Source organism: Solibacillus merdavium, assembly GCF_014836935.1.
Lineage (GTDB): Bacteria > Bacillota > Bacilli > Bacillales_A > Planococcaceae > Solibacillus > Solibacillus ferritrahens.
On the sequence record NZ_JACSPW010000003.1, the window covers coordinates 115,344 to 173,014 of the forward strand.

Annotated in this window: 61 protein-coding genes (1 of these 61 only partly in view); 47 read left to right on the forward strand and 14 right to left on the reverse strand. The window is 36.9% G+C overall.

What is annotated here, in order from left to right; genetic code table 11:
* Positions 1-835 precede the first annotated feature (835 nt).
* Positions 836-1,891 (forward strand): YkvI family membrane protein, encoded by a 1,056-nt coding sequence (locus H9632_RS05100; RefSeq protein ID WP_191703037.1) that lies wholly within the window; start codon positions 836-838, stop codon positions 1,889-1,891.
* 292 nt (positions 1,892-2,183) lie between these two features.
* On the opposite strand, the gene H9632_RS05105 is transcribed toward H9632_RS05100, so the two are convergent.
* From H9632_RS05105 to H9632_RS05115, 3 genes are read right to left on the reverse strand one after another with little or no spacing between them, the layout of a single operon-like run.
* Positions 2,184-3,743 (reverse strand): YndJ family protein, encoded by a 1,560-nt coding sequence (locus tag H9632_RS05105; RefSeq protein ID WP_191703038.1) that lies wholly within the window; start codon positions 3,741-3,743, stop codon positions 2,184-2,186.
* The gene (locus H9632_RS05110) at positions 3,712-4,320 is read right to left on the reverse strand and encodes a DUF4166 domain-containing protein (protein ID WP_191703039.1); all 609 of its coding nucleotides are present in this window, start codon (positions 4,318-4,320) and stop codon (positions 3,712-3,714) included. Before H9632_RS05110 ends, H9632_RS05105 begins: the two co-directional genes overlap by 32 nt.
* A gap of 1 nt (position 4,321) precedes the next feature.
* Entirely contained in the window at positions 4,322-5,230 is a 909-nt protein-coding gene (locus tag H9632_RS05115; protein WP_191703148.1) for a DoxX-like family protein, read from the reverse strand.
* Between the two features lie 394 nt (positions 5,231-5,624).
* Here H9632_RS05115 and H9632_RS05120 point away from each other — a divergent pair, with 394 nt between their 5' ends.
* Genes H9632_RS05120 through H9632_RS05135 form a run of 4 tightly spaced genes read left to right on the forward strand, consistent with a single transcriptional unit; the run spans position 5,625 to position 7,771 of the window.
* Positions 5,625-6,002: a GntR family transcriptional regulator gene (locus tag H9632_RS05120; protein ID WP_191703040.1), complete on the forward strand. Its 378-nt coding sequence runs from the start codon at positions 5,625-5,627 to the stop codon at positions 6,000-6,002.
* Positions 6,002-6,883 carry an ABC transporter ATP-binding protein gene (locus H9632_RS05125; protein WP_191703041.1) on the forward strand — a complete coding sequence of 294 codons (882 nt, stop codon included), beginning with the start codon at positions 6,002-6,004 and terminating at the stop codon, positions 6,881-6,883. Before H9632_RS05120 ends, H9632_RS05125 begins: the two co-directional genes overlap by 1 nt.
* Positions 6,867-7,475: an ABC-2 transporter permease gene (locus H9632_RS05130; protein ID WP_191703042.1), complete on the forward strand. Its 609-nt coding sequence runs from the start codon at positions 6,867-6,869 to the stop codon at positions 7,473-7,475. Before H9632_RS05125 ends, H9632_RS05130 begins: the two co-directional genes overlap by 17 nt.
* A 32-nt stretch (positions 7,476-7,507) precedes the next feature.
* Positions 7,508-7,771 (forward strand): YfzA family protein, encoded by a 264-nt coding sequence (locus tag H9632_RS05135; protein WP_318247675.1) that lies wholly within the window; start codon positions 7,508-7,510, stop codon positions 7,769-7,771.
* 204 nt (positions 7,772-7,975) lie between these two features.
* Here the strand turns inward: H9632_RS05135 and H9632_RS05140 are convergent, their stop codons facing one another.
* Both H9632_RS05140 and H9632_RS05145 read right to left on the reverse strand, forming a co-directional pair.
* Positions 7,976-8,488 carry a hypothetical protein gene (locus H9632_RS05140; protein WP_191703043.1) on the reverse strand — a complete coding sequence of 171 codons (513 nt, stop codon included), beginning with the start codon at positions 8,486-8,488 and terminating at the stop codon, positions 7,976-7,978.
* A 171-nt stretch (positions 8,489-8,659) separates the two neighbouring features.
* The gene (locus H9632_RS05145; protein WP_191703044.1) at positions 8,660-9,031 is read right to left on the reverse strand and encodes a hypothetical protein; all 372 of its coding nucleotides are present in this window, start codon (positions 9,029-9,031) and stop codon (positions 8,660-8,662) included.
* A 325-nt stretch (positions 9,032-9,356) separates the two neighbouring features.
* Between H9632_RS05145 and H9632_RS05150 the strand changes: the two genes are divergently transcribed.
* Genes H9632_RS05150 through H9632_RS05160 form a run of 3 tightly spaced genes read left to right on the forward strand, consistent with a single transcriptional unit; the run spans position 9,357 to position 12,827 of the window.
* Positions 9,357-10,337 (forward strand): TAXI family TRAP transporter solute-binding subunit, encoded by a 981-nt coding sequence (locus tag H9632_RS05150; RefSeq protein ID WP_191703045.1) that lies wholly within the window; start codon positions 9,357-9,359, stop codon positions 10,335-10,337.
* Positions 10,318-10,809, forward strand: a complete 492-nt coding sequence (locus tag H9632_RS05155) for a DUF1850 domain-containing protein (protein ID WP_225223685.1) — start codon at positions 10,318-10,320, stop codon at positions 10,807-10,809. The genes H9632_RS05150 and H9632_RS05155 overlap by 20 nt, the downstream gene beginning before the upstream one ends.
* Positions 10,806-12,827 carry a TRAP transporter permease gene (locus H9632_RS05160; RefSeq protein WP_191703046.1) on the forward strand — a complete coding sequence of 674 codons (2,022 nt, stop codon included), beginning with the start codon at positions 10,806-10,808 and terminating at the stop codon, positions 12,825-12,827. The genes H9632_RS05155 and H9632_RS05160 overlap by 4 nt, the downstream gene beginning before the upstream one ends.
* An 85-nt stretch (positions 12,828-12,912) precedes the next feature.
* On the opposite strand, the gene H9632_RS05165 is transcribed toward H9632_RS05160, so the two are convergent.
* Positions 12,913-13,374 carry a DUF2691 family protein gene (locus H9632_RS05165; RefSeq protein ID WP_191703047.1) on the reverse strand — a complete coding sequence of 154 codons (462 nt, stop codon included), beginning with the start codon at positions 13,372-13,374 and terminating at the stop codon, positions 12,913-12,915.
* Positions 13,375-13,441: 67 nt separating this feature from the next.
* Positions 13,442-13,882 (reverse strand): DUF4275 family protein, encoded by a 441-nt coding sequence (locus H9632_RS05170; RefSeq protein WP_191703048.1) that lies wholly within the window; start codon positions 13,880-13,882, stop codon positions 13,442-13,444.
* Between the two features lie 337 nt (positions 13,883-14,219).
* Here H9632_RS05170 and H9632_RS05175 point away from each other — a divergent pair, with 337 nt between their 5' ends.
* Positions 14,220-14,852 (forward strand): hypothetical protein, encoded by a 633-nt coding sequence (locus H9632_RS05175; protein WP_191703049.1) that lies wholly within the window; start codon positions 14,220-14,222, stop codon positions 14,850-14,852.
* Between the two features lie 166 nt (positions 14,853-15,018).
* On the opposite strand, the gene H9632_RS05180 is transcribed toward H9632_RS05175, so the two are convergent.
* Complete coding sequence (locus H9632_RS05180; RefSeq protein WP_191703050.1) at positions 15,019-15,897, reverse strand: helix-turn-helix transcriptional regulator; 879 nt, start codon at positions 15,895-15,897, stop codon at positions 15,019-15,021.
* A 210-nt stretch (positions 15,898-16,107) separates the two neighbouring features.
* Here H9632_RS05180 and H9632_RS05185 point away from each other — a divergent pair, with 210 nt between their 5' ends.
* Together H9632_RS05185 and H9632_RS05190 are read left to right on the forward strand one after the other, a co-directional pair.
* The gene (locus tag H9632_RS05185; RefSeq protein WP_191703051.1) at positions 16,108-17,673 is read left to right on the forward strand and encodes an acyl-CoA dehydrogenase family protein; all 1,566 of its coding nucleotides are present in this window, start codon (positions 16,108-16,110) and stop codon (positions 17,671-17,673) included.
* Between the two features lie 17 nt (positions 17,674-17,690).
* Positions 17,691-19,160 (forward strand): class I adenylate-forming enzyme family protein, encoded by a 1,470-nt coding sequence (locus H9632_RS05190; protein ID WP_191703052.1) that lies wholly within the window; start codon positions 17,691-17,693, stop codon positions 19,158-19,160.
* 44 nt (positions 19,161-19,204) lie between these two features.
* On the opposite strand, the gene H9632_RS05195 is transcribed toward H9632_RS05190, so the two are convergent.
* Positions 19,205-19,750 carry a TetR/AcrR family transcriptional regulator gene (locus H9632_RS05195; RefSeq protein ID WP_191703053.1) on the reverse strand — a complete coding sequence of 182 codons (546 nt, stop codon included), beginning with the start codon at positions 19,748-19,750 and terminating at the stop codon, positions 19,205-19,207.
* A 141-nt stretch (positions 19,751-19,891) separates the two neighbouring features.
* Positions 19,892-20,905: a DUF2332 domain-containing protein gene (locus H9632_RS05200; protein WP_191703054.1), complete on the reverse strand. Its 1,014-nt coding sequence runs from the start codon at positions 20,903-20,905 to the stop codon at positions 19,892-19,894.
* A gap of 112 nt (positions 20,906-21,017) precedes the next feature.
* On the opposite strand from H9632_RS05200, the gene H9632_RS05205 reads away from it, so the two are divergent.
* The 5 genes from H9632_RS05205 to H9632_RS05225 all read left to right on the forward strand — a co-directional run bounded on the left by H9632_RS05205 (position 21,018) and on the right by H9632_RS05225 (position 24,083).
* Positions 21,018-21,905 carry a LysR family transcriptional regulator gene (locus H9632_RS05205; protein ID WP_191703055.1) on the forward strand — a complete coding sequence of 296 codons (888 nt, stop codon included), beginning with the start codon at positions 21,018-21,020 and terminating at the stop codon, positions 21,903-21,905.
* A 480-nt stretch (positions 21,906-22,385) separates the two neighbouring features.
* Positions 22,386-22,802, forward strand: coding sequence for a DUF6188 family protein (locus tag H9632_RS05210; protein ID WP_191703056.1), 417 nt, complete (start codon positions 22,386-22,388; stop codon positions 22,800-22,802).
* An 84-nt stretch (positions 22,803-22,886) separates the two neighbouring features.
* Positions 22,887-23,384, forward strand: a complete 498-nt coding sequence (locus tag H9632_RS05215; RefSeq protein ID WP_191703057.1) for a hypothetical protein — start codon at positions 22,887-22,889, stop codon at positions 23,382-23,384.
* A 67-nt stretch (positions 23,385-23,451) separates the two neighbouring features.
* A complete protein-coding gene (locus tag H9632_RS05220; protein ID WP_191703058.1) occupies positions 23,452-23,631 on the forward strand; it encodes a hypothetical protein in 180 nt (59 codons plus the stop codon).
* A 17-nt stretch (positions 23,632-23,648) separates the two neighbouring features.
* Positions 23,649-24,083 (forward strand): hypothetical protein, encoded by a 435-nt coding sequence (locus H9632_RS05225; protein WP_191703059.1) that lies wholly within the window; start codon positions 23,649-23,651, stop codon positions 24,081-24,083.
* Between the two features lie 220 nt (positions 24,084-24,303).
* Here the strand turns inward: H9632_RS05225 and H9632_RS05230 are convergent, their stop codons facing one another.
* The 3 genes from H9632_RS05230 to H9632_RS05240 all read right to left on the reverse strand — a co-directional run bounded on the left by H9632_RS05230 (position 24,304) and on the right by H9632_RS05240 (position 27,675).
* The gene (locus H9632_RS05230; RefSeq protein ID WP_191703060.1) at positions 24,304-25,059 is read right to left on the reverse strand and encodes a class I SAM-dependent methyltransferase; all 756 of its coding nucleotides are present in this window, start codon (positions 25,057-25,059) and stop codon (positions 24,304-24,306) included.
* An 80-nt stretch (positions 25,060-25,139) separates the two neighbouring features.
* Positions 25,140-26,423: an alkaline phosphatase family protein gene (locus H9632_RS05235; protein WP_191703061.1), complete on the reverse strand. Its 1,284-nt coding sequence runs from the start codon at positions 26,421-26,423 to the stop codon at positions 25,140-25,142.
* A gap of 4 nt (positions 26,424-26,427) precedes the next feature.
* Complete coding sequence (locus H9632_RS05240; RefSeq protein WP_191703062.1) at positions 26,428-27,675, reverse strand: MFS transporter; 1,248 nt, start codon at positions 27,673-27,675, stop codon at positions 26,428-26,430.
* A 150-nt stretch (positions 27,676-27,825) separates the two neighbouring features.
* Here H9632_RS05240 and H9632_RS05245 point away from each other — a divergent pair, with 150 nt between their 5' ends.
* From H9632_RS05245 to H9632_RS05355, 24 genes are all read left to right on the forward strand, one after another.
* Positions 27,826-28,998: an MDR family MFS transporter gene (locus H9632_RS05245; protein ID WP_191703063.1), complete on the forward strand. Its 1,173-nt coding sequence runs from the start codon at positions 27,826-27,828 to the stop codon at positions 28,996-28,998.
* A gap of 615 nt (positions 28,999-29,613) precedes the next feature.
* Entirely contained in the window at positions 29,614-30,321 is a 708-nt protein-coding gene (locus H9632_RS05250; RefSeq protein WP_191703064.1) for a CoA transferase subunit A, read from the forward strand.
* Complete coding sequence (locus tag H9632_RS05255) at positions 30,318-30,968, forward strand: CoA transferase subunit B (RefSeq protein WP_191703065.1); 651 nt, start codon at positions 30,318-30,320, stop codon at positions 30,966-30,968. The genes H9632_RS05250 and H9632_RS05255 overlap by 4 nt, the downstream gene beginning before the upstream one ends.
* A gap of 164 nt (positions 30,969-31,132) precedes the next feature.
* Positions 31,133-31,750 carry a TetR/AcrR family transcriptional regulator gene (locus H9632_RS05260; protein WP_191703066.1) on the forward strand — a complete coding sequence of 206 codons (618 nt, stop codon included), beginning with the start codon at positions 31,133-31,135 and terminating at the stop codon, positions 31,748-31,750.
* Positions 31,751-31,846: 96 nt separating this feature from the next.
* On the forward strand, positions 31,847-32,989 hold the full coding sequence (locus H9632_RS05265; RefSeq protein WP_191703067.1) for an acyl-CoA dehydrogenase family protein: 1,143 nt from the start codon (positions 31,847-31,849) through the stop codon (positions 32,987-32,989).
* A 35-nt stretch (positions 32,990-33,024) separates the two neighbouring features.
* On the forward strand, positions 33,025-34,668 hold the full coding sequence (locus H9632_RS05270) for an AMP-binding protein (protein ID WP_191703068.1): 1,644 nt from the start codon (positions 33,025-33,027) through the stop codon (positions 34,666-34,668).
* Between the two features lie 13 nt (positions 34,669-34,681).
* Positions 34,682-36,043: an acetyl-CoA carboxylase biotin carboxylase subunit gene (locus tag H9632_RS05275; RefSeq protein WP_191703069.1), complete on the forward strand. Its 1,362-nt coding sequence runs from the start codon at positions 34,682-34,684 to the stop codon at positions 36,041-36,043.
* Between the two features lie 92 nt (positions 36,044-36,135).
* Entirely contained in the window at positions 36,136-36,348 is a 213-nt protein-coding gene (locus H9632_RS05280) for an acetyl-CoA carboxylase biotin carboxyl carrier protein subunit (RefSeq protein WP_191703070.1), read from the forward strand.
* Positions 36,349-36,361: 13 nt separating this feature from the next.
* The gene (locus H9632_RS05285) at positions 36,362-37,282 is read left to right on the forward strand and encodes a hydroxymethylglutaryl-CoA lyase (RefSeq protein ID WP_191703071.1); all 921 of its coding nucleotides are present in this window, start codon (positions 36,362-36,364) and stop codon (positions 37,280-37,282) included.
* Entirely contained in the window at positions 37,267-38,046 is a 780-nt protein-coding gene (locus tag H9632_RS05290) for an enoyl-CoA hydratase (protein WP_191703072.1), read from the forward strand. The genes H9632_RS05285 and H9632_RS05290 overlap by 16 nt, the downstream gene beginning before the upstream one ends.
* Before the next feature lie 16 nt (positions 38,047-38,062).
* Complete coding sequence (locus tag H9632_RS05295) at positions 38,063-39,601, forward strand: acyl-CoA carboxylase subunit beta (protein ID WP_191703073.1); 1,539 nt, start codon at positions 38,063-38,065, stop codon at positions 39,599-39,601.
* A 297-nt stretch (positions 39,602-39,898) separates the two neighbouring features.
* Positions 39,899-40,327 carry a helix-turn-helix domain-containing protein gene (locus H9632_RS05300; RefSeq protein WP_191703074.1) on the forward strand — a complete coding sequence of 143 codons (429 nt, stop codon included), beginning with the start codon at positions 39,899-39,901 and terminating at the stop codon, positions 40,325-40,327.
* The gene (locus H9632_RS05305) at positions 40,324-41,061 is read left to right on the forward strand and encodes an ABC transporter ATP-binding protein (protein WP_191703075.1); all 738 of its coding nucleotides are present in this window, start codon (positions 40,324-40,326) and stop codon (positions 41,059-41,061) included. Before H9632_RS05300 ends, H9632_RS05305 begins: the two co-directional genes overlap by 4 nt.
* Complete coding sequence (locus H9632_RS05310) at positions 41,061-41,792, forward strand: ABC transporter permease (RefSeq protein WP_191703076.1); 732 nt, start codon at positions 41,061-41,063, stop codon at positions 41,790-41,792. The genes H9632_RS05305 and H9632_RS05310 overlap by 1 nt, the downstream gene beginning before the upstream one ends.
* A gap of 118 nt (positions 41,793-41,910) precedes the next feature.
* Positions 41,911-42,201, forward strand: coding sequence for a hypothetical protein (locus H9632_RS05315; RefSeq protein WP_191703077.1), 291 nt, complete (start codon positions 41,911-41,913; stop codon positions 42,199-42,201).
* Between the two features lie 58 nt (positions 42,202-42,259).
* The gene (locus H9632_RS18790; protein ID WP_225223686.1) at positions 42,260-42,634 is read left to right on the forward strand and encodes a TlpA disulfide reductase family protein; all 375 of its coding nucleotides are present in this window, start codon (positions 42,260-42,262) and stop codon (positions 42,632-42,634) included.
* 43 nt (positions 42,635-42,677) lie between these two features.
* A complete protein-coding gene (locus H9632_RS18795; protein ID WP_225223687.1) occupies positions 42,678-42,857 on the forward strand; it encodes a TlpA family protein disulfide reductase in 180 nt (59 codons plus the stop codon).
* A gap of 291 nt (positions 42,858-43,148) precedes the next feature.
* Positions 43,149-43,787, forward strand: coding sequence for a nitrous oxide reductase accessory protein NosL (locus H9632_RS05325; RefSeq protein ID WP_318247671.1), 639 nt, complete (start codon positions 43,149-43,151; stop codon positions 43,785-43,787).
* A gap of 69 nt (positions 43,788-43,856) precedes the next feature.
* Positions 43,857-45,131: a NosD domain-containing protein gene (locus tag H9632_RS05330; RefSeq protein ID WP_191703078.1), complete on the forward strand. Its 1,275-nt coding sequence runs from the start codon at positions 43,857-43,859 to the stop codon at positions 45,129-45,131.
* A complete protein-coding gene (locus tag H9632_RS05335; protein WP_191703079.1) occupies positions 45,128-45,589 on the forward strand; it encodes a nitrous oxide reductase accessory protein NosL in 462 nt (153 codons plus the stop codon). The genes H9632_RS05330 and H9632_RS05335 overlap by 4 nt, the downstream gene beginning before the upstream one ends.
* A complete protein-coding gene (locus H9632_RS05340) occupies positions 45,586-46,383 on the forward strand; it encodes an ABC transporter permease (protein WP_191703080.1) in 798 nt (265 codons plus the stop codon). Before H9632_RS05335 ends, H9632_RS05340 begins: the two co-directional genes overlap by 4 nt.
* A 7-nt stretch (positions 46,384-46,390) precedes the next feature.
* Entirely contained in the window at positions 46,391-47,080 is a 690-nt protein-coding gene (locus tag H9632_RS05345) for an ABC transporter ATP-binding protein (RefSeq protein ID WP_191703081.1), read from the forward strand.
* Positions 47,077-47,598, forward strand: a complete 522-nt coding sequence (locus H9632_RS05350) for a peroxiredoxin family protein (protein ID WP_191703082.1) — start codon at positions 47,077-47,079, stop codon at positions 47,596-47,598. Before H9632_RS05345 ends, H9632_RS05350 begins: the two co-directional genes overlap by 4 nt.
* Positions 47,599-48,488: 890 nt before the next feature.
* Positions 48,489-49,163: a metal-dependent hydrolase gene (locus tag H9632_RS05355; protein WP_191703083.1), complete on the forward strand. Its 675-nt coding sequence runs from the start codon at positions 48,489-48,491 to the stop codon at positions 49,161-49,163.
* Between the two features lie 61 nt (positions 49,164-49,224).
* Here H9632_RS05355 and H9632_RS05360 read toward each other — a convergent pair whose 3' ends face one another.
* On the reverse strand, positions 49,225-50,082 hold the full coding sequence (locus H9632_RS05360) for an XRE family transcriptional regulator (RefSeq protein WP_191703084.1): 858 nt from the start codon (positions 50,080-50,082) through the stop codon (positions 49,225-49,227).
* A 511-nt stretch (positions 50,083-50,593) separates the two neighbouring features.
* Between H9632_RS05360 and H9632_RS05365 the strand changes: the two genes are divergently transcribed.
* From H9632_RS05365 to H9632_RS05395, 7 genes are all read left to right on the forward strand, one after another.
* The gene (locus H9632_RS05365) at positions 50,594-51,145 is read left to right on the forward strand and encodes a sigma factor-like helix-turn-helix DNA-binding protein (protein ID WP_191703085.1); all 552 of its coding nucleotides are present in this window, start codon (positions 50,594-50,596) and stop codon (positions 51,143-51,145) included.
* Complete coding sequence (locus H9632_RS05370; RefSeq protein ID WP_191703086.1) at positions 51,138-51,305, forward strand: YvrJ family protein; 168 nt, start codon at positions 51,138-51,140, stop codon at positions 51,303-51,305. Before H9632_RS05365 ends, H9632_RS05370 begins: the two co-directional genes overlap by 8 nt.
* A 14-nt stretch (positions 51,306-51,319) precedes the next feature.
* The gene (locus H9632_RS05375) at positions 51,320-51,505 is read left to right on the forward strand and encodes a hypothetical protein (RefSeq protein WP_191703087.1); all 186 of its coding nucleotides are present in this window, start codon (positions 51,320-51,322) and stop codon (positions 51,503-51,505) included.
* Between the two features lie 615 nt (positions 51,506-52,120).
* Positions 52,121-53,803 (forward strand): hypothetical protein, encoded by a 1,683-nt coding sequence (locus H9632_RS05380; RefSeq protein ID WP_191703088.1) that lies wholly within the window; start codon positions 52,121-52,123, stop codon positions 53,801-53,803.
* 146 nt (positions 53,804-53,949) lie between these two features.
* Positions 53,950-54,936: an NADPH:quinone reductase gene (locus H9632_RS05385; RefSeq protein ID WP_318247672.1), complete on the forward strand. Its 987-nt coding sequence runs from the start codon at positions 53,950-53,952 to the stop codon at positions 54,934-54,936.
* Between the two features lie 187 nt (positions 54,937-55,123).
* Positions 55,124-56,953, forward strand: a complete 1,830-nt coding sequence (locus H9632_RS05390; RefSeq protein WP_191703090.1) for a hypothetical protein — start codon at positions 55,124-55,126, stop codon at positions 56,951-56,953.
* 408 nt (positions 56,954-57,361) lie between these two features.
* Positions 57,362-57,671 carry the 5' portion of a hypothetical protein gene (locus H9632_RS05395; RefSeq protein ID WP_191703091.1) on the forward strand. 236 nt of this gene lie beyond the right edge of the window, so 310 of the gene's 546 nt are visible here — the first part of the coding sequence; its start codon is at positions 57,362-57,364; the stop codon falls past the right edge of the window.

A 57,671-nucleotide genomic window follows, 5' to 3' on the forward strand; every position in this document is an offset into this window, starting at 1 on the left:
CAAAAGGGCATTTCTCTCTATTAGAAAAATGTCAGTTTATCGACAAAAGGTCTCGAGAGTTTGTCTCTCGAGACCTTTTGTCTTTTTATTAGAAATTTTAACTAGATGTTTAGTCAAAACAAGTTATTAGATCAGTCCTATTTCAAGTTGTCCACGTTCATTGATTTGATTGCTTATCGTATCTCACATTATTTAAAGAGATTAATAAGTTGATTGGAGTGGAGGGACCGTGACTCCACCGGGAACCGCACGCGCGGAAGATCCACTAAATTGTGCCTACCGTTGTAGGCGCAATTTAGTTAGCTGGAGCCGTGCCCGGGGAAAGCATCGGTCCCGGAATGGAAATAAACGGTTCAATGTTAAATTTAATTTTAAAATAGACACTTTTTAAGAGATTGTCTACAGGCTGCGCTGATTTTTTTTGTTGTACATAAAATATTATTTTCAAGTAATTTTAAATGCAGAAAACATCATCTTACTTTTTGCTGTGAAATTGCTAGTTTACTAGAGTATGATATTATGAATGGGTATAAAAGCCAATATGAAATTTCCATGACAAAGAGAGTTATCGAATTATTTGGACATTAACAAGAGCTTATATGAATAAAAGGAAAGGGGGAATTTATGCAGTAACTAGAATGGAAACTATAATTGATATTAGAGCTGAGGTCATTATTACCAAGGCAGAACGGTTATTTAAATATTATCACAGGATAGCATTTTAATGAATGAATCATATTAATATGGATTCTGAAAAATCTTATGTGAGGAATAACCTAATTTATCTTTCTTATACATACTGAACCGTAGTTATAAAAAAAGGGGAGTGAGGCTTTTGAAAAATATATTAAAAATTGGAAGCGCATTTATTGGCGTGATTGTGGGTGCAGGGTTCGCTTCAGGACAAGAAATACTGCAATACTTTACGAGCTTCGGAACACTCGGGATATTCGGAGCAATTTTATCAACTGTACTGTTTTCAGGCATTGGTATGCTTTTAGTTTGGCTAGGCAGTTATACAAAAACGACATCACATAAAGATGTTATTTACAGAATTAGCGGGCGTTACCTTGGAACTGTCATCGATTTAATTCTTATCTTTACGTTGTTTGGTGTAGGTGTCGTTATGCTAGCCGGGGCAGGTTCAAACTTAAACCAACAGTTTGGATTACCGATCTTTGTAGGTACGACTCTTATGACAATACTCGTATTATTGACAGGTTTTTTAAAGGTAAATCGAGTCGTTTCCATTATTGGAAGCATTACGCCGATTCTCATTATTTTTATTATATTTATTGCGATTTATAGTTTTCTAACGATGAATGGAACTTTTACATCGTTAAACGACGTAGCTCAAGCTACACCGACTACTTTACCAAACTGGTTTATTTCCAGTATTAATTACGTTTCATTTAATATTGCTGTTGGAGCTTCGATGTCAATTGTTATGGGCGGGGCTGAAAAAAGTCCAAAAACAGCAGCGCTCGGTGGATTATTGGGTGGACTCGTTTTAGGAATACTAATTCTCTTAATCCATTTAGCTATTTTCTCGAAAATCGAAGAAGTTGGAACGTTGGACATGCCAATGCTGGGGATAGTTAGTAATTTATCGCCAACACTAGGTATTGTCATGTCATTAGTTATCTTTGCAATGATTTATAATACAGCGGTTGGAATGTTCTTTTCTTTCTCAGCTCGTTTTGCAGAATCAGGAACAAAGAAATTTAAAATATTCTTCATCATTACAATGACTGTTGGCTATTTAGCAAGTTATGTAGGATTTACTGGACTAGTTAGTTATTTTTATCCTCTAATTGGTTATTTGGGAATTATCCTAATTGTAGTGTTAGTGGCTGCTCCGTTTATTATTAAGAGACAAGAAGTACGATAATTTATAAGAAGAACGAATAAAGCATTTAAATCAAAAGAGGTCGGGACATAAGTAGAAAACTTTTTAAATGAACGGAATTTATATAATAAAAATAAACTTTATTAAAATTGGTTGGAGTGAAGGGTCGACTCCAGCGGGAACAGCACGACGCCTGAGACTACAGGCTCAGGCCGTGCCCGCGGAAAGCGTACCCGTAACGGAAACCAATTTTCTGCGTATCAAAAAAATACAATTATTCTCCAAGGAGAATAATTGTATTTTTATTTTGTCTCAGCCTCTTTTTTTCTGTACTTCATCTATTAGTTTTTTTCTCAATTTGATATTCAATATGTAAAAACTTCATTCCAAACAGTTTCATATCATGGGTTGCGGTAAGCAGTCCTTTGTGTTCCTTTATAATAAAATACTCATGTAGCGGTAGTTTGAATACATAGGAACCGATCGCCAAATACGTACCGGCATCGCCTTGTCCATCACTCGTTAAGTACAGTATGCCGTCTTTTGCGGAAAGCTGTAAGATACCGTGCATCGAAGAAAAGGGCAAAGGCAGGGCGATATTCATAAAGGTATTGATTGTATCGGTATGCTGCGAATAAATGGCATTAAATACGGGTTTGCCATTAATCGATCGTTGCCAGACGCGCGGTTTTTCTCGTCCGTCATTTTGCGGATCGACTTCCAGAATTTCACCGTCCATCACAATTGTTTTTGAAGAGAACGGTAAATTCAGCTGTCCCATTTTCCGGCTAATAAACTGATACACAAAAGCAAAGGGTTTAAACCATGTTTCCCATTGAACAGACGCTTTTAATTCAAACTGCATTGTTCGTTCATAAAACTCAACGATTAAAACAGGGATTTCCTCTTTATTAAGATAAGATGCCATATCATCGATCAATCCACGCGCTGGTTTGTTTGTTGGAGAAAATCGCCCGCGGATTTTACTTACCGGAAATGAATAATCGTTATGCTTTGTCGGCGGAGTATAAAGACTCCAAGCGAATACCACGGCAATACCAAACCCTAAACAATTTAAAAGCCCATGGAAGTTCAGCATATCCGGAATATCTACAATAATCATTCCAGTTAAATTACTGTAAGCGTATAAAAATGACCAAATAATTGTAAAACATAATGTTATAAAGGCCAGCCGGATAAATAAGCTTTGCACACGCGGCAACCGCCATTTCATGACATAAAAGCTAATACTGAAAATAGCGAGTACATATAAGCTGACCGAAATGATTTCAACAATTCTTGAAAAGGTAATCCCGAGAGCTACGAGCATTGGTCCTGCGGCAATAACGACACAGCAAATTTTATAGTATCGGGTCATATGAAGACGCCCAATCAATCCGACTGTAATACATAGTAAAAAGGCGGAGTAATGAAAATGAATAGCGGTGAGCCAAGTAATAATTGGACTAAACCCTGTATTCAATTGCAGATGGAATGCCAAAAACCATAGTCCACCCATCACAATATAAATCAGTCCGATATCAATCATTATTTCAGCCGTGTTCGTAAATCCCCGTCTCAAAAATCGGTTGACCCCATGGGAAGCAATGACAAGTGTACTTAGCAAATAAGCCAGCACACAAAGTAGGATGAGGAAATCCTGTTGCGTGAAATACAGCATTGTTACAGCAAATTGGCCGATTACAATTATCAGCTTTTGCCAATTTTTCAGCAAAACTAACTGTTCCAGAATGACCGGTACAAAGATCAGTTGTGCTAATGTTAAATAATAGTACATTGATGTTGGCTCATTAAATAACAGTAGGGCAGCCATACAAGTAAGACCGATGATTGTTAAAGGTCTACTGAGCACACGGCGTAAACTGACCAGCATACATCATCATCCTTCCAATTAAATCATTGTAAATGGAGACATGAATCGTATAAACATCCAGCACATCATTATATCCTTCTGTCACAACTACGCGACCTGTCAGTTTCCTTGGCAAAGCAACCTCTGTCTGGCCAATTACAGCACGTTGGTCAGCAGAGCGGATCATTAAGAAACCGTCCTTCGTCACATCCATTTTTAAATCCGAGTAGAACAGTGCCGGATCCCCTAAATAATCTTTTACGATTTTCCGCTCCAAATCGACAGTCATTGTCGCATTGAACTTGCGTGTTGTCTGATCAAAGAAAAAAGTACGTTCCCAATAGACTTCGGCTTCTTTTTCATTGTTAGTTCTCGCTGTATTCGTTATTATAAAAGGAATTTCCTTGCCGTACTCGGGAAAAAGGAAATCGGTTTTCGTAAACAAATGATACATCGGACGTAAAAAACGTGGTCCGGAATGAATGACTTGCATTGTTCCTTGTGCATAAAAAGGCTGGTCTAATGGAAGATGGTATCTTTCCTGCAGTTTTGGATGAAGCCTGTTAAAGTCATTTGCCAGCAATGTTTCATAAATCATATTAAGCACCTCTTTTTCGTTTGCAAAATCTTGCAGTTGGTAATTCTTTTGTCAGTAGTAAAGCAATGATGGAAGCAAACCATAATCCAATATTCAGTGTGACGACATTAAATGGAGCCGTTGCAACTGTGGGCTCCGCAATGATTGCGCTTAATGTCAGCAAAGGGAACAACACAATTTGTGCCTTTAGCAGCAGCGGTTGCAATTTGGGTACCAAAAAAAGGATTCCAATCATCATTTCCAAAACGCCAATCCAAACAATTGCTGTGGACGCTTGGCCCAATGATAGCGGTGACAGTTTCATCAGCATATCAATCTCAAGCGGATGCTTCATCAGCACTTTCGGTATGAGACCTTGGTACATCCACGTAAAACTAAATAGAAAGCAGAGCAGATAATAACTGAAAAATCGCCGGTATTGTGTGACCGGTTTTTCTCCGGATTCAATCCACCTAGCGAGTACATTAAAACTAAGTGCGGTAGCCCAACCGATTACAGGGCGGAACAGCTGATCGAATAATTGACCGAGTTGACCGAATCGCACGTCATAGTCATACTGGGTGAGAAAAGTTACATGGTCACCATTCGGTATATATTGCCAATAGCCGCGACCTTCCTTAATTGGGGATATCCGTTGCGGTGTCCCAAAATGGAGAGAAGACGTTTTAACACCACTTGCTTTTTCGTGTGTTCCTTTACTTTCCCCCCAACCAGTCACCGATAGACCCGGCATCACTTTGGTTGTATATGTAAATGTTTGAGGAGCATCCTCATGCTGTTTTTCAATATAGGTAATCGAAGTAAATCGCAAATCCCACTGTTCATGTAGGTCGGGCTGCTGTGTATAGTGCCATACTTTTTCAATCGAGCTGTCTATTACGGTTTCCACATAAATCGGCTTTTTCTTCAAGAGGCTCAGCTCCTTTATTAAAATAAAAAAATGTATTCTTTTCATTCATCATACATTAATTTAACCATCCTGATTAGACAGAAATAATAGAAAATTTTTTAATAGAATGAATACCGATATTTTACAATATGAAGTTTTATAGGCTATTGATCGATTGAATAACCGAATTATAGGGGGAAAGCAATGGACTTTATTTTGAAACGAAACCAATTAATGTCTGATATTAACTTCCAGTAAGATAATTCCAACCGAGAAGACCCGTTCATAAAATTGAGCGGTTTTTTTATGTTCGAAAAAGATATTTTTATTTTATTCGAAAGATTTCATTGACAATAAATGGTGTCATTATATATTGTATATAAAGTATATATACAATATGAATTGAGGATAAAGCATGCAAATTTTAATCGCTCACAATTCGAAAGAACCGATTTACGAGCAAATCTTTCATCAAATTAAGAAAAGTATTTTGGCAAACGAACTTCCTGCGGGCTATGCGTTACCTTCTATGCGCAATATGGCAAAAGATTTAGAGGTCAGTGTGATTACGACAAAGCGCGCCTATGAAGAGTTGGAAAAGGCCGGATTAATTTACTCTGTTGTCGGGAAGGGCTCCTTTGTTTCGGAGCAAAATATCGAAATGATTATTGAAAGAAAACAAAAAGTAATTGAAGAACAGCTGAGTCAGGCCATAAAAAACAGCAAGGAAATCGGTTTAAGTTTAGATGAACTAAAAGAAATTATGACACTGTTATATGAGGAGATGGATTAATGGAATCAATTATTCAATTTACAAACGTAAATAAAGCATTCAATGATTTTGCGATTAAGAACCTTACTTTTGAGATAAAAAAAGGATTTGTAACGGGCTTTGTTGGGGCAAATGGAACAGGGAAATCTACGGCGATTAAGCTGCTTATGAATTTACTGCAGCCTGACAGTGGGGAAGTAAAGGTTTTCGGCTTAAATTATAAAGATCATGAAAAAGTAATCAAACAGAAAATTGGTTTCGTCTATGATGATCATGTGTTTTATGAACATCTTACTTTGCAGGAAATGAAGAATTTAATTCAGCCAGTATATACACAATGGGACGACGAGCTTTTTTATAAATATGTTGAACAATTCCAATTACCTTTAAAAAAGAAAAAGTTAAAAACCTTCTCTAAAGGGATGATGATGAAAGCCTCACTGGCAATTGCTTTGTCCCATCACGCAGAACTAATAATTATGGATGAACCGACAGCAGGATTGGATCCGGTGTTCAGACGTGAGTTTTTAAATTTATTGCATGAAATTGTGCAGGATGGTGAAAAAACGATTTTCTTTTCTACTCATATCACGTCAGATTTAGATCGGATTGCAGATTATATCGTCTTCCTGCACAATGGGGAACTAATATTTATGCATGAATTTTATACGATTGCAGAAAAATATGTGCTCGTTAAAGGTGGGTTGGATTTACTTGATCCGGACACTGAGAAAGAATTTATTGCGATTCGAAAAACTAAAATGGGATTTGAAGGTTTGTCATCTAATAAAGGGCGAGTCATGCAATTATTTGGAGACTTAGCTTTATACGAAACAGCAACATTGGAAGATATTATGTTCTATACAAAGAAAGGCGGGGAGAAGGGTGTATCAATTAGTTAAGAAAGATTTAATCATTCATAAAAAAATGCTGATGTTTATGTTTCTTGTTTTGCTTATTTATATGTACATCGATATTCCGATTATTTTTCTAGGTCTATTATTTTCCATGACATTGACATTAAACCTATTTTCAACGGATGAAAAGCGACATGCGCAAATGTTATTAAGCTCATTACCTTTTACGCGTAAAGAAATTGTTAGTTCAAAATACATTTCAGCGATACTTTTTATTTTATTGATAGTATTGGCGATAACTGGTGGTAGCTTATTATTTCAACAAGTGTTACCAAACGGGTTTCATTTATTAATGATTGCAATCGGATCGTTATTTGTCGTTTCTTTTATGTATCCAGTTGCCTATAAATTTACTAGTAAATATGTGAACATCACATTCTTTACATGCTTCGGACTTTATTTGGCAATAATTATGTTTTTCATCCCTAATTTAAATGATCAGATTCGGGAAACTTTCACCAAAATAATGAATTTAGGTGAATCGCAGCTTATTTTATATGCTGGCCTTATCTTGGTGATTACGTACATTCTATCCTGGTTATTATCAATTCGAATTTATGAAAAGAAAGTGTTTTAAAAATCCCTTTAGGAGGAGTTTTTATAAAACTAATAAGAAAACAGTGGTTACTTCCTATTTTTGCTTTTATATTATTACAAGTGGTTTTTATATTAATGGAGTTTACAGGCTGGATTCCTCGTTTAAGAGAAATAGACGGGAATTTATTTGGTACCATTACAGATACCCCGCTGTTTAAAGGGTGGTTTAACTTTTACGATACGCCGTTCTTTAACCTGTTCACCGTCTTTTTTGGAGTGCTCGTTATTATAAATATCATAGTCAGTTTATTATTAAAAAAAATAAAGGTTTTTTAATACAATTAATCAAGCTTCCAAACCATTTATAAAGGTAAATGCCTAAAGTAGCGCATTTTCCTTTTTCTAATTTATAAGATTTCAAAATTAGTTCGGCTTTCATTTTCATATTTCGAAGCTATCGCCTGTTCGTACAATGCTGTGTTATGCTCCCCATTAGCTAGACAGATTGAAAGTAGCATTTTGGGACGTTATTTTGAAATACTACAAGTTTAATATTTCATCTATAATCTGTTTCAACCCATCATTCAAACCTAATAAATTATGATATTTCTCCGTTACAAAAACATAACTATGATTTGTACTTTCAGGTGAAAAGATATAGTCGAATTCTTTAATTTCCGTGGCAAATTCTTTATCAACGAATACCTCTGTACTATCTTCTATTTTGTATATATTTACTTTATATCGAATTGTATTATCATTTAAATACTCGATAACATATGTGGATTCCTTATTTAATAGTTTTTTTTCAGATTTTTTTAATTCAAAAAAGGGCGGGTCATATATATTAACCATATCGTTAAAAAAATCATCGTTCTGAGTATATTCAAATATTTGTTTATCTGTTTCGCTATCTTTTACGATGATTAAATCGACTGAGGATATGTTATTTAAAATTCCCCCTATGTAATTCACTTTGTTTTGCTCACTCCAAATAGAAAAAATTACTCCCCCAAAAACAAAAAAGGCTATTAAGAATATCCATTTCTTCATATGACACCCCCAATAACAGTTATTTAATATATATTCAATTTATTATTTAAAATACCTTTAGAACATTCCCAAAGTGAATTTTGGGCAAATTTTAAATACTTATTGCACCTAAAGATCGGTAGTTTAATAAGAAAAGCGATGCTTATAAAAAAATCGAGCTCGATTGCTAATTTACATCTTTGATATTCCATAGATAAAAATACAAAGTAATAAACTGATAATGGTTAAGCCAGCAACTGGAATAGCAAAAACTTTATTGTTTTTAAATTCATAGATTGCTGTAATTGCACCTGCGACGCATAATACTAACCATACTGGTATAAACACAGCATCCGCAATATTTGTTGGTAAAAGAGCGTAACCACTAACTAAGTAAAATACCCAATGAAAAACCAACAGTCCTACTATTACATAAGAAAATTTTCGAGGTGGGTTTCCTTTTTGAACTTTTCTAACAGCTATAAATACAGGAATGAAAAACGTTAAAAATGCAATAATGCCAACAACCATTAAAAATATTAATGAAATTCCAATGATGAACACTCCCTATCACAATACCTGATTGTGTAATCTGACTTATTTTACAATAAAAGGTTGCATCCCCCGATTATTGAATACAAGTAAAACAAGTACTAAACCGACGTTTGATAACATTTGTAGTGCTCGATTTTTTAAATCCCATAATTACTGTTTTCTCCCCAATATCCAGATATCACGATGAAGAAGTTAGAATTTTTAATAAATAGGAGATATGCGCTGAATTTAGCATTTATTCGTAATTTTTAGAATAAATTGTAATATGAGGGTTTTCTTTTTTGTTCTGAATAGCTAAACTAGCAGTATAGTATAAAAAATAAGGAGGAATTTCATGAAGAAAAAATTAATTTTAGCTTCTGCTTTATCATTATCATTGGCACTTGCTGCTTGTAATGGGAATGATGACAAAGAAAATGGGGGAACTGACGCAACTGAAGGTTTGGAAACAAACATCGTAACAATTGCAACAGGTGGTGCGAGTGGTCCTTATAATATCATCGGTACAACGCTTGCTGATCAATACGTTAAAGAGTTTGATGTAAACTCTCGTACGCAAACAACGGGCGCTTCTGTGGAAAACATTAATTTATTGGAACAAGGGAAAGCAGAAATGGCATTTGTCATGAGTGACGCTTTGTCGCAAGCAGTCAATGGAGAAGTAAGTTTTAAAGAACCTATTAAAAATGTATCTCAAATCGCAACATTGTATCCGAACGTCGTACAGATTATCACGAAAGAAGGATCGGGAATTAAAACAATTGAAGATTTAAAAGGAAAACGCATAGCTGTTGGAGATCAAAACTCAGGTGTAGAAATTAATGCCCGCGTATTACTGAATGGGCACGGGATTACATATGAGGATGTGAAAGTGGACTACTTAGGATATGCGGAAGCAGCGGATGGCTTAAAAGCTGGAACAATTGATGCAGCTTTTTTAACGAGTGGTTTACCAAATGCTTCTGTCATGGAGTTAGCTGAAACAACAGGTATCCAATTAGTATCAGTAAACGCTGATAAAGTAGCAGAAATTGCAAAAGAACATCCGTACTTTATTTCGTATGATATCGCAGTAGATACGTACAAAAATGAAGAAGCGATTACAACAGCGGCTGTGCCAAACGCTCTGGTTGTTCGTACGGATATGAGTGAAGATGATGTATATGATTTAACGAAGAAATTCTTTGAAAGTATACCTACTCTTCAAAATTCACATCAAGCTGCAAATGATATTACATTAGATGCTGCACAAGAAAGCGTAGTGGCACCAATTCACCCAGGTGCACAACGTTATTATGATGAGCAAAAGAAGTAAGAGCTTTACAATCGGAGGAGCGGTAGTAATCGCCCTCCTTTTCGCTTCTTTTTTCTTGAATTTTTCAGTAGTAACTGTCGAGGCGGATGAGCAGATATATTGGTCTTGGCAGGACACATTTGGACTGGCATGGATTCATTCGGTGGAAAAAGAAGAATGGATAGAGTTTTATGAAATAAAAAATGATCAACTACTTTTAACACACACGTCATTTAAAACGTTCGGGGCGGGGGTCCCCAGCACACCTAATGACGGAAAAAATTCTGTGCTTGAAAACGGCTATGTGACGATGGACATCGACAGAATGTTCCAATCTCTGCAATTAGTTGTGTCTGAGAACGTACAAAGCACATTTGTGATAGAAGGAAAGGAAATTCCATTGTACAAGCTGACAAAAAATTATGAAGCGGTTACCATTTCCGTAACGAACCTCTCTTTATGGGATATGGTATTTAAGGGGGTAAAGTTATGACAGAAGAAAAAAAAGAAAAGGTGTTAGCTGAAGAAATTTCGAGTGAGAAAGTACAGGAAGTGCTCGAAAAATACGATACTGATTCCAAAGTACGGAAATACAGTAACAAAAGTTTAGTCATCCTGCTGAGTATTTTAGGCATTCTGTATTCAATATTCCATTTGTATATTACGTTTAATCCGATTCCGACCCTGTTATTGCGTTCAGTTCACTTACTGTTTGCCATGGGGCTTGTGTTTTTAATCTATCCAACCTTCAACAAACAACGAAGAGACAAAATTCCTTTTTATGATTGGATTTTATTTGCTTTAAGTATTGGAGCTTGTGGCTACTTATTTGTAGAATATCAGGATATTGTTTCCACGCGGGGTGGTATTCCGAACACAATAGATATTATCGTTGCGATCATGACGGTTCTATTAGTACTAGAAACCGCAAGACGTGTAACAGGGTGGGTTTTACCAGTTTTGGCATTGGTATTCCTAAGTTATCCGTTCTTCAGTCACCAAGGTTGGCTACCACGTATGATGATGACGCGAGAATTTGACTTAGGTGATATTTTCGGTCAATTGTTCTTAAAAACAGAAGGATTATTTTCAACAGCCATCGGAGCTTCCGTGCAATTCATTTTCCTATTCATTTTGTTTGGTGCTTTTTTATCTAAATCTGGAATGGGTCAGTTCTTTAACGATTTAGCACTTGCTTTAGCAGGACATAAACAAGGGGGACCTGCCAAAGTGGCGGTTATCTCTAGTGCATTTATGGGGAGTATTAATGGATCCGCCGTTGCGAATGTTGTCGGAACAGGAGCTTTTACTATTCCTTTAATGAAAAAAATCGGGTATAAAAAAGATTTCGCTGGAGCCGTAGAGGCAAGTGCCTCCATAGGTGGACAAATTCTGCCGCCTGTTATGGGAGCGAGTGCCTTCATTATGGCGGAAACAACAGGTATTAGTTACGGTACGATTGCACTTGCTGCTGTCATTCCCGCACTTTTATACTTTTTAGGGGTAATTATGCAAGTACATTTTAGGGCAGGGCGAGATGGATTAAAAGGCATTCCAAAGCCAGACCTCCCACGTGTAAAGGAAGTATTATTAGACAAAGGTCATTTAATCATTCCGCTTGTGGCGCTGGTTGCACTACTCGGTTCAGGAATGCCTGTTGCACATGCTGCCTTTTGGACAATTGTTTTAACCGTTGTTGTGGCAGCTGTTCGAAAACATACACGCATGTCGTTTAAAGATATTTTGTTCGCGTTAGAAGACGGAGCACGTCAATCTCTTTCAACTGTTATTGCCTGTGGTGTTGTTGGTATTATTATCGGTGTAGTGAATTTGACAAGCTTTGGTTCAACTTTAACGTCTGCCATTACTACACTTGGTTCAGGTAGCTTATTTTTGACATTATTCCTTACGATGATTGCTTCAATTATTCTCGGAATGGGGCTTCCAAGTATTCCAGCATATATTATTACAGCAACGATGGTCGCACCTGCACTTGCGGATTTTGGAGTTCCGCTTTTAGTGGCGCATATGTTTGTGTTCTATTTCGGTATTTTTGCCAATATCACACCACCTGTCGCACTTGCTTCATTTGCTGCAGCAGGGCTTTCGGGAGGAAGTCCTATGAAAACTGGCGCCGTGTCCGTTCGCTTAGCACTCGCAGGATTTATTGTCCCGTATTTATTCGTATACGCTCCTGCGATGCTCTTAATTGATCCGACAGGACTACCAATGAACGCAACTGAATTTCCGTGGGCATCGATACCCGACATTTTATCAGTAACCGTTTCATCAATTTTGGGTGTAGTGGGGATTGGTGCGGCACTCGAGGGGTATTTCAAAACCTATATGAACGTAATCACCCGTATCATTTTAGCAGCAGGTGCATTATTACTCATAGTCCCTGAGTTCTATACGGATGTAGTTGGTGGTTTAATTGTAGTGGGCATTTTTGTATTTAATACGTTACAAAACACTAGAGAAGAAAACCTAGCAAAAGAAGTCGTTGAATAATATAAAGAAAACGTAAGATTCTCCAATTTTCAAAATAATAAAAGGAAAATGCGAAACTCTAGCATTTTCCTTTTTTATTTCAAATTTAAAAGATTTCAAAAGTAGTTCGGCTGTCATTATCATCTGTAATATAGGCTACATTTTCATATTTCGAAGCTATCGCCTGTTCGTACAATAGTGTAAGGACTTGCGGATCTTTTGCATAAATGGTTACATAGGAACAATCGACAAGTAAAAGTACAAATTCACATTGGCTGTTCAAAAAATCTTCATAAGTAGTAAAATCTCTCACATGAAGAGGATCAGGAAAAGCTTTTAAGTCCGCAAATAGTACATAATAATCGCTTTCAGAAATTCTTTTATAAAAAGCGTCTCCTGTATATACATGTGGTTTCGGGAATAGGGGGCTACCTAATTGATCATTTTCAATATAATAAGCCTCCTCACCACCAGTCTTCCAAAAATAATTTTTGAAATCGAAAGCATTTAATATGTCTAGCAAGTATTGTCCGTATCTGTTTGGAATCTCAAAAGATAGTCCTCTCATCTGAAATTCTTCCTCCTTCCCAATCTTCTAACATCACGGCAATGGTATGATGCATAATTTTATCTCCTCAGTTCAAGTAGTCTGCCTCACTATAGTAAGGGCCAAAGTCACTTTCATGTGTTACTACGTATGTCCAAGTAAAATGCTCGTCTACAATATAGACATCTTCTTCCTGTTCAAAATAAGTCGCTTTTAGTGTGTTTGCTCGTTCAATTAACAAAACTTCTGGTAATCGTTGATGAAACACGTAGCACTTTGGTTTCGTTTTCATATCAAAGGCTTTGTTAGCGGCTGTTTTTACAAAATGGGATTTTCGTTCATTGCTAAAAACATGCCATAAATAGCCACAGTAATAACGATCTCCGTAAAGATATAATTTTTCTTTTTCACTTTCATTTAAATGGTGAACGAAAGCATCTTCCCAGCGTTTACGGAAATAGGGGGCAAAGTAGAGATATTCTTTAAATTTGATATTATTTTTTTCAAGCTGCTTGATTAATTGATCCATATATACCTCCAATGATTTGATATATGTTACTACCATTAAACCTGAAAATCAACTGGCTAGCCAGGGCGGAAATTTGGTTACTCCAGAATAGGATATGGAGAAAACCGTGATTTGAGTGAAGCACAGCATGATTACGGGCAATAAGTGCAATGATAAACAAGGATTATGAATATTTAGAAGGAATTCTTGCCCCTACAGTAAAACTTAATAAAGAGCATAATACGATTTTACGAGTTTACATTTGTTTGGAAAGAGAAGAGTGGGAATTATCTACTGGAATCAATTTATACTAATTAGGGTAATTTCAAATAACAAGAAAATGGTAACAGGAGGAAAAATGAAAAATATTAGAGGGCTTTTAATTTTAGTCATAAGTTTGCTTATGCTTTCTGGATGTAATGAGGATGAAAAGCAACCGGTTTCTACTACCAACACTGAAGAAATTAGTCTAGACAAAGAAACTGAAAAAGAATTATTAGCATTGACTGAAGAGATATTTTCGCTGTTGAAGGAGTCTAACTACGAAAAAGTAGCTGAAAAGGTTGATTCAGAACATGGAGTTACTTTTGCATTCTATGCGGATTTTGGGAATCCCGAAGGCTATGGAGGAGAATATGTAAACTTAACAAAGCAGGAGATAAGTAAAAGTAATGATACAAAGTATTTATGGGGAGCAGATGAATCAGATAAAGAATTTGAAATGTCCTTAGATGAATATGTTCAACAGTTCCTCTTACGAAGCTGGGGAAGAAGAGAAGTAGATTATAGTATTATTACATTCAATGAACCAGCAGAGAATTTTGCAGGTGTTTTTAATACCATCCATGATTATTATCCGGATGCTAAATACGTAGAATACTATTCGCCTGGAGAAACGGAGCATTTGTTCCAATCACTGCGGTTCATCTACCAAGAAAGAGATGGAGAATGGTATCTTATCGGAATAGCTCGTGATGTAGCTACTTTATGACAAATTGCATGTAATGTTTGTTTTAAGTAAATTCATTCCTAAGCATTTGGTGCTGGGCTCCATTTGATAGCAGGCGAGTTATTAATAATAAACTAAATTCCAGATCATAAGGAGTAGGCCTTTAATCTGGAATTTAGTTTCAAGCAATAATATTGAATTGGCTTATTTAGAAATCATCAAATCCTAAATTTACCGGCTCTAACGGCAGGTCTCCATCAGAACCAATCATATTTGTAGTGGCTACGGATTTCTCCACTTCTTCAAATTTAATCCCATCAATCCATGCTTCTCCTGCTCCAGAGAGTAAAAGTCCAAAATGAATAGAAGCACTATCTTCGGGTACATCCAGTACAATCGAGTAGTAGTTCCAATCTGTCGTACCATGGATAGCACGATTGTCCATATTATCAAATTGGAGTAAATCTCCGTTTTTAGAGTCAATACGGCACCACGCACCACATTTCATCGCTTCCTTTGTTTTGATAAAACAAGACATTTTGAAGCGTTTGCCGACCCAATTTTTTGCCGAAAAAGATTGCATCATTGTGCCAAATTGCACCTCATCCATAGCTCCCGTGCAACCTAGATAACCGGATTTTGTTCCGGTATGAAATACTTTAGTATCTGCTTTCATCGTGTACGCTGCTGGATTTGTCCCACTTAAAAACCAGCCCTTTACTTCGTTTGATGTCGTCATTTCCTGTTCCTCCGTTCGCATAATTGATTTCATTAGATTGCGGTATTTTCCAGGTGGCATATTGTATAGCTCTTTGAATGCTCTAGTAAACGCTTCTTGAGACTGGAAATGGCATTCAAGTGAAATTTCCATAATGCTTAAATCGGAATGCAGCAGGAATAGAGAAGCCATTGCAAGACGCCTTTTTCGAATATACTCTCCGATCGTTAAACCCGTTTCCTTTTTAAAACTTCTTGTTAAATGAAACTTAGAATAGCCAATTTTCTTTGCATAATCTTCTAGTTGCCAATGTTCCAAAAGATGATCCTCTAGTGTAGTAATGATATCCTGCACGATTAAACTATACATTGCTATCCACCTCTAGAATTAGTATAACGGAGAAATGATTGATTTTTTTGATAATTATTGCGGTACGGGTTTTTTCGCTCAAAATGGATTCAGTATGTAACGTAGTGGTACATATAAAAAAATTATAAAATATTTAATTGTAATTAAAGTAAACGATGTTTACTTTTCGGTTTTTATCAGATAGAATTTTAGTTAAAAGGAGGATATTTAATGATTGAAATAGATAATAACGTAAAATATTCATTTGAAGAGTTTTTGAGTCAGCGTACAGCATTGAATGATTTAGACAATCCATTTCTCCAAAAGGTGTTACAAAATTTCACTGGCTCTGAATTTGAAGATCTAATGAACACGATAACCCCTTTTAGTGAAAAAGTATCGAATGATTGGAGAAAAGCTATTTCTGAATATGCCCGACCTGAAAATCATCCGAAGATCCGCCATTTCGATGCTTTTAATAATCGAATTGATAGAATCATTCGACCGCAAGAGGCCGTACAAATAACAAAGGAAATTTTTAGTGAGGCTATTTTTTCTGAACAAAACGTAGGATATGCAGGAATTGTTAAGCGCTATTTATTGCATAGCAATGGAGAAGCGGCGATTTCATGTCCTCTTGTTTGTACTGATGGACTGATTGCTTTAATAGAGGCTTTTTATGATGAGGTGCCAGAAGAGGTGAAATACATTCATCAACATGTGAAAGAAGGTATTGATGGGGATTTTGGCATCGGTGCTCAATATATGACCGAAATGCAAGGGGGCTCTGACATACCGGCAAATGTTTTAAAAGCAGTCCCGGACGGAGATATGTACAGATTATACGGGCATAAATTCTTTTGTTCTGCTGTTCATTCGGATTACGCGGTGGTCACAGCAAGAATTGAATCTACGAATCATGTTGCGACATTTATCGTTCCTTCATGGTTACCAGGTAACAAAGAAAAAGAAATTCGTAATCATTATGAAATTAATCGCTTGAAATGGAAAATTGGTACAAGTGAATTGCCCTCAGGAGAAATTCAATACGACGGAGCACTTGCTTACAAAATAGGACCAGAAAATAAAGGTGTTGCTCTCGCAGTAAGTTTAGTATTAACGAGATCGCGATTAGATATCGGCTTTGGAAGCGGTGGATTCTTAATGCGTGCTGCACGGGAAGCGAAGTTATATGCATCGTTTAGAGATGTGTTTGGTAGAAAAATTGAACAGTTTCCAATGGCAGCTGCACAGTTAGCCGATTTAGAATATGCAGCAAAAAGGACCGTTGCAACAGCGTTCGATGTTTATAAGAGATTTGAGCAATTACAGAATGCTACAGAATTAGAAGCTTTCGCAATGCGCGAGCTTATTTTACTACAAAAAATCTACACATCCAAAGAAACGGTTGATAAGTTACGATTGGCAATTTCTATATTTGGTGGTAATGGAGCTATTGAGGATTTCAATGATATTGCCAGATTGTTTCGAGATAGCTTAGTAAATGAATTATGGGAAGGGCCTCGTAATGTATTATTAGCTCAAATGTACCGGGATTTACTAAAGTCGCAGTGGTCGATAGAAGATGTGTTAAAGCAGATGTTTCCGCAACTTTCAAAAGATGAAATAACTGAATATTCAAACGAAATAAAAGAGATAGCTTCGATTAATTTAGTTGATTTACCGAATGCAGAGAATATGAAGGCTGCTCGTAGATGGGAAGCATTGTGGGAAGAATTATTTGTTTCATACCAAGAAAATGTTACAAAGCCATTTGAGGATTTACCAATCTTATAATTTAAGGGGATGGGATTATGAATATTGGACAAGTTTTAGCAAGTCGTGCAGCATTATTAGGAGAAAAAGTAGGATTTATTCATAATGAGAAGCAGATTACTTTTGCAGAAATGAATATGCGAGCAAATAGTTTTTCACAATTTTTACAGCAAGAAGGTTTTAAAGCAGGGGATAAGATTGCGTTACTTTGTAAAAATAATGAGCATGTTATTGCAGCATTTTTCGGAGCTGCAAAATTAGGCATTGTAACAGTAATGTTAAATTACCGATTACAAGCAGCAGAACTTCAGTATATTGTAGAGCATAGCGATGCAAAATTACTCATTCATGATGAAGTGTTTAAAGAAGTTACTTCTCAATTAGGGGTGACGGCAATTGGTACAGATGAGCTTCAGAAGCTTTATATGATAACAGCTCAAGAGCCTTTATATGTAACAGCAGATCATGAGCCGATTTTAATAATGTATACGTCAGGTACTACAGGAAAGCCAAAAGGCGCTTTACTTTCTCATATTAATTTACAGGCTGCTTCAATTGGTCTTAGCCATACAATTGATTGGTGGGAGCAAGACCGTTTCTTAATGGTAGCACCATTCTTCCATATAGGAGGCTTTGCGCCTTTAATAACTAATATTCATGTAGGGGCTACTATGATTTTAATGGAAGATTTCCACCCAGTTGACGCATGGAAAGCAATTCAAATACATCAAATTACAACAATGATGACTGTTCCCGCGATGTTATCATTCATGCTACAAACCTATCCGGTGGTAAAGTCGGATGTATCTTCATTGCGTAATATTTCTTGTGGGGCATCAGTTGTTCCGGCATCACTTATTCTCGGTTTTAGGCAGCTAGGTGTACCGATTCAACAAGTGTACGGTGTAACAGAATTTACAGGTGGTGTATCGTTCTGGAAGGAGACACAGAATAAAGAGAAATTTACGTCAATGGGAAAACCAGTGATGCAATGTGGTATTCGCATTGTTGATATTGAAACAAAGGAACCAGTGTCTACTGGAACAATCGGGGAAATTGTTCTTAGTGGTCCACAAGTGTTTGTTGGTTACTACAAAAACATTGAGGGTTACAATCAAACCGTTCGGAATGGTGAACTGTTTACAGGGGATGTTGGTTATTTTGATGAGGACGGTTTCTTATATGTAGTGGATCGCTTAAAAGATATGATTATCAGCGGTGGAGAAAACATTTATTCTGCAGAGCTCGAATTGACATTAGCACAGCATGAGGCAGTACTTGAAGTAGCTGTAGTAGGTGTACCTAATGAGCGTTGGGGTGAAGTTCCTCGTGCATACGTTGTTGTAAAAGAAAATCATTCTGTAACAGAAGATGATATTATTGGATTCTGTAAAGAAAGGCTTGCCTCTTATAAATGTGTAAAAGAAGTAAGTTTTATAGAGCAATTACCTCGGAATGCAGTTGGAAAAATTCTTAAAAATCATTTAAAAGTAGCAAATCCAGTTTAATTTATTTATAGGGTGATAGGGTATTAAGCCACTATCACCTTGTTTTATAATCTTTTTTTTAATTGCATAATATAATAATCAGCGAGCCTCTGAATAGCATCAAAATTAGTTTCATCATTTCGATCCGGTATTTTCTTATATGAAATAATTAAACCGTTTAAAGTAGAAAATAATAATTGTGCTTCGATTTTTGCGTTTTCCCCTGCTATCATATTTTCGAGTAAATCCAGGAAATAATTAATTTCATTTGAAATCGGCAATATATTTTTTTCGTTCTCTTTATCTAATGAAAAATAGGTCATAATTTCAAATAATACTTCAGAAATTAACATGTGATGTAAATATGTTTTGACCAATGCTTCCAATGTTTCGGCAGTTTGTAATACATTTATTAGCTCCTGACTTGCAGACTGCATTGCAGCATAATATAAATCTTCCTGGGTATCGTAATATTTATAAATAGATGCTGGTGAAATGCCGGCAGCTTTTGCAATTTGACGGATTGTTACATTTTTGAAGGATTGCTTACTAAATAATTTTATGGACTCTTTTAATATATTTTGTTTTGTAAGTTCACCTTTTGTCTTCATATTTTCTCCTTTAGGAATAATAGTTAATAAATTCATTATATCGATTAATATCGAATATCTAAAGGGGGTGAGAAGATCTTGGAGTCCTTTTCATTCGAAATAGCCAAAAGGGTCAATCGCATCAGTAATTAGAACGATTTTTTAATTCCAATAAAAATAAAGCCCATGCCCATCCGTATTTTTCAATACTTTTAAGTTAGTTGTCTCATTCGAATTGATATAATCCACATGTAAATGTTGATCGTACATATTATTATAAACATGGTAAATCGGTGTTTTGCTGCTTAAATTATTGATCATTGATAATAAGTCTTCCTTTAATTCTAAAGGGAACTGATTAGCAACATGCGTATGAAAAATGACAATTTGTGTTTCTTCATTTAGTTCGCCAATATACTGTGGAATCAACTTTCTGAAATCACCTTCTAATAAAGTTTTCTCACAGTTTAAATGGATTTCGCGCGCCTTTTTTAAATTTTCTTTTCGTTGCTGTTGCTCTGGCCAAATTAAGCATTGGAGCCAATAATAGTCGTCTTCCTCTTTTAAGTCGATAATGTTTAAGTCAATTCCTAAGCGGTTTTTAATTTCAAACGTATCTATCCCGATTAAAGTATCTCCTAAATTCTTCGCGTGTATCTGAAGGGAACTTCCTTTAGCTCCATAATGAATAGGATCAGATTGATGAATTTCATATTGATAATAATCAAGGTTTAATAATAATCCTGCACTTGTTCCAATCTCAATAAGTGTTAATGGTTTGTTACTTCGTTTAAAAATTTCATGGAAAATGGGGTACAGGTAGGCTGCTCGTTGAACCTCATTTGTTTGCACTTTTTTCGTTTGGAATAATTGAATTAACTCGTGTTTATTTTCCTTACAGAAATCCTTTAATAAATGAAAGTTCGTTTCGAATTCGGTTTCTTCCAGGTGAAGAAAACAGTGAGCTAATGGTCGTCTTGATCTTAATGCTAAATATTGCACCGAAGCAAAAAAGAGATTTGGTTTCGGTTGTGTCTTGGGAATATGCTCGATTAAATCCAGCAGAAAATCATCCTGAACGATGCGATGGCACCAAAATTCATATAGAGGGCTGTTATCTTTTGCTTCCATTTCTGCAAAGCGTTTAAAAGTTGAGATATTTTGATTTTTTCCCATGTTCATACCTTCTTTCTTTTAAGTGACTTTATCGTATAATAAAAGTTAAATTAACTGAATTAATAAAAATTAATAAAATTGATTAATATTATTAATTAGAAGAAGGTGAATCATGGAGTTAAAATGGTTGAAAACTTTCGTGACAGTTTATGAGTGCGGCAATTTTAGGGTAGCTGCTGAAAAGTTATTTATTTCGCAACCAAGCATTTCCGTACATATAAAATTATTGGAAGAAGATTTAAAGGTACCTCTCTTTGTGAGAAATCATACACAAATTCAACTTACAAGAGAAGGAGATTATTTTTATCCTTTAGCGAAAGAGATTTTAGAGAAGGTTAATGAAAATAAAAAGTTATTATTAACGTATTCAAATTCTGAAAAGATCCAATTATCCATTGCGCTGTCTCCAATATTGGTAACAACAAAACTACCAGAAATTTTGTATGAATTTATGTCCCATTTTACAAACTACGAGCTTGATATCGTAATAGAAGAATCACATGATATAGATGTTTTAATTCGCTTACAAACGGTTCACCTTGCGATAGGTACAAGCAACAGTAAGTTTAAAGATATTCATGCAGAAAAATTACAAACAAGTCCACTTGTTTTAGCTTACTCACCTTCATTCAAAGATGAAGATAAAAAAATATCTATTATCTTGTCAGAACTATTAAAGGGTTATCCAATGTTTGTAGGCTATTTGGAGGGAATAGAGCCGCTATTAACACTAATTGAACAAGAGCACAAAATTGCCCGGAAAAATACAATAAAAGAAAGCAATATCGTGAAACAACTAGTATTAGGCGGTTTAGGAATTGGGTTTTTACCTAAGTTTCTCATAGAAGAAGAACTGGCAGAGGGGAGATTAAAAATTTTAGAATTAAAACCGCATATGCATTTGTTTCCTGTAGAAATTTATATGAAGCACGTTCGAGAGAGCGAGCAATTATTGCCTTTATTAAACTTTATTAGAAAAAAATATAATTCGAATTTTTAACAGCACCAATTAAAAAGCCTTTAAAGTTTGTTTTCAGTATTTAGTGGATAAATGTTAGGTCACTGGACAGGCATGCGCCAATATCGGATTGAATACATTTATCTTGATTTGTTTAGTTTATTAAAGCATTTAAATTTTAGGGCAGCAGCGCTCGCTTAGATCATGTGCCCCCCTAATAATGCTATACTTATAAATAATTTTTATCTTTTGTAAATTGAATTGCGTAAGGAGATAAATAGCGGAAGGAATTTCCGTTATTTCGAAAATGACATAAAAAATAGTCGAAATAAGGGAAGAAAATTCCGCTATTGACCTAAAAGACGTGAAATATCGGGATTTTATTTGAAATAACGGAAAAACGTTCCCTTATTTATCCCGAAATGAGCTACATCCTTCGAATAACGGTAAAATCTTCCCTTATTTTAGGCGGGCACTATACGTTATGGTGATGAACGCATTTTGTTTTAAAGGAGACTGAACATGACGGAACATATACACATACAGCATTTAATGGAAAAATGCGTTCTACATGAAACAATCGATAGTCTTCATTTTTGGGGACCTGCCATACAGCTTTCAACAAGCAATAGTCGCTATGATGAAGTGACACTTCGAATTGAGGGAACGTTTAAGTTGACGCAAAATGGTGAGACAACCGTTGTGAAACGAGAGGCGAAAGATAAATTATTGTATTTGACTGCACTCGCTCGTCAGAAAATTTCGTTAGTTCAATTACTACTACCGAACAATCTTTGCCTTCAATTTGTATCAGGAATGCAGCTAGAAGTGATTGGAGATAATGATCAATTTGAGGGCTGGCAATTACAGGCGCAAGTGGACGATGATGTTGTATTAATCGTTGCAGGACCTGGTGAGCAATTGTCGTTATTTGAATAAAAAGCTGCCATCAAGTCGTAGCATAGAGCACGTCGGATGACCAAGTTTGCGATTGCATTCAAGTGAAAGGGAAGGGTTGCCAGTATGAAGTTTGTTCCGTATAAAAATAACGTACGATCTTTGAAATTAGACGACAGCTTTTCCGCTTACGAAATCGTGAGCGAACAGCAAACACCGATTGTTATGCAAACGTTCGCACAAAGTCGTTGGACGTTCCCGATGACGCTTTATTTTGGATCGTATTCGTTTGAAAAAGATGAGATTTTGAACGCGCCTTACCCAGTCAAAGAAATGGCAACGATTAAAAAAATTATTCGTTTCTCAACGAAAGGCTTTCACCGGGAGTACTTACCCGCATTTGTCCTGCAAATCGAAAATGAAGAAATGCTCGAGCATGCGTTGGAGGAGTTTTTCTATGTTGCCGAGCAAAATTTGTTTTTTGCGTTAACGAATGAGCCAAGTCTAACGTATAAAGGCTATCACGTCACGACGACGAGTGAAACGGTGGAAATTATATTCGCAGATTATGACGGACAGGCGGCGATTTTTTTGATTAACAGTAAGAAGGATCTTTATGAGTAAAATTATTGAACCATTTATCATAGGTCAGTCAAAACAGAACGAGCAGAAGTAGAGATACGTTAATATTATGATGCACATGGATCATGATGAAGGAAAGTTGTGTTCGGGTACGTTTTATGGTGACGTAGTCGACACGAAGAAGCTTTCATTTTTATCCAACATTGATTATCCAACCTTACCAACTGGGGCACATATTCAATTTGTCGATGCGTTTACAGGAGTGGTTTACTGGTTTGATAATCGGTAAAGGGAGGTGAGGACAAGATGGAACAATTTATTCTAAATGGACAAATTGTGAATGTGGATGTTCAGAAGACAAAAGATTTATATAAGGAACTTCCTTTAGTTTCTGAAAAAGAACATTGTGGTTGTTCAGATTGTGCTTACTATGCAAAAGCAATTGTTCATACCACTCCAGCAATCCAACAGTTTTTTGAACAATTCGGCTTAGATCCTAGGAAAGAAGCTGAAGTATGGAGAGCTTGCAAAAATGATGACGGTACCTATTATTATGTAGCAGATTATCATTTTATTGGCGAAATCCCTAATGTTAGAGAATTAGATTGGATTGACATAGATGATGCGTCATTCGGTTTAACAAATCATACTGGAAGTTTGACTTCTCCAATGATTCCCGAAACGTTTACTCCACCTATTATTGAGATGGCTGTAAAAATTAATTTGCGCTCTGATATTTAGAGAACAGCAGACGTATAGAGATTCCTAAACACGTAGAGGATGCTATTAATTGTAGAATCATCGCTTAAATAATTCCCGGGGAGATTAAAGTCAGATGCAATAGTCTTTGTGAGTCCTGCTTATTAAATTTTATTTGAGAAAAATATAATTCGAATTTTTAATAGCACCAATTAAAAAGCCCCTTCTAATATAGAAGGGGGGAAATCTTAAGGCACCCGTATTAAACTTCCTTTACCCTTGCATGAATCACCATCGAAATACTATTTGCATCAAAGACTGCTTTTGTCCAGGAACCATAAATATGAATTAGTTCAAATCCATGCTGTTCTAGAAGCCGTTTCATTTCTAATGGATATGTATATCTTAAATTAATACTATCTATATATTCATTTTGTGTAGATATATAGGTGGAAGTACAATGCAATATTTGTGTTAAAGGATCATAATTTTCCTTGTTGACGACGTGGAATGTTTCACCATTTTTCTTTACAGTTTCCTCATAAATTTCTTCTTTCGCAAGTTCATGGAGAATCGGATTTCGCGTATCAAATAGAAATTCGCCACCTGGATTTAAATGCTTTTTGACTGATTTAAAAAGAGCATTTTGGCTTTCGTTCGTTAAGAAATGTTGAAAGGAATTACCGGTCATATAAATAAAATTTGATTTAATTGGTAAGTTCAATTGTGTGCAGTCTTGTACACTTAATTGAATGTCAACATCTTCACTAAGGGCCTTTTTCTGTGCAAAATCCAGCATACCTTGATCAATATCAACACCATAAACCGTATGACCTTTTTTGGCTAATGGGATGGCCAAGCGTCCTGTACCACAAGCAAGTTCAATAATGGCGCTCTTGTTTTCTCCTAAATAAGCCTCGATAAAATTTAAATCTGCTGTGTAATTTTTATAAGTCTCATCATATTCTTCCGGTAGTTTGTATTTAGAGAGATTATCACTGAATTCATTTATTAACATATAGTTAGTTACCTCGCAATTTTGGTTAAGTTGATAAGCCGCCTATCATTAAAATGACAAACGGCTTAAAGAAGTAGTCATCACTTAAATATATCGGTTAACGCCCGGCCATCTGTATTAGGTAAATCAAGATTTAATATATGTGCAATTGTAGGGCCTATGTCGACAACACTTACTTCACCAATGTCAGTGCCGGCAATGACCTGATTACCTGAAATAATTAAATTACTTGTATAATTCGCTTTAGATGGTAAATAACCATGTGTGGCGTATTTTTTACCTTGTGCATGTAAATCAACGACCGCTTCCTGTAAATGGTCATCCTCAAAAGAGTAGCCTTCCTTTGCTTCAATCATATAACGGAATTGATTATTTACATGGAGTTCGTTCAGCTCTTGTGTACTTAAAATGGCTTCTATGCCATAGGATTCATTTTGCATTGCATCATGTAAAATGGAAAGAGCAATTCTTTCTGCCTCGGAATCTCCTGGTTGCACGTGCAAATATGCAGCCCCACCAGCACCTTGCACATAAGCTCGCCACTGCCATGCTCCATGCTGCTCATAAATGAGACCCTCTTCATAAAATAACCGATTTAAATACACTTTATAATGAACATCAAGCTGGCTATGATCCCCAACAATTATAAAAGTCGTTTCATCAAAAATGCCGGCATCTTTTGTCGCCTGAACTAAATCACCAATACGCCGATCCATACGATCAATAACTTCTTCAATATGTGCTCCTTGTGTACCGTGCAAGTGCTTCGAATCATCCAAATCGATTAAATGCATAAGCAGTAAATTTGGCTTTTTCTTTTTAATCGTATCGACTGCACAAACTGTTGTGAAATCATCCAAATAAGGCTGGTTGATTCCTTGTCTGATTTTGCCGTATTTTAATTCCATCTGGAGCGTGAATAATTTACTTCCGCTTTTTAAAATTTTCAATGCCTGGTTTTCATTTTTGACTGCTTTAATTTCAGGAATATTGTAATCGATTTGAGCTTTTCCTGTTACTGGCCATAATAATCCTGCTGTTGTAAGACCCTTTTTATGAGCGGCCTCATACACAGTTGGTGCCTGAATATCCTTCCGGAACCAATGCCAGTTTTGATCACTTTCGGGAACGAAAGGCTGGAACGGATTATTATGAAATACACCGTGTTTATCTGGATACATACCTGTCACATACGAGCTGTGAATAACATAGGTGAGGGTTGGATACACACTTTTCACTAAATTTGTGGAAGCACCATTTTCAATTAACTTTGCCAAATTTGGTTTCGACTTTGCGCTTTCCCAGTTATCGATGGAAAAAGCGTCATACGAAACGACGATGACATATTTATTTTTTTGCGTCATATAATCACCTTACTGTTCTTGTTTGTTGACCTACATCTTTTGGAAGCATGAGGAACACGATGAGACCGATAATGAATAATGGAATAATTGATAAAATACTATATCTTGCTTCACCTGTTAATGTAGTTGTCAATGCCATTAAAAAGGGACCGATAATCGCTGCGAACTTTCCGAAAATATTATAAAAGCCGAAAAATTCGTTCGAGCGTTCCTTCGGTATAATTTTTCCATAGTACGAACGGCTAAGGGCCTGAATTCCGCCTTGTGCAGAGCCAATCATAATCCCCAGTACAAAGATATGCCACATTTCAGATATAAAAAATGCTGCAATACATACAACCATATATGTCGTAATACCAGCGATAATCATCGAGCGTGTCGAATATTTTTTAGCAAGGGAACCATAAAGCAGGGCAAACGGAAAAGCAACAATTTGAATAACGAGTAAAATGCCTAATAGCATAAATGTATTTAAACTATCTGGTCCTAAAACGCTCGTTGCATAAGGTACAACCATTTTAATAATTGTATCGACACCATCGATATAGCAGAAATAGGCGATTAAAAATAAGAATACGATTTTATAATCTTTAATGTTTAAAAACGTCTGACCTAATCGTTTAAAGCTTTGGCCAACCGGATTTGGTTCTGGTTCGATATAATGACGCTGCCTTACATCACGAATCATCGGGATTGTCAGTAATCCCCACCATAATGCTGTAATACAAAAACCGATTTGATAGCCAATCGCTTCATCCATTCCCATTACGAAAATAACGGCTAAACTAATTCCAAAAGGGATGACGCTGGAAATGTAGCCGAATGCAAAACCGGATGAGGATACTTTATCCATCTTTTCATCCGTCGTAACATCAACTAAGAAAGAATCATAGAAAATATTTGCTCCGGCAAAACCAATGCAGGATAAAATGTACATGACGATTAATAGCTGCCATTGTCCACTTTCAGGTGAAATAAATGTAAAGGAAAGAGTAGAAATAATACCGACTAATGCAAAAAATGTGAAGAAACGTTTTTTCTTATCTTTATAATCTGCAAATGCTCCTAAAATGGGGCTAAGTACAGCAACAAATATACTGGCAAGTGAATTAAAGTACCCCAAGTCCATATTATTGACCCCATTAAACATACCAAAGACAATTGGAAACAGGGCAGTAGTAATAGCTATTGAATAAGCTGAATTCCCACAATCGTACAATATCCACGATTTCTCTTCTTTCGTAAGCTTCACTTGAATTTCCCTCCTAACCTATTATTTTCTGCAATTATACCATTTTACTGGAAATATGAAGTAAAAATAACAGAAAATTCACATTACTAAAATATAATTTACATAAGGATGTATAATAGGAAACACATTGAAAACTAGAGGAGACATTTTATGCAAAGAATTTTTCAATATTTCCATCCACTCGTATGGATCATACTAAGTGGAACAATTTTTGTTCGAACAGCCAGTTTTATGGCTATCCCGTTTTTGGCTTTATACTTACATAATGAACTTCAGGCCTCTCCTTTGTTAATCGGTGTGACAATTGGAATTGCCCCATTATTTTCAACGTTTGGTGGCTTAATCGGCGGGTATTTAACCGATCGTTTTGGACGAAAAGCGGTCATTATTATTACTGTCTTTATATGGAGCCTCACATTCGTTGGTTTTGCTTGGGCTCCTTCTGCTGTTTATTTCGTTTTGTTGAATGCAGTAAATGGATTATGCCGCTCATTTTTTGAACCAGGTACACAAGCATTAATGATTGATTTTACGGAGGATGCTAAAAAAAGGCGCCTTTTTTCCGTCCGCTATACGGCAATTAATATTGCGGCTGTTATGGGTCCATTACTTGGGGTATGGGTCGCAAGCTTATCAAGTCCGGCGACACCGTTTATGATTACAGGATTTATGTATGCGCTGTATGGCGTCTTTTTACTTGTCGTATTAAACCGCTATGAAATGAAGCAAAAAAGACTTAGTTCGAAGCATCAAATACGAACGATTTTGAGCGCGGTTTTCCATGATCAAAAGCTATTGCTGTTTATCGCGGGAGGCATTTTAATTACAATTGGTTATTCCCAGTTTAACTCGACATTGCCACAATTTATTAACATGACTGTGGAAGATGGAGTGAAGCTCTTTTCTTATGTGATCGTTGCAAACTCCATAACGGTATTAGCATTTCAACTCCCTTTAACCGTAGTAAGTGAGAAAATCTCGATCTATTCTTCGCTAAAAATAGGCGTAGTCATCTTTGCAATTGGGTTATTTCTGTTTGGTGTTTCCGATAGTGCGTGGATGTTTATCGTGAGTATGATTGTGTTTTCGGTCGGTGAAATTTTCTGTTTTCCGATGATGAATGCAGTGATAGAGGAAATTGCACCGGAAGATCAAAAGGGAACATATCTTGGGGCTTCCCAGTTTAAAAATATTGGCGGCTTTATCGGACCGATACTAGGGGGCTGGTTATTAACGGCTTCTATTAATTATATGTTTGCAATTATTTCCTTAATCATGTTATGTAGTATTTTTATATACAACCGTGCGCAGAGGCTGACTTGAATTTAACATCTTTAAGTTAAGCTTTAAGATGTTAATTTAACATGCTGCGTAATTAATAGTATCCAACCTCGTTAAAAAATGATTGTTTAAGAAATACATTAACATTGAACCGTTGATTTCCATTCCGGGACCGACGCTTTCCCCGGGCACGGCTCCAGCTAACTAAATTGTGCCTACAACGGCAGGCACAATTTAGTGGATCTTCCGCGCGCGCTAATCCCGGTGGAGTCACGGTCCCTCCACTCCAATCAACTTATTCATCGCTTTAAATAAAGTGAGATACGATTTCTCTAATGACTAGTAATCAAACAATGAACGTGAACAAATTGTTCCGGATAACCATCTAGTTGAAATTTATAATAAAAAGACAAAAGGTCTCGAGAGTTCATCTCTCGAGATCTTTTGTCGACAATCTCCAACCTCGTTAATCAATGTTGATTGACGAGGTTTTTTAGTGACTTAGGAGAAAAGAGTGAAATGTTAGAAGCTTGCTGTCAATAAACATGGCTAGCCTTTAAACTAGTATTCTGTATATTAGAAAATTCAGAATTTAAATTTGCTATTCTAAAATAACCTGTTTATAATGATGTTAATTTTACTTAAAGGAGGAATATTGTGCATAAAGTAGAGAAAAATATACATGAAATTGTTGGAGAAGTACAAGATGGTGCAACCATATTAGTCGGTGGATTCGGACTTTGTGGTATTCCTGAACTAGCAATCGAGGCTATTCGTCAAAAAGGCATTAAAGATTTGACGGTTGTCAGCAATAATTGCGGTGTTGACGATTGGGGGCTAGGATTATTACTGGCGAACAAGCAAATCAAAAAAATGATTGCATCTTATGTAGGGGAAAATAAGACTTTTGAGCAACAATTTTTAAGCGGAGAGCTAGAAGTCGAACTGACCCCTCAAGGGACATTGGCAGAGCGTATCCGGGCAGGTGGTGCTGGAATTCCGGCGTTTTACACGGCTACTGGCGTGGGGACACTCATTGCAGAGGGAAAGCCGGTGAAGGAATTTGACGGCAAAGAGTATATTGAGGAACGTGCAATAGTAGGGGATTATGCCTTTGTAAAAGCATGGAAGGCTGATAAACTAGGGAATCTTGTCTATCGTAAAACGGCCCGAAATTTTAATCCAATTATTGCTACTGCAGGGAAAATTACAATTGCAGAAGTTGAGGAAATCGTCGAAGTTGGGGAACTGAACCCTGATGAAATCCATACACCAGCAGTGTTCGTTCAACATGTAATTCTAGGTGAAGGCTACGAAAAGAAAATTGAAAAACGCACATTAAAAGTGGAGGAGGCTATTGGATGAGTGTAAAAGAGCGAATTGTTAAACGAGCGGTAAAGGAAATCGGAAACGGCATGAACGTCAACCTCGGTATTGGTATGCCAACTTTAGTTGCAAATGAAATTCCGAGTGATTATCAGGTGCTATTGCAATCAGAAAACGGACTGTTAGGTATTGGGCCATATCCTGATGAAAGCGAAGTAGATCCTGATTTAATCAATGCAGGAAAAGAGACTGTAACAGCGGTACCAGGCGCATCCTTCTTCGATAGCGCTGAAAGTTTCGCCATGATTCGCGGTGGACATATCGACGTCGCTATCCTTGGAGGCATGGAAGTGTCTGAGAAAGGTGATTTGGCGAACTGGATGATTCCAGGGAAAATGGTCAAGGGTATGGGTGGCGCTATGGATCTTGTGCAAGGAGCGAAGCGAGTTATCGTTATCATGGAGCATGTATCGAAATACGGAGAATCAAAGATTAAGAAGGAATGTACGTTGCCACTGACTGGGAAAAAAGTTGTTCATCGTCTCATTACGGAATTGGCTGTATTCGATTTTACCGAAAAAGGAATGGTTCTAATAGAATTAGCATCCGGCGTTTCTATAGAGGACATTAGAGAGAAAACGGAAGCTGACTTCTTAGTTTCTGAAAATCTAATAAAATACGCTTGAAGTAGATAAAAAAAGCATTTTCGATAATTTTTACGAATAAATAATAGACGATAAAATGGAAGAGTGCTATAATCATACAAAAATAAGACAATTAACAGAAAATATGAGTATTTTCGCAGAAAATTCATCTTAATTTTAATGGATGATTGACGGGAGGCGAGAAGTTGGTTGAGAAATCGCTGAAGGAACGAATTATTGAAACAGCACTTGACCTTTTTAGGCACAAGGGCTACCACGGTGTGTCAGTGGATGAAATTGTGGAAACTGCTGGAACATCCAAGGGCGGGTTTTATCATAAATTTAAATCGAAGGATGCCCTGTTATATGAGATACACGATTTGTTCATCTCCCACGTATTAAAAGAAACAAAAAAAGCCTATGAAGAAAATGATACGCCAATCGATAAAGTGAGTGCTCTGTTGTTTGCATTTACAAATGTATTTGATGTATATCAGCGGCATATTACGGTGTTCTATAATGAAAGCGCTTATTTACCACTAGAATATAAAAATATCATCAAAGAAAAGAGGACGGAATACCAAAAGTTGATTGAGCAGGTAATAGAGGAGGGGAAAGAAGGGGGGCATTTTCGACCCGAGATTTCTACTACAATTACGACAATGGCAATCATAGGATTGGTGAACTGGACATATAAATGGTACCGGCAGAACGGTAGCTTAACGATGGAGCAGATTACACATCATTTCAATGATTTAATTCTCCGAGGTGTTCTGACAGAGCAAGGTCTTGAGGAAGCGAAAGCGAAAAAGTACATTATGTAAATCTGTTACAGTCAGGCAATCAAAAGTCTGGTTTTTTTAAAAATAATACAAACCGACTAGTCGGTCTTTAATCTAAAAACTAAGGGGGCTTTAAAAATGAATTTTGAATTATCTAAAGAACAAGAAATGATTCGTGATATGGTACGTGAGTTTGCGCAAGCTGAAATTGCTCCACATGCACGTGAGCTGGATGAGAAGCATCAGTTTAGAAAAGAAAGCTTTGATAAAATGGCGGATCTTGGCTTATTCGGGATTCCATTTCCTGAAGAATATGGCGGTTCAGGTGGAGACACTATTTCCTTTGCATTAGCCGTGGAAGAAATCGGTCGTGCATGTGGAGGAACAGGCTTAAGCTATGCAGCCGCTGTCAGCTTAGGCGCAACCCCTTTTTATAACTTTGGTACAGAGGAGCAGAAGCTAGAATACCTTGTTCCAATGGCGCAAGGAAAAACGTTCGGTTCGTTTGGACTGACGGAGCCAAATGCAGGATCTGATGCAGGGGGTACTCGGACAAATGCTTATCTCGAAGGAAATGAGTGGGTCATTAACGGCGAAAAATGTTGGATTACAAATGCCAGTTATGCCCGTCAAATTGTAGTGACGGCTGTTACGGGAAAAGATGAGCGAGGAAAGAATATTATAACGGCAATCATTGTTCCAACTGACACACCAGGTGTAACTATCCGTTCTGAATATCAAAAAATGGGTGTACGTGCATCGAATACATGTGAAATTGTTTTGGAAAACGTTCGAGTACCAAAAGAAAACGTGTTGGGGGATGAAAAAAAGGGATTTGGTCAATTTTTAAATACACTGGATGGTGGTCGTATTTCCATCGCTGCACTATCGGTCGGTATTGCGCAGTCCGCATTTGAGAAAGCGCTTCAATATTCGAAGGAACGTGTACAGTTTGGAAAATCCATTTCTAAATTACAGGCAATTCAGTTTAAATTAGCGGATATGGCGATGGAAATTGAATTGGCACGCAATATGGTAATGAAGGCAGCATGGCTGAAAGATCAAGGGAAGTCCTTTAAAAAAGAAGCCGCATTCGCAAAACTATATGCGTCGGAAATGGGCTTCCGTACATGTAATCAGGCGATTCAAATCCATGGTGGTTACGGTTATATGGCTGAGTATGATGTAGAACGTCATTTGCGTGATATTAAATTAATGGAAATAGGAGAAGGTACATCTGAAATCCAGCGTGTGGTCATTTCACGAGTGTTAGGTTGTTAGGTTGTTAGATTTATTGACAAAAGGGAGGAATGCGTATGGCAGAACTTGTTTATCAAACGATTGGCGAGCTATTAGAAGAAAAGGCTGCACAATACCCTCATCGGGAGGCATTAGTCTATTCAGACCGAGATTACCGCATGACATATGAACAGTTTAACAAGCACAGTGATTTAGTCGCAAAAGCGTTAATGGCAATTGAACTTGAAAAAGGCCATCATTTCTCGGTTTGGACAACAAATGTTCCGCAGTGGCCGGGTCTTCAGTTTGGATCAGGGAAGATGGGCGCACCGCTAGTCACTGTGAATACGAGTTACCGGGCAAGCGAGTTGGAATATTTACTTAAGCAATCTGATTCAAGGGCGATTATTTTAATCGACAACTACCGAGATCATGCATTCATTGATACTTTATATGACTTATGTCCAGAGTTGAAAGAATGTGAACCAGGTAAATTACAAAGTACCCGACTACCACTTTTAAAAAGCGTTGTTGTAATCAGTGATAAAAAATATCCTGGGACGTTCACCTACGAGGAATTTTTGGCGAATGGTAGCCGAATATCAGATGAACAACTAGAGCAACGTAAACAATCCTTAAGTTATGATGATGTCATCAATATTCAATATACATCGGGAACGACGGGCTTTCCAAAAGGTGTGATGCTACGGCATTCCAATCTAATTAACAACGCGATCAATATTGCAGAATGTATGAAGCTGACACATGAAGATCGACTCTGTATCCCCGTCCCATTTTTCCATTGCTTCGGCTGTGTAATAGGTACATTGGCAATTGTTTCAGTTGGAGGAACGATGGTACCGGTGCAGGAGTTCCATCCTGAGGAAGTACTTCGTACAGTTGAAAAGGAGCAATGCACGGCGCTCCATGGCGTACCAACGATGTTTATCAGTGAGTTAAATTTACCGAATATTTCGAGTTTTAATGTCTCGTCATTGCGAACGGGCGTGATGGCAGGCTCCAATTGTCCTATCGAAGTAATGAGGGACGTCATCAATACACTTGGTATGGAAGATGTGACGATTTGCTACGGTCAGACCGAGTCTTCACCAGTGTTAACACAAACACGGGTAGATGATCCATTGAATCTAAAAGTAGAGACAGTTGGCCGTGCTTTACCGAATGTGGAAGTGAAAATTATGAGGCCTGGTACAAATGAAGAGGTTCCTCGAGGGGAGCAAGGAGAAATTTGTGCTCGGGGCTATGTCGTCATGAAAGGTTATTACAATAATCCTGATGCGACAAAAGAAGCCATCGACAACGATAACTGGCTGCACACGGGTGACCTGGGGACGATGGATGAAAATGGCTATGTCCGGGTAACAGGACGACTGAAGGATATGATAATTCGCGGTGGAGAGAATGTATATCCCCGGGAAATAGAAGAATTCCTTTATCAACACCCAAAAGTGCTCGATGTACAGGTGACAGGCGTGCCGGATGAGAAGTACGGTGAGGAAGTAGCAGCATGGATTATCCTGAAAGAAGGACAGACAGCGGTAGAAGAGGAAATAAGGGATTTCTGCAAAGGGAAAATATCGAGGCATAAAATACCACGCTATATCTTTTTTGTCGACAGTTACCCAATGACCGCGTCAGGGAAAATACAGAAGTTCAAAATTCGTGAACAGTTTGCAAATTTGGTGAAAACAGTTCAATAGGGAGGTTCAAAATATGTTCAAAAAGGTACTCATTGCCAATCGAGGCGAAATCGCGCGCCGTATTATCAGAACGTGTAAACGATTAGGCATCGAAACGGTGGCAATCTATTCGGATGCTGATGCGAACAGTCTGCATGTAAAAGAGGCAACAGAAAGCTTCTGCATTGGTAAACCACCAGTAACACAAAGCTATTTAAATATAGACTCCATTTTAGATGTGGCAAAGCAAACAGGTGCTGATGCCATTCATCCAGGCTATGGCTTATTATCTGAAAATGCAACATTTGCCAAACGTGTAAAGGATGCAGGGTTAACGTTTATCGGGCCAAAGTTTGAGGTCATTCAGGCAATGGGCAGCAAAATAGAGGCACGAAAAACAATGCAGCAAGCTGGAGTGCCAATTGTGCAGGGGGTGAATGAACCAATCGCTGATACAGAGGCAGCTGCAAAAATTGCAGAGGACATTGGGTATCCGGTCATGTTAAAAGCATCTGCAGGTGGCGGTGGAATCGGTATGCAGCTGGTCAACAATGAACAGGAGCTGCGTAAAGCGTTCGAAGGAAATCAAAAACGTGCGCAAAGCTTCTTTGGTGACGGGACTATGTTCATCGAAAAATTCATTGCAGAACCCCATCATATTGAAGTGCAGGTGCTCGCTGATGCATTTGGCAACGTTATTCCCGTCTATGAGCGTGAATGTTCTATACAGCGTCGAAATCAGAAAGTGGTAGAGGAAGCTCCTTCTCCGTTCATATCAGAAGAAACACGTAAGAAAATGCTCGATGCCGCAGTGGATGCAGCCAAACATATCGGCTATACAAATGCGGGCACGATTGAGTTTTTAGTGGACAGTGACCAAAACTTCTACTTCCTTGAGATGAATACCCGCTTACAGGTGGAACACCCGGTAACGGAAGAGATAACAGGACTGGATCTTGTTGAGCAACAGTTAAAGATGGCAAATGGTGAAAAGCTTGCCTTTACAAGAGAGGATATTCAGCAAAAAGGGCACGCGATTGAGGTGCGTATTTATGCGGAGCATCCCGTGACATTCTTCCCATCACCAGGAAAAATTACGAAACTAGTATTACCAGAAGGAGAAGGAATTCGACATGAGGTAGCTGTTGAAACAGGAAATGATGTAACTCCTTTTTATGATCCGATGATTGGAAAGCTCATTGTGTTTGGGACAACACGTGAGGAAGCGTGTGCAAAGTTAGCCGATGCATTGCGCAGTTATGTAGTGGAAGGTATTCAAACGAATATACCGATGTTGCTTGAAACCGTCACACATGAGCAATTCTTAGCAGGTAGCACCACAACTAAGTTTGTAGAGGAATACTATTTACCAAAAACAACAGCAGTCGGTAAATAAGAAGAGAAGAGGCGCAAAAGATTGAACTTTGGCGAGATTTTATCTGCTGCGTGCCACTTCTCTACAATCTATCTTAAATGGAGGAATAATATATGACAATAGTAAAAGCGAGTATGGCAGGAACAGTGTGGAAGATTTTGGTGAAAGAAGGCGAACAAGTAACAGCTGGTCAAGATGTTGTTATTTTGGAATCTATGAAAATGGAGATTCCCATTGTAGCAGAAGAAGCAGGGACAGTGAAACGAATTATGGCTGCTGAAGGCGATTTTATCGATGAAGCAAACGATTTAGTTGAAATCGGATAAGGGAGTGTATTCTATGCAACTGCCGAAACAAGTGCAAATAAAAGAAGTAGGACCACGCGATGGGTTACAAAATGAAGCGACATTTATACCAACGGAAGATAAAATTCAACTCGTTAACCGTTTAAGCGAGTCCGGGCTCAATTATATCGAAGTCACGAGTTTCGTACATCCAAAATGGATTCCACAGTTGGCAGACGCTGTAGAGGTTCTAAAAGAAATTAAGCGAAATAACGCTATTACGTATGCTGCACTTGTGCCAAACAGTAAAGGGCTAGTACGAGCACTCGATGTTGATGTCGATGAAGTGAGTATTTTCATGTCAGCAAGTGAGGGCCATAACAAATCGAATATAAACAAATCCATTGATGACACATTTCCTATATTAAAGGAAGTTGTGGATGGTGCACTAGCAGCAGGCAAGACCTTACGAGGGTATATCTCTACGGTCATTGCATGCCCCTATGACGGCGTTACAAAACCGGAACAGGTCGTATATGTGGCAGAAAAATTGTTTGATATGGGCATATCGGAACTTTCGCTTGGAGATACGACAGGTGTGGGTGTACCGACACAGGTAGATGCGCTACTTCATGAAATGCTGCGTCACTTCAAAGCTGAAAATCTGGCGATGCATTTTCATGACACGCGTGGCACAGCTATCGCGAATGTCATGACAAGTCTGGCACATGGGATTACGAAATTTGATAGTGCAATTGGTGGGCTTGGTGGTTGTCCGTATGCTAAAGGTGCATCGGGCAATGTAGCAACCGAGGATTTATTGTATTTCTTGCATGAGATGGGCATCAAAACAGGTGTCAGCTTGGAAAAAATCCAGCAAACAGCCCTTTATGTCGAAGGATTAATCGGCAAAAAACTATCTTCAAAGCTAGTTGCTATTGCACGAGAGGAGGGAAAATCATGCCAAATTTCGTAAAAGTAGAGGTGCAGGACGGGGTAGCAGTTCTCATATTTATGAGAGCAGAGGCTGCTAATGCGTTATCTGTTCAAATGTTACATGAAATCAACGAGGCATTAGAAGCAATTCATGATGATCGTTCTATCCGTGTCGTTATTGTTACTGGAGACGGAGAAAAAGCCTTCTGTGCTGGAGCTGACCTAAAGGAACGTAAAGGGATGAATGAGGGAGAAACTCGAAAAACCATTGCACTCATTGGAAAAACGATGAATCATTTTGAAGCGCTTGCCCAACCAGTTATCGCGGCTATTAATGGTGTTGCGTTTGGAGGAGGTCTAGAGCTCGCACTTGCCTGTGATATTCGTATAGCTAGTAATACAGCAAAAATGGGCTTGACTGAAACAGCACTTGGCATCATTCCAGGAGCAGGCGGGACACAGCGTCTTCCTCGACTAATTGGTATAGGAAAGGCAAAAGAGCTAATTTACAGTGCCCGCCGTCTATCAGCGGAGGAAGCGTATCAGTACGGGATGATCGAGCATATTGTACAGCCAGAAAAATTGCTTGAACAGGCAAAAGAGCTTGCGTACGAAATCGCCAAAAATGCACCACTTTCACTCATACAGGCAAAAACGGCGATTAATCAAGGAATGCAGACAGATATTTCTACCGGACTCCAAATCGAATCATTGGCATATAGCCGATTACTGCAAACGGAAGACCGGCTAGAAGGATTGAAGGCTTTCCAAGAAAAACGGCCACCAGCTTACAGTGGCAAATAAAAGGAGGATGGAAGAAATGACAAAATTGACAGTTGAAAACAAACACCAAGAAATGAAGAATACTGTATTAAAGGGCGGTCATGAAAAGTATCACGAAAAAAATAAGGAACAGGGGAAATTATTTGTTCGCGAGCGTTTGGAGCTCCTCTTTGATGAAGGGCTACAAGCAGAGGATGGAACGTTTTCCAATGTGCTTGCAGGTGACCTCCCTGCAGACGGCGTCGTCACGGGAATCGGCAAAATTCATGGACGTACTGTATGTGTAATGGCAAATGACTCAACTGTAAAAGCGGGCTCTTGGGGGAAGCTAACAGTTGAGAAAATTATTCGTATCCAGGAGACGGCTGAAAAGCTTAACGTTCCACTACTTTATTTAGTGGACTCATCAGGTGCCCGTATTACAGATCAACTGGAGATGTTTCCCGGTCGCCGAGGAGCAGGCCGCATCTTTTATAATCAGGTAAAATTATCTGGTCGTATCCCGCAAATTTGTCTATTATTCGGTCCTTCAGCAGCAGGTGGTGCGTATATTCCCGCTTTCTGTGATGTTGTAGTCATGGTGGAAGGGAATGCTTCCATGTACTTAGGCTCACCGCGTATGGCGGAGATGGTAATCGGGGAAAAGGTCGACCTTGAAACGATGGGTGGGGCAAAAATGCACTGTTCAGTTTCAGGATGTGGTGACGTACTGGCAAAAACAGAGGAAGAGGCAATTGCCTACGCAAGACAATACATCAGCTACTTCCCAGATAACTTTAAAAACAAGCCGAATTTGGAAGAGCCAAAACTGCCGAAAACTTTTGAAAAGTCGATTGCGGAAATTATCCCAGCTAACCAAAATGCACCGTTCAATATGTATGATTTAATTGATCGTATTATTGACGAAGGCTCATTCTGTGAGGTGAAAAAGTTATTTGCTGCTGAAATCATTACAGGTTTTGCACGTATTAATGGCCAATCTGTCGGCATTATCGCCAATCAACCGCGTGTTAAAGGTGGCGTGTTATTTCATGATTCAGCAGATAAAGCTGCAAAATTCATCAGCCTATGTGATGCATTCCACATTCCGTTAATTTTCCTAGCAGACGTGCCTGGATTTATGATAGGAACAAATGTAGAGAAGCTGGGGATTATACGCCATGGCGCGAAAATGATTTATGCGATGAGTGAGGCGTCAGTACCGAAAATTACGGTTATTGTCCGCAAGGCATATGGTGCTGGACTTTATGCAATGGCAGGCCCAGCATTTGAACCAGATGTTTGCATTGCATTAACAGGTGCACAAATTGCTGTAATGGGGCCGGAAGCAGCTATTAATGCGGTATATGCAAATAAAATCGCAGCCTTGCCAAAAGAAGAGCAGGCCGCATTTATCGATCAGAAGCGGGAAGAGTATCAGGAGGAAATCGATGTGTATCGTCTGGCATCGGAGCTAATCATTGATGATGTGATTGAACCGAACGAACTGCGCAAGACACTGGAGATTCGTCTCGATGCATACAAATCAAAAGAACTGACATTCACAGAACGCAAGCATGGTGTCAGTCCGGTATAATCCCTATAACGGAACTAAAAAGGGCTAGTCCTTTAATCGTAAGGATTCTTAGCAGAACAAGGTTTTCAACATTCAGACGCGATTCTTCAATAAGAAGATCGCGTTTTTCCATTATAGGCCATTATTTTAGTATATAGCACGATAGTATTGAATAACATCCCTTTAGAAAATTACCAAAGCGTCATTCGTCTAAGAATAGCTCTTTAATTTTGCCACGAATTATAACATCCATGTCATGTAATGTAGGTAGATTATTGATAAAATGTGCCTATAATAATACATAGAGGTGTAGTTAATATGATTAATATGAATTTGAAAATGTTGCGTTTACAACATAAATTGACGCAGGAACAGGTAGCTCTTGAATTAAATGTTTCTCGCCAAGTCATTGCTAAATGGGAAAAAGGAGACTCTGTACCTGATTTAAATTTCAGTATGGCCCTCGCTAAATTTTACAATGTCACATTAGATAATTTAGTCAATTATAAAGATGACACAACGTCAATAGCGCTTCCTCCAAAGGGAAAGCATTTTTTCGGTATAACAAAAGTAAACGAACGTGGACAAATCGTCATCCCTAAAAAGGCCCGTGAAATATTTCAGATTCAATCTGGTGATTCCCTCGTCCTTTTAGGTGATGAAGAACGAGGGCTAGCTATTGTCCCTAAGCAGATGCTCCAACAGTTTATGAATATGGTAAATGATCCATTTGATCAGGAGGAATGAAATTGACTAATGCAATTGAGATTCAGCAATTATCCAAACAATATAAAACGAAAGTAGCATTACATCCGTTGACACTCTCCATACCAGAAGGACAGTTATTTGGTTTACTCGGTGTCAATGGTGCAGGTAAAACAACTTTAATCAAAATTCTTACAGGTCTTCTAAAACCCTCTTCTGGAACCGCGCATATACTTGGCCATTCTCTTTCTAAAGAAGATTCAGCTATCCATTCAATAATCGCTGTCTCACCTCAAGAAACTGCAATTGCTCCAAACTTAACGGTACGTGAAAATTTGCTCTTAATGGCGCGTATACACGGTTTTTCTAAATTACAAGCTACAGCTAAAGTAGATGAGATGATTGCACAATTTTCTCTCGAACCGTTTGAAAAGGAACGAGGGAAGACCTTATCTGGTGGATGGCAACGTAAACTGAGTATCTCAATGGCATTAATTTTAGAACCACGGATATTATTTCTAGACGAACCCACACTTGGACTTGATATTATTAGTAGACAAGAGCTCTGGACGATGATACAGAAACTAAAAGGCTCTACAACGATAGTACTAACAACACACTATTTAGAAGAAGCCGTAGAACTTTGTGATCGCATATGCATCTTGAAAGACGGTTATATGAAGGCGGTTGGTACAGTAGATGAACTCATAGATCAATCAAAGCAATCCACCTTTAAAGATGCGTTTGTCCATTTTGTCACTGGAGGTGAATCATAATGCGGTCCTATATATTTGCTGGTCGTGTTACAAAAGAAGTTTTACGTGACCCGATTTCTCTCTTTTTCGGTATTGTGTTTCCCATTATTTTATTACTACTTCTAAATACAATTAACCGAAATGTACCAAAAAATTTATTTAGCATTGATGTACTCACACCAGGTATAGCCGTATTTAGTTTATCCTTTATTGCATTATTTGCAGCACAAACGTTATCAAAAGATCGCACCAGTGCCTATTTAGCACGGTTGCTTACAACACCAATGACTGCAACCGATTTTATTCTCGGATATTCCATTCCGCTTGCAGCAATCGCTTTTATACAAAGTATTATTTGTTTCATTACAGCCTATTTTATGGGCTTTACCATTACACTACACATCTTGCTCGCATTAATCTGCCTTCTATTCGCATCTTTTATCTTCATAGGAATTGGTTTAATATGCGGGATCTTACTAAGTGAAAAGGCAGCAGTCGGGTTATGTGGAGCACTATTAACAAACTTAACAGCATTGTTATCTGGCGCCTGGTTTGATTTAAGTCTAATTGGTGGTACATTTGAAAAAATTGCCTACATACTTCCATTTGTCCATATCGTTGACTTAGTAAGGGCGCTTTTGGCAAACGATTATAGTGCCACATTACCTCATCTTTACATTGTCATTGTCTATACGGTTATTATTTACGGATTAGCCATTTTCTTTTTCCGTCGTCAAACAATTGAAGATTAATCTATCTCTTCTATCATTAAATTCTATTTACAGAAAAGTTAGATTTTAATGTACTCTTGTAAAATTAATGGTAAAATAAAAAGTGTTAATTAATTGGGATTGGAGGTAACAATTCACAATGTCAGCTAAAAAACACTCTTGGAAAAGTTATTTATTTTTAATATCAAGTGTATTAGTAACAGCAGCTATGTTTCTATTTGATCCAATAGCTAGAGCAAGTTCTGAAACACTTACGCCAGTGATTCTAGCATTTATTGGTCTTGGCACAATTTGTTCTATTGTGTTGGCTATTTTCTGTTTCTCTACTTCAAATGAAAAAAAAACTTTACCAATATTGGGTTTGCTTTTTACTAGTTTAAATGTTAGTATAATCGTTTTCTTCTTATGGTTTGGTGCAAATATAGCATAGAAAGGAAAGCTAGGGAGTTACCCTTATTTTAATTGAACGAATAAAAAGTCAGCATGTGTTGCTCGTTCAATTTTTCCTGCTCATGTGGTTAGACGGCTTTATTTCAAGCTTTACGCTTTTTCATGGTGCCGTATTACTAACTGTTTATTTTAGAACGAAGCATGCTCAGTATTTAGCAGGTGCTGAACTTTTAAGCTTAGTTGCAATCATGCTGATGGATGTTGAAGAAAACATAAACACAACGACCCGTGCAGTGATTGATTTGCCGACTACAACGGGTGAGCAATATCGCCTGTCTGACCAGGAAAAATCTTTAACTGTTGTTAATTTTTTTGCAACGTGGTGCCCGCCATGTAAAGCAGAGATGCCGCAAGTTTTGCTGAAAACTTGCCTAAGGGGTTGCTTTACTTGGTATCAATTTAACGGCACGTGACAACGGTGAAAAAGCACTCGCAGACTTTATGGGAACCTACAGCGTGACATATCCAATCTTAAGGGACGAGGATGATGCAGTAGGAACAGCTTTCCAAGTAAAATCTATTCCTGCGACGGTAGTGCTTAATGCACAGGGGGAAGAGCTTGAACGGATTGTGGGACCGGTAAGTGAAGAAGGATTACGCCAATTATTGAGAAAATATCATCCATTATTGAAATGATGTCACTTGTATAAGCTCACACCAATCTATCATTCGAAAAAGAAATTACAAATGGGTATCATGAAAGACCACGAGAATTAAAGGTAGATAAATATATTGATATAACAAACAAAAAATAGTCATGAAAAAGCCGCGGAACTTAGCGGCTTTTATTTATGGGATATTTTATACCTGCATGGGTATTATAAAAACTTCACAATTAGCACAAAATATTGTGATTACTTTGTCAAAAATAATATTAAAATCAGGTGTTATTATAATAATCGTACTATAAGAAACGGAGTGACGAATGTGTTTAAAAAGATACTTTTAGCAGGAACTATCACAATGTTATTAACAGCTTGCAATCAAACTGAAGAGAAGAATGAGTCAACAGTTTCCAATCAGGAATCTGCACAGCAGCAGGAAGTTGAACAAATTGCCGAGAAGGATTGGACGCAGGATGCACGTTTGCAAGAGCCTACAGAAGATACGGTATGTGCGATGTGTAATATGAAAGTTTATACAAAAGATCAAGAGATGGGCGTCTTTTCAGCTCAGGCAATTAAAGAGGACGGTTCCATTGCATTTTATGATGATATCGGTTGTTTACTGAACGCAGAATTTGCCAACGTAGAAGTAAATGAAAAATTTGTACGTGATTACAATACATTGAATTGGTTTAATGTAGAGCAAGCGTATATTGTCAAAACAAAGTTAAAATCACCGATGAACTGGGGATATATTTTCTTTAAATATGAAGATGATGCAAAAACGTATATCGATGAAAATGAAGGCTCGGAATTGACTTCCTATACAAAAGTACGTCAACAAGCTTTAGAACGCCGTAAAGCAAAAATGAAAGCGGGAGAGAATGTGGATAAACATGATCCTGAAGACGGTCATGTGCATCATGAAGGAGAAAAACAACAGCACAATGATGGTGATTAATGAGCAGGTGATATGTCTGAAAGCGACTAATCTCTGTAAATACACCATAAATAGAGGTGCATGGGGCTTATGAATAAATTGATGAAATGGGCTGTTCTTTCGCTGCTATTAACCTTCTTTCCCCTCGTTTCACATAGCGTAGCAGCAGAAAGTTTACAGCAGTTAATAGACGAAACAAGTCCAAATAGTACGCTTTATTTAAAAAACCAAACGTACGAAGGACCAGTTACCATTACAAAACCTATTACAATCATTGGCGATAAAAAAACAAAAATTACATCATTAACTACAGGAATTACAATTAAGGAAACAAATAATATTACGCTTCAAGCACTCCAATTTGAAACGAAACTAACGCCTATTCTTGTTGAAGACAGTAAAGATCTTGTCTTGAAAAATTTGAACCTAGATATTGATGAAAAAGGTGTGGAGTTTAACCGTGTTCAAAATGTCACTCTTTCCTCTTTGAAAATAGAGGGAAAAAAAGAAGGCCATTTTTCCAAAAAGCCAAACGCGGTGAGTCTATTTGAAGGGGAACAAATTATTGTCAAAAATCTGTTTGCTAAAAACATTCAGGATGGTATGTATTTTGAGAAAACAAAAAATGTAGATGTCCAGCAAACGGTAGTTGAAGATGGGCGGTATGGATTGCATTTCATGTACGGTACCAATATACAGCTGCAACACAATACGGTTAAGAATAATGTATCGGGCATGACGATTATGGTCGTTGAAAATGCTTATATTGCCCATAACCAAATCGAAAGACAGCTTCAATTAAACAGTAACGGCATGTATTTATATGATATTGAAGAAGCGCAAATCACGAATAATATATTTAAGGAAAATACGACTGCGACGATTTGGAATCAAGTAAAGAACAGCACGTTTACCAAGAATATGTTTCAGTCAAATGGAACGGTCATTCACAGTAGAAGTTCACCAAACGTAACAGTTACTGAAAATGAGTTTCAAGGTAATATATTAACGGCTCGGTCTGACGAAATTGGCTTTGTGTTAAATCGAAACCATTATGACGATTATAATGGCTATGATTTCAATGCTGATGGAATAGGCGATACAGACTATCATTCATTCACAAGTTTTGGGCAATGGATGGTACGTAAGCCCGTGTATCAGTATTACGTAGAATCTCCGAGTGTCACATTACTTAATAAATTGGATCAGCAATTCTCCGATACAAAAAAGATGGTCTTAGTTGATAAAAATCCACTTATGATGACGGAGAAAAAAGAACAAAGCATTCAACTGAATTGGAAACATATTTTGGGAAGTATGGCAAGTTTATTCATATTATTTAGTATTTGGAGGAAATTAAGATGAAACGGCTATTAGTTATATTTACTATTATTGCAATGATGTTATTAGCAGGCTGTGGCAATAAAGAATACAAGCCGAAAGAGATTTCTGCAGAAACCGATGTATGTGAAATTTGTAATATGACAATTTCACATATGGATTACGCAGGTCAAATTGTGTTTAAAAATAATGATCATCTCGTTTTTGACGATTTAGGCTGTTTGATGGAATACATTATTACGAATGGCGAGAGCGATATTGGCGCGGCATACATTAAAGATGAATCAACAAATAAATGGATAAATGTAAAAGATGCCGTATATATCTACGAAGCGAACTACTGGACACCTATGAACTACGGCGTGCTTGCATTTGCATCGAAGGAAAGTGTGGATGCTTATATGAATGAAAATGGACAAGGTAAACAGCTTAAATATGATGATTTGTTAACATTTGAATGGGGAATCCATACGCACGAATGATAAAGTTTATTCAACTTGAGATGAAGCAATTAATCCGTAGTAAATGGCTTCAAATCGTTACCGTATTATTTGTCGTTACCTTTACATCCGTGTTAATGATTCAACAAATTGCAATGCCTGATGCACAAGGATTTACGCGTCAGTCAGCCGCAATGTTAAACGTGTTATTATTTTTATTGCCGTTATTTATACTGACAATTGGTTCAATGAGTCTAGCGGCGGACCGTGAATCAGGATGGTTAAATTTACTGAAAACATATCCGATGTCCAATGGTAAGTATATTTTTACGAAGTGGATCGGCTTATTTAATGTATTCTTATTCATTACACTATTAGCCATTACACTTTCCTATATGATGGGGAGCTTTTTTGGCGGCATTTCACTAAATGGTCCGTTCATCGTATTTATTCTTATTTTGCTGTTACTTTTCACATCACTTAGTATTTTCGTAGGTGTGATAGCGAAAAACAGGCTACATGCACTGGCACTTGCTTTAGGTGTATGGTCGATGATTACACTGATTTTATCGTATGTATTAATGGCGGTAGGGACCATTATTTCGGAAAATTTATTGAAAACCTTCATTTCGTTATCCATTCATATTAATCCGCTTGAATGGTTGCGCTTTAGTTATTTTGTATTTACGGATCAGTCAGCTGTTTTAGGACCAGCCTTCTATGAGCTGGTGAAATTTTATGATTCAACAGTCGGACTATTTTATTACAGCTTATTTACTGCACTATGGGGAGTAAGTCCACTATTATTAGCTACATATTTGTTGAAAAGAAGGTGATAAATATATGACCGTTGAATTGTTGAATATTACGAAAACGTACAAGAAAAACCGAGGTGTGCACAATATTGATGTAAAAATTGATGCTGGTGAAATTACGGCACTTGTCGGAGCAAATGGCGCAGGAAAAAGTACCATTATAAAACTATTAACTGGGCAGCTCGTGCAAAATGAAGGAGAAATAAATGGTTTTTCAAAAGAGGCACTCCGTTATATGCCGGATGATTTAAATTTCCCGGATACTTTAACAGCTGCTGAAATATTAGCACTATTAGCCAATCTAAAAAAAGTGTCCTCCAATACAATCCCAAAACTTCTTGAACAAGTAGGACTAGCTGATAAAGGTCATTTACGGGTTTCGGAGTATTCAAAAGGGATGCGCCAACGTTTAAATTTAGCCCAAAGTTTAATTGGCGATGGCGATTTATATATATTGGACGAACCGACGAATGGCTTAGACCCATTTTGGATTGCAACAATGAAAAAAATGCTTGTGGAAGAAAAAGAAAAAGGGACTCACATCTTGTTTTCTACCCATCTACTTTCATTTGCCGAAGAAATTGCAGACCAAGTGATTATGCTTCATGAAGGTGAAGTAATTGCGAAAGGAAATATTCAAACGCTTCTAACTACTTACCATTGTCAAACGTTAGAACAACTGTGGCTAACTTTAACAACGATGGAGAACATCCAATGAAGAAATATATTGGACTTGCTATTATCACATTATTAATCGGAATCCTTATATGGGAAAATAGCATGTCCACGAATGAAAACTTAAGTAAAGCTACGAATGAGGATGGCTCTCGTGTAGTTAAAGCAACTGATTTCACATTGCAGGCACTAGATCATCAACAGCATTCACTGTCGAATTCTCAAGGGAAATGGACGATTGTGAACTTTTGGGCTTCCTGGTGTGAACCTTGTAAAATGGAGGCTCCGCATTTACAACGAATATATGAAGAATATAATGACCAGCTTGAAATATTGGCAGTGAACATGACGAAGAAGGATACTCCTAAAGATGTTCAGGAGTTTGTTAATAGATATGGGCTGACATTTCCGGTTTTGTTGGATGAGCAAGGAGACGTTAGTATGACCTATGGTGCCTTTACTATTCCAACTACAATATTTATCGACGAGAAAGGGAATATTAAGCATGAATTTGTTGGTCCGATGGAAGAATCATTTATAATCGATCTTTTATCTTTGTGAATTTCATTTTATACTAATAAAAAAAGTCGCGGTGCCTTAAAGGTAGGGCACTGAAATGACGGTTTAGTTTTTCAAACAAAAATAAGGCACTTCCTATTCGGAATTGAATGGGAAGTGCCTTCTCTGCGAATATGGTGTGGCACCTTTTATTTCCATGCCAAATAACCCCGATGGTGATGGGGGATTGAATTGCGTAATGAGTAAATAGAGGAATGAATTTCCCTTATTTCGAAAATAAAATAAAAAATAGTAAAAATAAGGGGAGAAATTTCCGTTATTGACCTGAAAAACATGAAATTTCGGGAATTTATTTAAAATAACGGTAAAACTTCCCCTTATTTATCCAAAAATGAGCAACATCATTTAAATAACGGTAAAATCTCCTCTTATTTCTTTACATAATACCTCCCTTTGCTTCAGATTCACTGCGAATATCGTAGCCGTACCCGCGAAAAGCGTCCGCCGTAATGGAAATCAACGGCATCGAAGAAAAAGAGGTCTTGGAACGAATTTTCGTTCCTGTACTCTCTCAATTACTAAGGAATTTTTCATTGCCTCACCTTAAAGGTTCTGCGACTTTTCCATGTTTATAGGATAAGCTAAATATCTGATAAAAACTCCTGAGTGAGGAGTTGAGACCAATTCTAATCAGAGTTTACTGTGTGCTAGTTCTTTTTACAATTAGTAAAACTTGATTAATCAAATTAGTTTAAGTACAATGGAATCTTTGAATACATAAGAAGTGATAGGGGAACCAGTAAAACCATATTATAATAGAAGGTACCCCATTTTTTGCTTTTACAGTCAACCAGGAAAGAAGGGTACTAAGCTGTAATTAACGGTTCAACGGTAACTCTTATATAAAGAGATCACAACAAAGAGGTGGCAACATGAAAGGTCGAACACATTTAACAATTGGGTTGGGAATTGGGGCAGTGGCATCTGTCAGCCAAACACCCGAGATGATCCCTGTTGTTTTAGGTGCATCCGCTGTGGCTTCGCTTGCTCCTGATTTAGACGGAAATAATCTGTTAAACAAGCATGTGACGAAGACGGCGAAACAAATAAAAAAGGGCGGACAATTTGTCGGTGGGGCATTGATTGTTCTGTCATTGGTCTCCTACATATTCCAATTCAATTTCCTGCCTTTCCTAGAGGAAGAATGGATCACTCAACAAAATAAACTACTGTTTTTAGGTTTGGGAGCAATCATTATTGCATTATCCATGAAAAGCCAGGAAACATTGAAAAATATTCTTATGAGCATTTTAAGTTTATTCCTACTATACTATGCCATGACGGATGAACTATGGTGGCTCGTTATGTTTGCTATCTACATTGGGGCAGCGGGATGGTTTCCGCACAGAGGGCTGACCCATACAATTTGGGCATTAATTTATTGGGGGTATATGTCTCATCTGTTGGAAGTGAGCACAGGGGCTGAACATTTAGCGATAATCTCAACTATGGCCTATCTTTCTCATATTCTAGGCGATATGATGACGAAAAAAGGAGTTAAATTTCTTTCTCCCATTACAAACAAAGTGTTTAAAATACGAATATAAATTTGAAGTAGGACTTACAACAGTTTATTTAAGCTGTTGTAAGTCCTTTTTTAAAGGTGCCTTAAGTCGAGTATTGTTTTATTTCTGCTTTTAATATTGATAACAAGTCGAACTGATCTAAAACTTCCAACATACTCATTCCTTTATTAATCCAATATAATCCGCGAGTGCCCATATTATTTAAACAAACACCCTTACGTATATAACATATTGATAGATTAATAAACTGTTTTTCTATTTTGCAGAGTTCGATAGAGTTTTCTAATTGTTCTAGAGCCATATTATAATCGTTATTTTTTAAATATAACAAGGATAAATTAACTAAAAAGTTTATTTTTATACGATTTATATTTTGGAAATTTTTATACTTTTCAATATGCCGAAAAGCAAAATTTTTCATTTCTACAGCGGTATCAACTGGAAAAATATAAAGTATAGCATTTAGTAAAAAGATATCGGATAAGTATAAATTGTCCCTACGAGATAATTCTGTCCAGATGGGTTCAGCAAGTAATTTTGCATTATGAATATCGTTAGTATTTGCTAGTATTCTTAGACTTTTTATAATTATATTTATTTTACTAATAAGTTTATCCTCAGGACATTCATTTAAGTATGAAATACAACTTTGCTGTAATTGCAGTAAATTATCCGAATTATTATAGGTTTGATTATAAAAATTATTAATAATTTCATCTCTTAAAGACATGTTATAGCCATTATTAATATATTTAAATTCCTCGTAAGAAGTTTCTATACGGACTAGAAATTCAGATAAGGTGGAATGTTTAATATCTTTATTTTCTCCTAGTTCAAATTTTGAAAAATTACCTTGTGTACAAATATTGTTTGATACATATCTTTGAGATAAACCTTTGCCAACTCGTATTTTTTTTATTGTCTGTCCGTAATTATTCATAACATCCTCCCTAAATATTCTTTTACTAATATTATAAGACAAAAAAGTATAAATTATGTAAAATAAGTAAAAAGGGGGGGTGAGAAGATGATTGATATGATTATTATCGCTCTAGATTTATGGCTAATAGGAATTGGGGGAGGTTAATAGGTTTTTCTGAAAAGCAACATTAGATGCAGTAATAGGATGGCACCAGTAGTAGTAAAGTCCTGAAATACTATGACTGGTGCTTTTCTTGTATATTCTGGTGCCATTTTAATGTGTAAAAACCATTAATATGAACATCCCTTTACATAGCCTAAGGTAAAAATAGTAATTATATCCTAATATTCGTATAAAATGAATATAAAACATTTAAAAATTATTATAATTTCATTTTTTTGGTTGTATTTTTCTTTAGAAATCCCCCTATATATAGTAAGAAGGTAAGCAAAAGTTCTATTCGGTCTTTTTTAATTAAAAACGAACGAAAGTTCATGTTTTATGACTAAAAAGATAAGGGGTATGACGAATGAAGATTTTAAATCCTGATGTTGTGAATAGTAATGTATTCAAGAGATTTATAGAGATTGAAGAACATAACAAACTGTATACTGCATATTTAGAGGATCCGACAAGTACTAATGCTGACATCTTAAATGAACAATTTAAATATTTTGAAAAACAGATAGTTCGTATCGCCTATATAAAAAAAGCAATTATATATGAATCCAGAAAATTTGATTCAAAGTTAAGAGAGCACAATAGAAAGTACGAATTGAATTTGGATTCCCCAATCAATGAAAGCCTAGCAATGGTAGACACAGTCCAAGATGAAAATTCTTTTCTCCAATTCGAAAACATTTTTGAGAATGACTTAGAGAGCTTGTTGAGTGATGAATTGTTAATCACCTTATTAAAGCGTTTAAATACTAAACAAAAACAAGTGTTGTATTATCGGTATGTAAACGAGTTAACTGAGAAGGAAATTGCGACGATTTACAATGTATCACAACAAGCTATTTCTAAGATGATTCATAGATCAATAAATATATTAAGAGAAGGGAGGGAGAGGAATGATTGAGGGACAGCTGTTTCAAATATTGGGGAATTTCGGATTTCCTATTACCATTGCGATTTATTTACTAATGAGATTCGAAGGCAAAATTGATTCATTACGAAATTCGATTGACGTATTATCGAACGACCTCACTAAGGTAAACCATGAAAGGAGTAAAAAATAGGGGGGAGGTTAACTATGGTCGAGCATTTTGATTCAAATGAAATTGTTCAAGTATTAAAGAGAATTGAACCAGTCATTTCTTATTCATCACTGCAAACTAGAAGAGAAAATCGAGATGACCTTAAGCAGCACCTTTATGAAGTTACCATTAAAACTTTAAAAAATACGGTTTTTGTACAACCAAAAGGATTGTTTAAATGAATAGAATAGTTGGTGAGGCATTTTGATATCTAAGGAGTTCGTTGCATCTTTGGATTATTAAAATGCCTTTTTAATATGTTTACGTATTCAAAAAAACCTTATATTTCAAGGAAGTTAAAATGAATGTTACATAATAAATAAAGTGTTTCACCAGATAAACTCAACTATTTGAGGGCTTTTTTAATTTTTATATTTTTGAATCGGTAATAATAAGCTGAAAAATGTCATTTTTGTTAAGGCAATTTTTACTGTAACGTTATATCTGTAAAATAATTTTCCTATTTAATACTATAGAGGAAATCGCATTAAATATCATAGAGAGCAAATATGAAAGCGTAATCATTTTATTAGATATAGAATGATTTAATCTGTATTTATTATTTCGTATATTGCAAAATTCGAAAAATTCGTAATGAAGGCCTCAACTCTTTTAATCAGAGTAAAACAATATTGTAATATAATTTTGGTATATTCTAAACAGGCAGTAGATGGTGCTGCCTAAAAATTTGAGTAGTTATTTTACTCAATTTGAATCAGAGGTGAAACGATAAATACCGGAAAAATGAAAAATCCATCCTATCAGTAGAAAAAATACGAATTAGGAGCGATCAAGTAATGAATAAAAAACAAATGGACTCTAAAACAGCAAATAAAAATTTTTCTAAGAAAGTAGCGCCACTAGTGATGTCAACATCATTTATAGCTGCATCATTTTTAGCGGCTGGAGCACCTATTTCTGCATCTGAGCTTGATACAAAAGATGTAAATCCGGAAATTATTGAACACGCGAAAAATCATGGACAGAAAGTATCGGCATTCGCAAAGAGCCTGCCAGGATCTCCTGAAAAAGGGAAGCTTGTTAGCCAGGTAGCCCAGCAGAACTCTGTCACAGCTAATGATGAACTAGAAGAAAGCGATAATATAGATGAAACAGATAATGATAGTGTAGATGAAGGTGCAACTGAAGTGCCGGAATCACCGGTGACTGAAGATAATCCAATTGAAGAAGAGGTAGTAGAAGAACCGGAAGCACCAGAATCAGAAGAAGATTCAACTGAAGAAGAGATAGTAGAAGAACCGGAAACACCAGTATCGGAAGAACAACCAACTGAAGAAGATGAAGTTGAAGAACCGGAAGCACCTGTATCGGAAGAAGAACCAATTGAAGAAGAGGTAGTTGAAGAGCCGGAAGCACCAGAATCAGAAGAAGATTCAATTGAAGAAGAGGTAGTTGAAGAGCCAGAAGCACCAGTATCAGAAGAAGAACCAACTGAAGAAGGTGTAGTTGAAGAGCCTGAAACACCAGTATCGGAAGAAGAACCAACTGAAGAAGGGGTAGTTGAAGAGCCTGAAATACCAGTATCGGAAGAAGATTCAACTGAAGAAGGTGTAGTTGAAGAGCCGGAAACACCGGTAACTGAAGACGACCAAACAGAAGATGGAGCTGAAGAACCGGAAACACCAGTTTCTGAAGATGATCAAACAGAAGAAGAGATAGTGGAAGAGCCGGAAACACCGGTAACTGAAGAAGAACCAATTGAAGAAGAGGTAGCTGAAGAGCCAGAAACACCGGTATCGGAAGAAGAACCAACTGAAGAAGTAGTTGAAGAGCCGGAAACACCAGTATCGGAAGAAGAACCGACTGAAGAAGAGGTAGTGGTAGAGCCGGAAACACCAGTATCGGAAGAAGAACCAACTGAAGAAGAGGTAGTTGAAGAACCGGAAACACCGGTAACTGAAGATGGTACAGCAGACGATGACTTTATTAATTGGTTAGATGAATCGTATCAATTTATCGACAATAGTTATCAAAGTTTAATTAACTACTATCAAATTCATATTGAACAATATTTAAGTGACTTAGAATCGGATCAAACAAACGAAGAATCTGAAAATGTGCCAGTAATTGATGATGCAACTGATGATTCTGCAGATGCTGATGAAGCAGATACAACAGATACAACATTAGAAGAAGATGAATCTCAAGATAATGCTGTTGATAATGCAGAATTACCAACTGAGACTGATGAAAACCTGGAAAGTCCAGCTGTTGTAGAAGATGAAGAACAACCTGAACAACCTTCAACTGTAGTAACTCCTGAGCAAGAAGTTGAAGAGGTGGAGAATATCGTATCAGAACCAGTAGAAGAAACGGTACCAACTGAAACGGAAGAAATTAGTGTTGATACGGAAACAGACCAAAAGCAAGCTGAGAAAATCGCATTAAAAGATAAAGTGATTGGCTACTATCAAAACTTAGTAACATCATTCTCTAATTTTTTAAATTTCCTAAAATAAGAGGAACCTTTAATTTAACTGAATAAAAAACGCTAAAAAGTAGCACAGACCTTCTAAATGGTTTGTGCTACTTTTATTTTTTAAAGTGGCAATCGCTATACAAAAATTAAAATTTCTAATATTCTTAAAATACTATATATTTTGAGGTGAGGTCATTGAAAGCGATACGAATCAATCAATTTGGTACAACGGAAAATTTAGTTGTCGAGCAAACCGAAATACAAGCACCATCTAAAAATGAAGTGCGAATAAACCTGTATGCAGCGGGAGTGAATCCGAGCGATGTTTATACTTCGACAGGTACATATGCCATAAAACCAGAACTACCATACACGCCAGGGCTAGATGGTGCAGGTATTGTAGAAGAGGTTGGGGATCTCGTAACAAATGTGAAAGTTGGGGACCGAGTATTTATTGCGAGTTTACCAAATGGTGATACAACTGGAACGATTGCAGAAAAAATTGTTTGTGAAAGCCGCTTTGTTCATTCAATTCCGGAACATATTTCGTTTGAGGAAGGGGCCGCGTTAGGTATTCCGGCTTTAACAGCATATCGAGCTATAGTGGGAAGAGCGAATGTAAAAGCTGGGCAAACCGTATTTATTCACGGGGCAAGTGGAGCGGTTGGTTTACAGGCTGTTCAAATTGCAAAAGCATTAGGCGCAAAAGTAATTGGAACAGCAAGTCGGGAATCCGGCAAACAGCTTGTAAAAGAGGCAGGAGCAGATATTGTTCTTGATCATATTACGGAACAAACAATTCATACCGTTTTAGAACAAACGGATGGAAAAGGACCAAATGTTATTATTGAATTTTTGGCAAACGAGAATTTACAAACAGATTTGCAAATGATAGCAAAGCAAGGTGTTATTGTTGTTGTAGGAAACCGTGGGGAAATTAATATAAATCCACGTCTAATTATGCAAAAAGAGTGTGACGTTCGTGGCATGGTATTATTTAATATAACAGCAGGAGAACATCAGCAACTTATTCAGAATGTGGCAAAACTTCTTGATAATCAGCAACTTAAACCGGTAATCGGCTATAGCTATCCTTTAGAAGAGGCTAGCATTGCATTTAATGCAGTTATAAATGGTGAGCATAACGGAAAAGTCGTTGTGCGTACACAATAGTAAATTTTTGGACTAGTAAATGCGCTAGTCCTTTTTTTTTATATTAAATTTTGGAAATATTGACATTTAAGTAAGGAATTTTGAATACTTTTGCTATTATTTTGTCTGTTTAGTGCTATTTGCTAAAAAAAATAGAAAAAATTGTTATGATATACGAGTAATATATGAGAAATTAGGGAGCGTAACAATGGGATTTAAAGAAGAATTTAAGCGAGAAATGCGCAATATACAAAATGATGTAGCAAAAGAGGTTGAAAAATATTGGGTCCTCGATTTTGAAGGACATAAAATAGAGATTATTAATGAGATGATGGAGGAAGTATTGAAGGTTGATGGTGAAATTATAGCCCAAAACGTTCGGAAATCCATCTGGACACATATCTTGCCATTTTCAACATTGAAAGGGAAGTTTCAATCTAGCAGCGGGAAGACACATAAAGTATTTGTTAAAATAGGCGGATTTGTAAAACTGAATGTAACGGTTAAAGTAGACGGAAAAGAGCTTTTACATGACGCGATGAAACTACAATTTTTACCCTGGTCAAATAAGGAATTTATCGTGCCATTTATTGAACAGCAATTTCTTGCAAATCAAAAGTTAATAACAAAAGATTTACCGGATGATGCTTTTTTATATGATGAATTTTATCCAAAACATGCACCTGGATTTGCAGATCAGCTTCATACGGAAGAAGTAACGCCTTTTTATACAAAAAAGCTGATCAAACTGTTTTTAGAACAGATGAACAATCCAACTGATCAAACTAGGAAAGCTACTTACGAAAAAATAAAAGATGAAAAAGTAATTAGTTATTATTATGAGTTTTTAGAACAGTTTTCTGAAATCGAAAAAGTGGAAAGTCGGGTAAAGGAAGAAGCACTTTGGTTACTTGAGCATAGTGCACATCGAGAAGTTGTGAAATTTGCGCTTATTGTTCTAGGGACAGGAAATTGCGAAGAAGTAAAGGAGCGCCTTAAAATTATCGCTCTACATGAAGAATTTACTGGGGTAGCCCTTTTTGCATTAACGAATGGGACTACTAACAGCAATGAAACGGTTTGGCATGTCGCAAAAAATGTAACGGGATGGGGTAAGTTAGAGGCGTTGAACTTTTTGGATGCATCTAATGAGGACATCCGTCAGTGGATATTACTTGAAGGATTAAAGGATACAGTTCCAGGCAATGCATCTGCTTTAATGTGTGCAAACAAAGGAAAGCTTGATATAGAGCTACATGAATCCGCCATTTCTGAAAAGATATATGAAGGTGCCGGTACAATTATTTTAGGATTATTATATGAAGGTTCTTATCAAATGATGGATGATTATGAATATGCTGGCCAAGTGATGATGCGCTACACATATCATGCAAAGACACATTGCCGCACACTTCAGCAGTTTTATATACTAACGCAAATTCATGATTATTTACAATATGATGAAGAAACTTGGGAAGACCGATTCTCGACAAACTGGAAGCCACATGAAAAACGCGCGGTAGAAGAAAATATAGAGGGGATTGCGAAAAATCCAGAGTACCTGAAACAGGCATTCGAAATATTGGGAAATGGAGAAGGGGATGAGGATTACGCATTGGCAGTAGCACAATACTATAATGCCGATATTACGGATATAGTGCTTCTGAAATTAAAAAGTAATCCAGAAAACTATAAGTATTATATGGCATTATTTTCTGCTGAAAATGTACAAATTATCGAACAGCTCCTCGAAATTACAAATTCACTCTGGGATTTCAATGATCTGAATGAGGATCAAAAAATGGTTGTGTTAGTGCTTTTGGAGGAATTGGAACAGTATGACGGAGTAGGCTTACAATTTTTATTGAAAACTTTAAAAACAACAGATTACCATCTGCAATACATTACGATCCAAACACTCCAAAACTATAATAAATCTTATTGGCAAGGTACGGAGATTGAACAGCTTGTGCAACGCTATTCAAAAGAATCCAAAGATAAGGACGTCAAAGAAATTGCGAAGCAGCTGATGGAATAAGATTGGCAAAAAATTTCGAAGCCTAACTACTGGGCTTCGAATTTTTTATTATGTTCCTTGAGGTAAGAGAGGGTGAGTGACAAAATAAGGGAAGAAATTCCCCTTATTGCCCCCAAAAAACACGATATCGGGTGTATTTCCATGGAATAAGGGGAAAATTTCCCTTTATTTTCACCCTAAACTAGTTCTCTACTGCAAATAGCGGTAAAAACTCCGCTTATTTCAACATACCCAGAATAATCCGGAACTAATTGGATTTAATGTGCTAAAATATTTATTTACTTTGATAAATAAAGAGGGCAAGGTTAAAAATAAATTAGCAATTCTTAGTTCCTTCATTTTTTTAGCTATTTGTATGTATATTTATTCTCCTTACCCTGAAGAAGTCTACAAAGGATGGTGCTACATATGAAAAGAATTTTATTGTTGTTTTTATTATGTCTCTCTCTATTAGGATGTTCAAATGAAGCTGAAACAAGTGAAGACATCCTATCGAGTGCAGCTGAGTTTAATCTCCAACAAGCATTTAATCTGAAAGAAGAACAAAGTGTCACGATGTTTGTTGAAGTTTATGAAAATGGTCAATTTATTGATGATAGGGAATTTTATTTTGGCAACAATTTCAAAGGAAATGGCAGCGTACAATTTTCTATGTTTAGACCGGATAATGCGGCAGAGGTGTTTTTGATTGGAGCTATTCAAGATAAGAATCACGCAG

Bases quoted from the DNA above. Each gene is read 5' to 3' on its own strand.
- H9632_RS05335 (WP_191703079.1), top strand. From the start codon at position 45,128: ATGAAACGGCTATTAGTTATATTTACTATTATTGCAATGATGTTATTA.
- H9632_RS05245 (WP_191703063.1), top strand. From the start codon at position 27,826: ATGCAAAGAATTTTTCAATATTTCCATCCACTCGTATGGATCATACTA.
- H9632_RS05300 (WP_191703074.1), top strand. From the start codon at position 39,899: ATGATTAATATGAATTTGAAAATGTTGCGTTTACAACATAAATTGACG.
- H9632_RS05180 (WP_191703050.1), bottom strand. From the start codon at position 15,897: ATGTATAGTTTAATCGTGCAGGATATCATTACTACACTAGAGGATCAT.
- H9632_RS05185 (WP_191703051.1), top strand. From the start codon at position 16,108: ATGATTGAAATAGATAATAACGTAAAATATTCATTTGAAGAGTTTTTG.
- H9632_RS05230 (WP_191703060.1), bottom strand. From the start codon at position 25,059: ATGTTAATAAATGAATTCAGTGATAATCTCTCTAAATACAAACTACCG.
- H9632_RS05150 (WP_191703045.1), top strand. From the start codon at position 9,357: ATGAAGAAAAAATTAATTTTAGCTTCTGCTTTATCATTATCATTGGCA.
- H9632_RS05365 (WP_191703085.1), top strand. From the start codon at position 50,594: ATGAAGATTTTAAATCCTGATGTTGTGAATAGTAATGTATTCAAGAGA.
- H9632_RS05190 (WP_191703052.1), top strand. From the start codon at position 17,691: ATGAATATTGGACAAGTTTTAGCAAGTCGTGCAGCATTATTAGGAGAA.
- H9632_RS05355 (WP_191703083.1), top strand. From the start codon at position 48,489: ATGAAAGGTCGAACACATTTAACAATTGGGTTGGGAATTGGGGCAGTG.
- H9632_RS05105 (WP_191703038.1), bottom strand. From the start codon at position 3,743: ATGCTGGTCAGTTTACGCCGTGTGCTCAGTAGACCTTTAACAATCATC.
- H9632_RS05170 (WP_191703048.1), bottom strand. From the start codon at position 13,882: ATGGATCAATTAATCAAGCAGCTTGAAAAAAATAATATCAAATTTAAA.
- H9632_RS05310 (WP_191703076.1), top strand. From the start codon at position 41,061: ATGCGGTCCTATATATTTGCTGGTCGTGTTACAAAAGAAGTTTTACGT.
- H9632_RS05155 (WP_225223685.1), top strand. From the start codon at position 10,318: ATGATGAGCAAAAGAAGTAAGAGCTTTACAATCGGAGGAGCGGTAGTA.
- H9632_RS05290 (WP_191703072.1), top strand. From the start codon at position 37,267: ATGCCAAATTTCGTAAAAGTAGAGGTGCAGGACGGGGTAGCAGTTCTC.
- H9632_RS05200 (WP_191703054.1), bottom strand. From the start codon at position 20,905: ATGGGAAAAAATCAAAATATCTCAACTTTTAAACGCTTTGCAGAAATG.
- H9632_RS05255 (WP_191703065.1), top strand. From the start codon at position 30,318: ATGAGTGTAAAAGAGCGAATTGTTAAACGAGCGGTAAAGGAAATCGGA.
- H9632_RS05215 (WP_191703057.1), top strand. From the start codon at position 22,887: ATGAAGTTTGTTCCGTATAAAAATAACGTACGATCTTTGAAATTAGAC.
- H9632_RS05235 (WP_191703061.1), bottom strand. From the start codon at position 26,423: ATGACGCAAAAAAATAAATATGTCATCGTCGTTTCGTATGACGCTTTT.
- H9632_RS05285 (WP_191703071.1), top strand. From the start codon at position 36,362: ATGCAACTGCCGAAACAAGTGCAAATAAAAGAAGTAGGACCACGCGAT.
- H9632_RS05345 (WP_191703081.1), top strand. From the start codon at position 46,391: ATGACCGTTGAATTGTTGAATATTACGAAAACGTACAAGAAAAACCGA.
- H9632_RS05390 (WP_191703090.1), top strand. From the start codon at position 55,124: ATGGGATTTAAAGAAGAATTTAAGCGAGAAATGCGCAATATACAAAAT.
- H9632_RS05175 (WP_191703049.1), top strand. From the start codon at position 14,220: ATGAAAAATATTAGAGGGCTTTTAATTTTAGTCATAAGTTTGCTTATG.
- H9632_RS05370 (WP_191703086.1), top strand. From the start codon at position 51,138: ATGATTGAGGGACAGCTGTTTCAAATATTGGGGAATTTCGGATTTCCT.
- H9632_RS05160 (WP_191703046.1), top strand. From the start codon at position 10,806: ATGACAGAAGAAAAAAAAGAAAAGGTGTTAGCTGAAGAAATTTCGAGT.
- H9632_RS05380 (WP_191703088.1), top strand. From the start codon at position 52,121: ATGAATAAAAAACAAATGGACTCTAAAACAGCAAATAAAAATTTTTCT.
- H9632_RS05210 (WP_191703056.1), top strand. From the start codon at position 22,386: ATGACGGAACATATACACATACAGCATTTAATGGAAAAATGCGTTCTA.
- H9632_RS05225 (WP_191703059.1), top strand. From the start codon at position 23,649: ATGGAACAATTTATTCTAAATGGACAAATTGTGAATGTGGATGTTCAG.
- H9632_RS05350 (WP_191703082.1), top strand. From the start codon at position 47,077: ATGAAGAAATATATTGGACTTGCTATTATCACATTATTAATCGGAATC.
- H9632_RS05120 (WP_191703040.1), top strand. From the start codon at position 5,625: ATGCAAATTTTAATCGCTCACAATTCGAAAGAACCGATTTACGAGCAA.
- H9632_RS05265 (WP_191703067.1), top strand. From the start codon at position 31,847: ATGAATTTTGAATTATCTAAAGAACAAGAAATGATTCGTGATATGGTA.
- H9632_RS05275 (WP_191703069.1), top strand. From the start codon at position 34,682: ATGTTCAAAAAGGTACTCATTGCCAATCGAGGCGAAATCGCGCGCCGT.
- H9632_RS05270 (WP_191703068.1), top strand. From the start codon at position 33,025: ATGGCAGAACTTGTTTATCAAACGATTGGCGAGCTATTAGAAGAAAAG.
- H9632_RS05295 (WP_191703073.1), top strand. From the start codon at position 38,063: ATGACAAAATTGACAGTTGAAAACAAACACCAAGAAATGAAGAATACT.
- H9632_RS05315 (WP_191703077.1), top strand. From the start codon at position 41,911: ATGTCAGCTAAAAAACACTCTTGGAAAAGTTATTTATTTTTAATATCA.
- H9632_RS05205 (WP_191703055.1), top strand. From the start codon at position 21,018: ATGGAGTTAAAATGGTTGAAAACTTTCGTGACAGTTTATGAGTGCGGC.
- H9632_RS05220 (WP_191703058.1), top strand. From the start codon at position 23,452: ATGATGCACATGGATCATGATGAAGGAAAGTTGTGTTCGGGTACGTTT.
- H9632_RS05375 (WP_191703087.1), top strand. From the start codon at position 51,320: ATGGTCGAGCATTTTGATTCAAATGAAATTGTTCAAGTATTAAAGAGA.
- H9632_RS05330 (WP_191703078.1), top strand. From the start codon at position 43,857: ATGAATAAATTGATGAAATGGGCTGTTCTTTCGCTGCTATTAACCTTC.
- H9632_RS05195 (WP_191703053.1), bottom strand. From the start codon at position 19,750: ATGAAGACAAAAGGTGAACTTACAAAACAAAATATATTAAAAGAGTCC.
- H9632_RS05360 (WP_191703084.1), bottom strand. From the start codon at position 50,082: ATGAATAATTACGGACAGACAATAAAAAAAATACGAGTTGGCAAAGGT.
- H9632_RS05125 (WP_191703041.1), top strand. From the start codon at position 6,002: ATGGAATCAATTATTCAATTTACAAACGTAAATAAAGCATTCAATGAT.
- H9632_RS05280 (WP_191703070.1), top strand. From the start codon at position 36,136: ATGACAATAGTAAAAGCGAGTATGGCAGGAACAGTGTGGAAGATTTTG.
- H9632_RS05340 (WP_191703080.1), top strand. From the start codon at position 45,586: ATGATAAAGTTTATTCAACTTGAGATGAAGCAATTAATCCGTAGTAAA.
- H9632_RS05140 (WP_191703043.1), bottom strand. From the start codon at position 8,488: ATGAAGAAATGGATATTCTTAATAGCCTTTTTTGTTTTTGGGGGAGTA.
- H9632_RS05110 (WP_191703039.1), bottom strand. From the start codon at position 4,320: ATGATTTATGAAACATTGCTGGCAAATGACTTTAACAGGCTTCATCCA.
- H9632_RS05165 (WP_191703047.1), bottom strand. From the start codon at position 13,374: ATGAGAGGACTATCTTTTGAGATTCCAAACAGATACGGACAATACTTG.
- H9632_RS05305 (WP_191703075.1), top strand. From the start codon at position 40,324: ATGAAATTGACTAATGCAATTGAGATTCAGCAATTATCCAAACAATAT.